The organism is Terrabacter aeriphilus, from assembly GCF_039542985.1.
In the GTDB taxonomy this organism is placed as follows: domain Bacteria; phylum Actinomycetota; class Actinomycetes; order Actinomycetales; family Dermatophilaceae; genus Terrabacter; species Terrabacter aeriphilus.
This window is the reverse complement of sequence record NZ_BAABIW010000026.1, coordinates 1-55,929: the sequence shown is the minus strand read 5'-3', so window position 1 is coordinate 55,929 and position 55,929 is coordinate 1. Positions and strand designations below refer to the sequence as shown.

Here is a 55,929-nt window from a genome sequence, read left to right as displayed (position 1 = left end):
GGGTCGACCGCGCGCTCGGCGGCGTCGACCGGCAGCGGCGGGGGAGTGCCACCCCAGGCGGGGCACAGCGGGCGGTGGTCGCACCAGTCGCAGAGCCGGCTGGGGCTCGGGCGCCAGTCGCCCGTGGACGCGGCCCGCTCGATGGCGGCCCAGAGCGCCTTGACCTTGCGCTCGGTGCCGAGCAGGTCCTGCTCGTCGGGCTCGTAGGCGACGATCTCGCTGTTGCCGAGGTAGACCAGCTGCAGGCGCTTGGGGATGACGCCGCGCTGGCGCCAGAGCACGAGCGCGTAGAACTTCATCTGGAACAGGGCCTTGGCCTCGAAGTGCTCCGAGGGGGAGCGGCCCGTCTTGTAGTCGACGACGCGCATCGCGCCGCCGGGGGCGACGTCGAGGCGGTCGACGTAGCCGCGCAGCACGAGCCCGTCGATCTCGGTCTCGACGTAGAGCTCGCGCTCGGCGGGCTCGAGGCGGGTCGGGTCCTCGAGCCCGAACCACGTCTGCAGGAGGCCGGCAGCCCCGGCGAACCACTCGTCGGTGCGACCGTCGTGCTCCTTGAGCAGGTCGAGCATCGCCGGCTCCTCGTCGGCGAGGCGGTCCCACTCCTGGGGCACCAGCCCGACGGCCGCGTCGATGGTGCGCTCGTGCGCCGGCAGGTCGAAGAGCCGCTCGAGGACGGCGTGCACGAGGGTGCCGCGCGCCGTCGCCGTCGTGGGCGGCGACGGCAGCTTGTCGATGACCCGGAAGCGGTAGAGCATCGGGCACGTCATGAAGTCGGCGGCTCGACTGGGGGACAACGCGGAGACCATGGCCCGACTGTATGCCGCGGCGGCGACAGCCCCGTGTCGCCACCCACAGCCCCGGCAGCCCCACAGCGCTCGCACGCTCCCGGCATACGGCCCGCACGGGCGCGGGCACTAGGGTCGAGGCATGAGCAGTCCCGCCCGCCCCTCCGCGGCCCACGGGTGGCGCATCGGCAGCCTCGCCGGCACCCCGGTCTTCCTCGGCCGGTCCTGGCCCGTCATCGCCGTGCTCATCGTCGTGGTCTTCGGGCCCAACCTGGCACGCGCCGACCGGGGCCCGGAGTACGGCTACCTGCTCGCGGCCGGCTACGCCGTGCTGCTGCTCGTCTCGGTGCTCGTGCACGAGGCCGCGCACGCCCTCGTCGCGCAGTGGCGGGGACACCCGGTCAGCCGCATCGTGGCCGACGTGTGGGGTGGACACACCGTCTACGACGCGACCCGCTCGTCGCCGACGACGACGGCGCTCGTGGCGGTCGTGGGCCCGCTGTCCAACCTCGTGCTCGCCGGCGCCGTCTGGGCGCTCAACACGGTCGTGACGAACGAGACGGCGCACACCCTGCTCGGCATCGTCGCCGTGGCCAACCTGCTCGTCGGCCTCTTCAACCTGCTGCCCGGCCTCCCGCTCGACGGCGGCCAGATCGTCAGCGCGCTCGTGTGGCGCGCCACCGGGAGCAAGGGGCGTGGCCTCGTCGCCGCCGGGTGGCTCGGGCGGGTCGTCGCCGTCCTCACGGTCGCGTGGTTCACGCTCCGGCTCGTCTCGAGCGGCCGCACGCCCGACCTCTTCGACCTGGTCTGGCCCGTCGCCATCGCGTTCTTCCTCTGGCAGGGCGCCACCGGCGCCGTGCGCGCAGGCCGCATCCACGTGGCGACGGCGGGCCGGGCGACCGACGTCCTCGAACCGCTCGTGCTCGTCGCCGGGACGTCCGGGCTCGCCGAGGTGGACGACGCCCTGGCGTCGGGCACCTGGGTGGCCGCGGCCGACCCCGCCGGGTGGCCCATCGGCGTCGTCGACCGCGACTCCGCCGCCGGGGTGCCGGAGGCGGTGCGCGAGCGCACGAGCATCGCGTCGGTGACGCTCGCCCAGCCGGCCGCCTGGGTCGTGCCCCTCGAGGCCGACGCGGTGCTGACCGACCTGATCCAGGTGATGAGCGAGCGCGAGCTCTCGCTGGCCGTCGTCGTCGACGCCGTGAGCCGCGACGTGCGCGGGCTGGCCAGCGCAGAGCGGATCAACGCCGTCGTCGGCGCCGAGCTCGGGCGACGCACCCGCCGCTGAGGCCGTATGCCGGGTCGCGGGCGCCCCGCCGGCGCGGCTGTCCACACCCCCTCGGGGCAGAGGCGGGTCGTCCACAGGGTCGTCGGCAGGTCTGTCGCCGGGAGACCCCGCGCGGCACGGTGGAACCGACCCGATGGACGGGTGGGAGGGAGACACCATGAGCACGAGCAGGGCGCAGCCCGCGGTGGAGCCCGTGGTGGGGCCGGAGAGCTGCGGCCGCAACGAGGTGGCGCTGCGGGGCAGGGTCGCGGCGGCCGCCGAGGAGCGCGAGCTGCCGAGCGGCGACCGCATCGTCGTCCTGCGCGTCGTCGTGCCGCGGACGCCCGCCCGGGGACGGCGCCGGGTGGGCGAGCCGGCGCGGCGGGCGACGGTCGACACCCTCGACGTCGTGTGCTGGACGGCCGCGACCCGGCGCGCGGCGCTGCGGCTGCGGGCTGACGACGTCGCGGAGGTCGAGGGCGCACTGCGGCGGAGGTTCTTCGGCGCCGCAGGCGGACGGCAGAGCCGCTACGAGGTCGAGGCGGAGGTGGTGCGCCGGGTGTCCGGAGGTGGTGCGCGCGGCACCTAGACTGTGCTCCCATGACCGACGCCGCGCAGTCCGACCACCCCGGTGCCGACCACCCCGGTGCCGTCCGCACCCGACGCGGCGTCTTCGAGGTGGGCGAGCGCGTCCAGCTGACCGACCCGAAGGGCCGCCTGCACACGATCACGCTCGAGGCGGCGCGCGAGTTCCACACGCACCGCGGCTTCCTCAAGCACGACGACATCATCGGTGCGCCGGACGGCTCGGTCGTGACGAACACCGCCGGCGTCGAGTACCTCGTGCTGCGACCGCTGCTCAGCGACTACGTCATGTCGATGCCGCGCGGGGCCGCGGTCGTCTACCCCAAGGACTCCGGCCAGATCGTGCAGATGGCCGACATCTTCCCCGGCGCCACCGTCGTCGAGGCGGGTGTCGGCAGCGGCGCCCTGTCGATGTCGTTGCTGCGCGCCATCGGCGAGCAGGGGCGCCTGCTGTCCTTCGAGCGTCGCGAGGACTTCGCCGACATCGCCCGCGGCAACGGCCGTGCCTTCTTCGGCGGCGACCACCCGGCCTGGACCGTCACGGTGGGCGACCTCGTCGAGACCCTGCCCACCGTCGTCCCGTCCGGCACCGTCGACCGGGTCGTGCTCGACATGCTCGCGCCGTGGGAGTGCCTCGACGCCGTCTCCGAGGCGCTCATCCCCGGCGGGGTGCTCATCTGCTACGTCGCGACGACGACCCAGCTGAGCCGTGTCGCCGAGGGCATCCGCGCGCACGGCGGCTTCACCGAGCCGACCGCCTGGGAGTCGCTCGTGCGCGGCTGGCACCTCGAGGGTCTCGCGGTGCGGCCGCAGCACCGCATGCACGGCCACACCGGCTTCCTCATCTCGACGCGGCGGCTCGCGCCCGGCGTCGACGCGCCCGAGCGCAAGCGCCGCCCGGCCAAGGGCGCCTACGGCGAGAGCGCCGGCACCGCCAGCGCCACCGCCATGGTCGACGGCGGGCCGGACGCCGCAGCCCCCACCGACGGCGGCGGCAACGGCGCGCTGGGAGCGAGCGACACGGCATCCGTCCTCGGGGGCGGCACGGCGACGGTGATCCCGGGCTCGACGGCCTCGACCGACATCCCGGCCGACGCGTGGACGCCCGAGGCCCTCGGTGAGCGGGTCAAGAGCGACAAGACGATCCGACGCGTGCGCCGATCACTGGCTGAAACGTCCGACGATCTGCGCTGACGCGGGGTTAGGGTCGAATCGTCACTGTGTGCGAGTGACGGATGAGGAGGCCGAGATGTCTGATGACGTCCGCAACCCAGACCCCGACGGTGCCACCGGTGCCTCGGCCGGGGACCGTGAGCTGAACGCCCTGCGCGCGGAGGCGGAGGCGCTGCGCGAGACCGCGCGGCACTCGCCGCAGCGCACCCGGGAGCTCGAGGCGCGTCTCGCCCACGTGCAGACGAGCCTGTCGACGCTGTCGTCGCAGAACGAGCGCCTCGTGCGCACGCTCAAGGACGCGCGTGAGCAGATCGTCACGCTCAAGCAGGAGGTCGACCGGCTCGCGCAGCCGCCGAGCACCTACGGGCTGGTGCTCGACGCGCCGGAGGACGGCACCGTCGACATCCTGACCGGCGGTCGCAAGATGCGGGTCGCGGTCAGCCCGTCCGTCGACCAGCAGCAGCTCGGGCTCGGCCGCGAGGTCATGCTCAACGAGGCGCTCAACGTCGTCTCGGTGCACGGCTACGAGCGGGTCGGCGAGGTCGTCACCGTCAAGGAGCGCATCGACGACGAGCGCGTCGTCGTCGTCACCCACGGCGACGAGGAGCGCGTGTGCCGCATCGCGAGCCCGCTCCTCGCCGAGCGGATCCGGGTGGGCGACTCGCTGACGCTCGACTCGCGCTCGAACTTCGTGCACGAGGTCATCCCCAAGCTCGAGGTCGAGGAGCTCGTGCTCGAGGAGGTGCCCGACGTCGCGTACGAGGACATCGGTGGCCTCGCGGGGCAGATCGAGCAGATCCGCGACGCCGTCGAGCTGCCCTTCCTGCACCCCGACCTCTTCAAGGAGCACCACCTCAAGCCGCCGAAGGGCGTGCTGCTCTACGGGCCGCCCGGGTGTGGCAAGACCCTCATCGCCAAGGCCGTCGCGGCGTCACTGGCCCGGCAGGTCGCGGCGCGCACCGGCAAGCAGCTCGAGAAGAGCTACTTCCTCAACATCAAGGGCCCCGAGCTGCTCAACAAGTACGTCGGGGAGACCGAGCGACACATCCGCCTGATCTTCCAGCGGGCCCGCGAGAAGGCGTCCGACGGCACGCCGGTCGTCGTCTTCTTCGACGAGATGGACTCGCTCTTCCGCACCCGCGGGTCGGGCGTCAGCAGCGACGTCGAGACGACGATCGTGCCGCAGCTGCTCGCCGAGATCGACGGCGTGGAGCGGCTCGACAACGTCATCGTCATCGGCGCCTCCAACCGCGAGGACATGATCGACCCCGCCATCCTGCGGCCCGGACGCCTCGACGCGAAGATCAAGATCGAGCGCCCGGACGCCGAGAGCGCGCGCGACATCTTCAGCAAGTACCTCGTCGACACGCTGCCGCTCCACGAGCAGGACCTCGCCGTCAACGGCGGCGACCGCGACGCGACGGTCGAGGCGATGATCACCGCCGCGGTCGAGCGGATGTACTCCGAGATGGAGGAGAACCGCTTCCTCGAGGTCACCTACCAGGGCGGCGACAAGGAGATCCTCTACTTCAAGGACTTCAACTCGGGCGCGATGATCCAGAACATCGTGGACCGGGCCAAGAAGCTCGCGATCAAGGACTTCCTGACCACCGGCCAGAAGGGCATCCGCGTCGAGCACCTGCTCGCCAGCTGCGTCGACGAGTTCAAGGAGAACGAGGACCTCCCGAACACGACGAACCCCGACGACTGGGCCCGCATCAGCGGCAAGAAGGGGGAGCGGATCGTCTACATCCGCACCCTCATCAAGGGCAAGGACGGCACCGAGCCGGGCCGCTCCATCGCGACGGCGAACACGGGCCAGTACCTCTGACCCCACTCCCGTCGACAGCACGGCAGGCACACCGAACAGGCACCCGGCGAGAGCAGGGTGCCTGTTCGGTGTCGCGGCTCAGCCGTGGAGCGCGAAGCCCGTGTTCCACGAGGTCTGCTCGCTGGCCGCGAGCCCGATCTGCAGCAGTGCCAGGCCCTCGAGCTCACGGGCGCGGGCGAGCGGCCCCACGTCCGCGGTCCGGAGGCCGCCGGCTGTGACGAGCTCGGCGACCTGCGCCTTGGCCTCGGCGTCGTCACCGGCGAGCAGCACCGTGGCCGGCTGGTCGCCGACCGTGCCGGCAGCCAGGCTGGCGGCGAAGTTGGTGTTGAAGGCCTTGACGACGCGGGCGTCGGGCAGGGCGGCGGCGATCTCGGCGGCCGCGGAGGAGTCCGCGGGCACGGTCAGGCTGAAGGTCGCGAAGTCGAGCGGGTTCGTGATGTCGACGACGACCTTGCCGGCGAGCTGCTCGCCGCGCTCGGCCAGGAGGCCGGCGACCGCGGTGTGCGGCACGGCGAGCACGACGAGATCGCCGGTGGCGCGCTGGTCTGCGTCCGCGCTGCCGTAGAGCTCCACGGTGTGCCCGGCCTTCTCGGCGATGCCGGCGATGGCCTGACCCATGTTGCCCTTGCCCAGGATGGTGATGGTGCTCATGACGATCCTCCTCGGCGGCGTCGCCGCCCTTTGGTTGTCGGTACAAGTGCAACGTACCCCGGGTCGGTTGTCGCGACAACCAGTGGGTCGGCATACTGCTGCCATGGAGACGAAGTGGCTGTCCGCCGACGAGCGCGAGGCCTGGCTGGGCGTCTTCGCGGTGCTCGAGCTGCTGCCCGCGGCGCTCGACGCCCAGCTGCGCCGGGAGTCGGAGCTGACACGGTTCGAGTACTACGTCCTCGCGATGCTGTCGGAGCGGCCCGACCGCACGCTGCAGATGACCGGGCTGGCCGCCCTCAGCAATGCCACGCTCCCGCGCCTGTCGCACGTCGTCCGACGCCTCAGCGAGCGGGGCCTCGTGGACAAGGCGCCCTGCCCCGGCGACGGTCGGGCCACGATCGTCCGGCTCACCGACGCCGGCTGGGACAAGCTCCGGGAGGCGGCGCCCGCACACGTCGCGACCGTGCGCCGGCACGTCATCGACGCCCTGACGAGCGAGCAGGTCGAGCAGCTGACGCAGATCACGCGGGCCATGCTCGGCAGCCTCGACCCCGAGGGCGCCATGAAGCCGGCCGAGCCCGGAGTCTGACCGGACGGACCTGACCGGACGGACCTGACCGGCCGGGACCCGATCGCGACGGGCGCCTCAGTCGCGCTGTCGGACCGCGTGCCGGACGTGCACCACGCCGTTGTCGAACCGTCCGTGCTCGAGCAGCTCGAGGTCGAGGCGGACGCCGCGTGGCAGGGCCGGCTTGCCGCCGCCGACGACGACCGGGCAGAGCAGCAGCACGCACTCGTCGACGAGGCCGTGCCGGAACGCCTCGACGGCGATCCCCGCGCCGCCGATGCTGAGGTCCGAGGCGGAGGTCTCCTTGAGGCGCCGCACCTCGTCCGGGTCGAACTCGCGCGCGATCCTCGTGCGGGCGGTCGACACCTCGGTCAGGGAGGTGGAGTAGACGACCTTGTCGGTGTCGCGCCAGATGCCGGCGTACTCGCGCACCACCTCCGGCTGGTCGGCCAGCCAGTCGTCGTCCTCCCAGACGCGCATCGTCTCGTACATGCGCCGGCCGTAGAGCGACGTGCCGATCCGACGTTCGTGCTCGTTCCAGAACGCGTGCACGGCCTCGTCGGGCACCGACCAGTCGAAGGCGCCCGTCTCGTCCTCGAGGAAGCCGTCGAGCGAGACGTTGGCGGCGTAGATCAACCTGCCCATGGAGCACTCCGTCCGGAAGCCGAACCCGCGTGTGAGGTGTCTGGCCCAGTCAACCGCACCGCCCGCGCCTTCGGGCGTTCAGCGACCGGCCGGCTGCCCCGCGCCCGACCGGACCGCTCGACACTCACCTGTCCGCCGTGCGAGACAGGGCGTCCAGGTCGCGGACGCAGAAGCCGTGGTGCTCGCGCTCCTCGTTCAGCACGGTGACGAGGCACTGCTGCACGCTCCGGCCCGTGGCATACGGCGGCCACCGGTCGTCGTCGGGCACCGGTGCGGGCCGGGCGAGCTGCTCGGGTGCGACGTCGGCGAGCCACGCTGCGACCTCCGCCGCCTGACGCTCGCGCACGGCGACCACCTCGGCGAGCCCGGGCCGGCCGACGGGTCGAGGCCCAGACCCTCGTGGTCCGGCACGACCGGCGACGCCAGGCCCATCGCGGTGAACGGCTCGGTCACCCCCAGCACGCACCGGCGGAACCACGAGTCGTGGACGAAGACGAGGTGGCGCAGGGTCTCGACCGTCGACCACTCGCCGTCGACCCGCTGGTGCTCGCTGCCCGCGCGCATCGACCGGACGCGGTCGACGGTCACGGCCCAACCGCCGGTCAGCCGGCGCCAGGCCTCGCGCAGGTCGCCGAGGTCGTCGGACCGGATGAGCACCCGCACCGGGTGGCGGCGATCGAGCTCCGCCTCGACGTAGCCCGTGACCTCCACGCCGTTGACCGTCAGGCCGGTGACGAGCCCGTCGATCTCGACGTCCTGCATCACCGCACCGACGAACCGCGCCCGGCTGAGGTCGCACTCGCGGAACTGCGCGCCGGTCAGGTCCTCGTCCTCGAAGTGCCGCATGCGGTCAGGCTAGGGCGCACCGCCCACAGCCGGGGGTCGTCGCAGGGGGCCCGCTAGCGCGCGGTGGACGGGTGCCGGGTGGCTCGGCGGGCGGCATACGCCCCCAGCGCGCGCCAGCCGAGGAGGAACGCTGCGAGCACGAGCGAGGCGACGACGACGAAGCTCACCGCGGTGCCCTGCCCGGTGGCGCGGCGCAGCACCATGCCGACCAGCACCGTGGCGAACCACACCGTCACGCCGGGCGCGACGGCCACGGGCCAGGAACGGCGCGTGGCCCGGACGACGACCCAGCCGACCGCCGTGCCGACGAGGAACGGCCACGCCGTCGAGAGGACCCCGACGACCGGGTTCGCCTCCTCGTGGCTCGCGCGCCCGATGGCGGCGAAGAGCGCCACGAGCAGGACGTCGACGGAGAGGGCGGCGGCGGGCCGGCGCCACCAGGGCAGCCGATCGCTCATGCGTGCGTGTCGAAGGGCAGCTTCGCCTGCGGCGGTGCGTGCGTCGGGTCGACGCCCTCGAAGAGGGAGCTGACCGAGCGGCCGTGGTGGATCCGGCTGATCGTCTCGGCGAAGAGCTCCGACACCGAGCGGACCGTGAGCTCGGGCCAGTCCGGCGGCGGGGGCACGGTGTCGGTCGTGACGACCTCGGTGATGAACGGGTGCGACCGCAGCCGTTCGACGGCCTTGCCGGCGAAGAGCCCGTGGGTGCACACGACGGCCGCCTCGGTGGCGCCGGCGTCCTTGAGCCGGTCGATGAGCTCGACCATCGAGCCCCCGGTCGCGATCTCGTCGTCGAGGATGATGGCGCGCCGACCGGAGACGTCTCCGACGATCGAGTCGATGACGACACGGTCGTCGGCGACCCGCTGCTTCGAGCCGGCGGCGACGGGCAGCCCCAGCAGCCGGGCGAACTGGGTCGCCACCTTCGCGTTGCCGAGGTCGGGGCTGACGACGATCGAGTTGGTGAGGTCGTGCGTGCGGAAGTGGTCGGCGAGCACGCCGATGGCCGTGAGGTGGTCGACCGGCGTCGAGAAGAAGCCGTGCACCTGCGGCGCGTGCAGCGCCATCGTCAGCACGCGGTGCGCGCCCGCGGTCGAGATCATGTCGGCGACGAGGCGCCCGCCGAGGCTGATCCGCGAGGCGTCCTTCTTGTCCGAACGGGCGTACGCGTAGTGCGGCATGACGGCCGTGATCTGCGCGGCCGAGGCCCCGCGCGCCGCGTCGATCATCAGGAGCAGCTCCATCAGGTGCTCCTGCGTCGGCGGCACGAGGGGCTGCACGATGTAGACGTCGCGCTGGCGGCAGTTCGCGAGCAGCTGCGCCTGCAGGCAGTCGTTGCTGAACCGCTTGATGTCGACGGGGGAGCGCCGCACCCCGAGGTGGGAGCAGATCCGGTCGGCGAGCGCTGGGTGCGCCGACCCGCTGAACACGACGACATCGTTCACTTCGAGCCCATCCCTACCGAGGTTCGCGTGCCCTCGCACCCTAGCCGACCTCCCCGGGACGCGTCTGCAGGGAGCCCGAGGCGTGATCGGCCACCCAGGCCGCGAGCTCCGCGCGGGCGGCCCGACCGCCGTGGGCCGCCCCGGGGAAGCTGAGGAAGCCGTGCGGGGCGCGGGGGTAGTTGGTGTGGCGGACGGTCACGCCGTGCTCGCGCAGTACCTGCGCGTAGGCCGCGCCCTCGTCGCGGAGCGGGTCGAGGTCGGCGGTCTGCACGAGGGTCGCCGGCAGCCCGGCGAACTCGCTCGCGTGGAGCGGGGAGACGAGCGGGTCCATGGCGTCGAGCGCGTCCGCACCGTCGCCGAGGTAGTGCGCGAGGAAGGTGTCCATGTCGAGCCGGGTGAGGATCGGCGCGTCCGCGTGCTCGCGCACCGACGCCGAGCTCATCGTCGCGTCGACGGCCGGGTAGCAGAGCGCCGTGTAGGTCACGTCGGCCCCGCCCTCGTCGCGCAGCACGTGGGCGGCCACGGCCGCGAGGTTGCCGCCGGCCGAGTCGCCCGCGAGCCCGAGACCCTCCGTCCGTATGCCGGAGCCACCGTCCGCGCCCCGGCTGCCGTCCGCGGCCGGGGCCCCGGAGGCCGCCCAGCGGGCGGCGTCGACGCAGTCGTGGGCGGCCTGCGGCGCGCGGTGCTCGGGCGCCAGCCGGTAGTCGACGCCCAGCACGACGACGCCGGCGTGCGCGGCGATCCAGGCGCACACCGGGTCGTAGGCCCGCACGTTGCCGAGCACCCAGCCGCCACCGTGGAACCAGAGGAGCGCGGGCAGCGGCCCGGGCCCGGCGGCGCGCGGGCGGTAGGTGCGGACCCCGACCTCGTGCCCGTCACGGGCGTGGAAGCTCGTCGTGCCGATCTGCACGCCGGCCGGCACCGGCCCGGTCACCCAGGTGTACGGCGCTCGCGCCGGCGCGAACCACGCTCTGCTGCGGGCGATCTCGTCGAGCGTCTCCATCCGCTCGGGCCGTCGCGACCGGCGCAGGGCACGGGCGAGGAGCTGGGTGCGAAGGGGCATGTCCCACGAGTCGGTGACGGTCACGGCGCCAGTCTCGCACCGACCCCCGACCGACAGCGCGGCGGCGTCGGGCCGACCCTGCGGCGATTGGGCCCCCGACTCGGGCAGGATTGGCCCATGCCCGACGACGAGACGACGGCCGCGCCCCCCGAGGAGGGGCCTCCGTCGACGCGTCCCGGGCCGACGGACGACACCACGGGGGGACGCATGAGTCGATCGGCGCAGGACGTGCAGGAGCGCGATCCCGACGAACGGGAGGTCGGGGGCGACCCGGGCGAGCCCGAGGCGTCGATCGAGGCCATCGCCGTCCCCGACGAGCCGGGCGTCGACGCCCCGCCGGCGCCGGAGGTGGAGGTCCTCGAGCCACCGATCCCCGAGCGCGTGCGCCGGCCCGTCGACGCGGTGCGCCTCGTCGCGGCGCTCGTGCTCCTCGTGCTCGGCCTCGTCATCGCCGACGTCGCCTCGGGCACCCGGGGCGCCGTCGAGCAGGACCTCACCGATGCCACGAGCGGGCTGCCGCGCGTGCTGCTGACCCTCCTGGGCCTGATGAGCGGCGTCGGCGTCATCGTCCTGCCGATCGGCGTGGGCATCGACCTCGTCATGCGGCGGCGGCCGATCCAGCTCATCCAGGCCCTCGGCGCTGCCGTCGTCGCCGGGGTGCTCGTCATCGTGCTCGCCGTGCTCGTGCAGTCGGGCAACGGCGGCTTCGTCACCGACGTGCTGACCCGGCCCACCCCGACCGGTCGCACCGGCCCGCTCGACATCGTGCTCGTCTCGATGCTGGCGCTGCTCACCGTCGCCGACATCTCCGGTCGCAAGTGGCTCTCGCCCGTCGCCACGACGATCGTCATCGCGACGCTCGTCACGACGCTGCTCTCGGGCGCCATGACCCTCGCCGCGCTGGCCTGCTCGCTCCTGCTCGGCTGGATCGTCGGACTGGCCTTCCGCCTCGGCCTCGGCGTCACGTCCACCCGGCCGCCCGGCACCGAGGTCGCCGCCGTCCTCGTCGCCGGCGGCATCGACCTCACGCGCCTCGAGCTCATCGACGCCAACGACTCGGGCGACCGTCGGTATGCCGCCTCCACCGCCCGCGGGCCGCTCGACGTGCACGTCATCGACCGCGACACCTTCGGCCTCGCCTCCGGCCGCCGCCTGCTGCGGGTGCTGCGGCTGCGCAGCGGGTTCACCCGGCCGCCGGCCCTCACCCTGCGCTCGGAGATCGAGCACCGCACGCTCATGGGCCTGGCCCTGCACGACGCCGGCATCCGGGCCCCGCGCCCGGTGCTCGTCTCGGAGGTCGGGCCGTTCTCGGCCGTCATCGCCTACGACGAGCCGCGCGGCACCTCCCTCGCCGAGATCGACGGGGCCCTCGACGACGAGCGGCTGACGGCGATCTGGGAGCTCGCCGCGACGCTGCACCGGCGTCGCATCGTGCACCGCCAGCTCGGCCCGTCGACGATCGTCGTCGACGACGACGGCCGGGTCGCCCTCTCGCGGCTGGGCAGCGGCGACGTCGCGGCCGACGACATCAGCCTGCGCCTCGACCTCGCCCAGCTGCTGACGACGGTCGCCCTGACCGTCGGGCCGGAGCGAACGGTCGACACCGCGGTGGCGGTGCTCGGCGAGGACGCCGTGCTGCGCGCCGTGCCGGTGCTGCAGCCCGTCGCCCTCAGCTCCGACGCCCGGGTCGCGCTCAAGGAGTCCAAGACGGTCATGGGCGAGCTCCGCGAGCGCCTCGTCGCCCTGCGCCCCCAGGCCGAGGCCGTCGAGCCCGTGCAGCTGCGGCGCATCTCGCTCAAGAGCGTCGCCACCCTCGTCATGGGCGGGGTCGCGGGCTACATCGTGCTGAGCCAGCTGGCCCAGGTGGACGTCAACCAGGTCGTCGAGACCGCCGACTGGCGGTGGGCCGCGTTGCTCGTCGCCGCCGCCGTGCTCACCTTCGCCGGCGCCTCGATCGCGCTCGCCGGCGCGGTGCAGATCCACCTGCGGTTCGTGCGCACCTACATGACCCAGCTCGCCGTCGCGTTCACCGGCCTCGTCGCCCCGGCCGCGGTCGGCAACATCGCGCTCAACACTCGCTACCTGCAGACGTCAGGCCTCACCCCGACCGTCGCGGGCGCGAGCGTCGGCGTCGCGCAGGTGGCCCAGTTCTGTTCGTACTTCGTGCTGCTCGTCATCTCCGGCGTGCTGGCGGGCACCGGGCCGGCCGTCTCGTTCAGCCCGTCGCCGGTGCTCGTCGCCGGCATCCTCGCCGTGCTCATCGCCCTGCTGGCGCTGCTCGCCGTGCCGCGCGTGCGGGCGCTCATCACCGACCGGGTGCTGCCGCAGATCAAGTCGGCCGTGCCGCAGGTGCTCGCCGTGCTCCAGCACCCGCGGAAGCTGGCCCAGCTGCTCGGCGGCGCCCTGCTGCTCGACCTGTCGTTCGTCGCCGCGCTCGTCTGCGCGACCAAGGCGTTCGGGGCGACTGCTCCCGTCGCGGCCGTCGCCGTCGTCTACTTCGCCGGCGCGATCATCGGCTCCGCGGTGCCGACCCCCGGTGGGCTCGGCGGCATCGAGGCCGCCATGTCGGCGGGCCTCATCGCCATCGGCGTCGACAGCGGCACCGCCGTGTCGTCGGTGCTGCTCTACCGGCTCGCCACCTACTGGCTGCCGATCCCCTTCGGGTGGTTCTCGCTCAACCGGCTGCAGAAGCTCGGGGCCATCTGAACCCGGCCGCACGGCATACGGCCCCGGACGCGCGACGACGGACCGACCACGGCGCGGTCCGGGGCGGCGGTTATCGTCGGGCCATGACGGTGCGGCGGATCATGGGGCTCGAGACCGAGTTCGGCATCTCGGTGCCGGGCGACCCGATGGCCAACCCGATGTACCTCTCGGGGCAGGTCGTCAGCGTGTACGCCGCCGCGCAGGGCATCCGGTCGAACCAGTCGAGCTGGGACTACGCCTTCGAGGACCCGCTGCGCGACGCCCGCGGCTGGCAGCTCGACCGGCAGACGGCCGACCCGAGCCAGCTGACCGACGTCGAGGACCCGACGCTCGCGAACGTCGTGCTGACCAACGGCGCCCGCTACTACGTCGACCACGCGCACCCGGAGTACAGCTCGCCCGAGGTGACCCTGCCGCGCGACGCCGTGACGTGGGACCGCGCGGGTGACGCCATCGCGCTGGAGTCGGTGCGGTTGCTCGCCTCGCGGCCCGGGCAGCCGCCGGTCAACCTCTACAAGAACAACACCGACGGCAAGGGCCAGTCCTACGGCACGCACGAGAACTACCTCATGCCGCGCCGCACCCCGTTCCCCGACATCGTGCGCCACCTCATCCCGTTCTTCGTCACGCGGCAGGTCGTCTGCGGGGCGGGGCGGGTGGGGCTCGGCGTCGACAGCAGGGGAGCGGGCTACCAGATCAGCCAGCGAGCCGACTTCTTCGAGACCGAGGTCGGCCTCGAGACGACGCTCAAGCGGCCGATCATCAACACCCGCGACGAGCCGCACGCCGTCGCCGACCGCTACCGGCGCCTGCACGTCATCCTCGGCGACGCCACGCACCTCGACGTCGCGACCCTGCTCAAGACCGGCACGACCTCGCTCGTGCTCGGCATGATCGAGGACGGGCACCTGACGCAGGACTGGTCGGTGCGGCGGCCCGTCGCGGCGCTGCAGGCCGTCAGCCACGACCCGTCGCTGCAGGCCACGGTCGAGCTCGTCGACGGCCGCACCATGACGGCCCTCGACGTGCAGTGGATGTACCTCGAGGCCGCGCGCGCCTGGCTCGACCGGCGCGGCGACGACCCGGAGCCGGAGGCCACGGCCGAGGTCATGGCGCTCTGGGAGGACGTGCTGACGCGCCTGGGCTCGGACGTCAGCTCGGCCGCGCCGTTCGTCGACTGGGTGGCCAAGCTGGGGCTGCTCGAGGGCTACCGGTCGCGCGACGGGCTCGCGTGGGACGACCACCGCCTCGCCGCCATCGACATCCAGTGGGCCGACGTGCGCCCCGAGAAGGGGCTCGTCCACCGACTGCGCGACCGCGGCCTGTTCCACGACCTCGTCACGCCCGAGCAGGTCAGGGCAGCGCGCTCCACCCCGCCGGCGGACACCCGGGCGTGGTTCCGGGGCGAGTGCGTGCGCCGGTTCTCCGGCCAGGTGTTCTCCGCCAGCTGGGACTCCGTCGTCTTCGACGTGCCCGGCCGGGCGAGCCTGCAGCGCGTGCCGATCCTCGAGCCGGAGCGCGGCACGCGCGCCCAGGTCGGCACGCTGCTCGAGCAGAGCGGCGACGTCGACGAGCTGCTCCGGGGCCTCGCCACCCCCGAGTGACCCGTCCGCGGCTCTCGTCCGCCACGCCCGTGACGTGGGGCTCGGACCGCCGCGGCTCCGGCCCGCCCACGCGTTAGGGTCGGAGCAAGAGGTCGTCCACGTCTGGGAGGTAGCCATGCCGGGTCAGGAGCACGTCAAGCCGCAGCATCGTGACGAGGAGCCCCCGGAGACGCCCGAGGCGCCGCCGACGGCACCGAGTGGCGCGGCCGTCAAGGAGGGCCTCTCCGACGACATCGACAGCGTCCTCGACGAGATCGACGGGGTGCTCGAGAGCAACGCCGAGGAGTTCGTGCGCGGCTTCGTCCAGAAGGGCGGCCAGTGACCCAGGGTCGCCGCCTCGACGACGCCTTCCTCGGCGCCGGGTCGTCCTCGTTCACCGAGTTCGTCTCGAGCTACCGCCCCGAGCTGCTGCCGGCCGGACGCCGGCTGCCCTCGGGGGCCGGCCTCGAGGCGCCGCACGGCACGACGATCGTCTCGCTCCTCTTCGACGGCGGCGTCGTCATGGCCGGTGACCGCCGGGCCACCATGGGCAACGTCATCGCGAACCGCGACATGGAGAAGGTGTTCGCGGCCGACGACTTCAGCGTGGTCGGCATCGCCGGCACCGCGGGCGTGGCGATCGAGCTCGTCCGGCTCTACCAGGTCGAGCTCGAGCACTACGAGAAGATCGAGGGCGCCATCATGTCGCTCGAGGGCAAGGCGAACCGCCTCGCCTCGATGATCCGCGGCAACCTCGCGCTCGCGATGCAGGGCCTCACGGTCGTGCCGACGTATGCCGGCTTCGACCTCGAGTCGGCCACCGGGCGCATCTACTCCTACGACGTGACGGGCGGCTGCTACGTCGAGGGTGGTCACCACTCCATCGGGTCGGGCTCCGTCTTCGCCCGCGGAGCCCTGAAGAAGCTGTGGCGCCCGGGCCTCGAGGAGCAGGCCGCCGTCTCGGTGGCCCTCGAGGCGCTCTACGACGCGGCCGACGACGACTCCGCCACCGGCGGACCCGACCTCGGTCGCCAGATCTGGCCGACCGTCGCGGTCGTCGACCACGCGGGCGCGCGCTTCGTGGGGCAGGACGCCCTCGAGGCGCACGTCGAGCGCATCGTGGCCGCCCGCCGCGACAACCCGGGAGGTGCCCGATGAGCATGCCGTTCTACGTCCCGCCCGAGCAGGTCATGAAGGACCGGGCCGACTTCGCGCGCAAGGGAATCGCCCGCGGCCGCTCGGTCGTCGTGCTCGGCTACGACCGCGGCATCGCCTTCGTCGCCGAGAACCCCTCGCGCGCGCTGCACAAGGTGTCGGAGATCTACGACCGCATCGCCTTCGCCGCCGTCGGCCGCTACAACGAGTTCGAGAGCCTGCGCGTCGCCGGCATCCGGTATGCCGACCTGCGCGGCTACTCCTACGACCGCACCGACGTGACCGCGCGGGCCCTCGCCAACACGTATGCGCAGACGCTCGGTGCCGTCTTCACCCAGGAGTCGAAGCCCTTCGAGATCGAGATCGTCGTGGCGGAGGTGGGCGTCGACAGCGACGCCGACCAGATCTTCCGCCTCACCTACGACGGGTCGGTCGCCGACGAGCACGGCTTCGTGGCGATGGGCGGCGCGAGCGACGTCGCCGAGGAACGGCTGGGCGCCGCGTGGCGACCGGGCATGACGCTCGGCGAGGCCCTGCACACCGCCGTCGACGTGCTCGCCTCGGGCGAGAACGGCGAGCGCCGCCCCCTGGACGCCGGGCAGCTCGAGGTGGCCGTGCTCGACCGTGACCGCCCGCGCCGTTCGTTCCGACGGATCGCCGGTCCGCTGCTGACCCGCCTGCTCGAGGGCCCCGACGAGGCGCCGACCGCCACGCCGCCGGCCTGAGCCGGCCTGAGGGCAACACCCACGGCAACACACCGAGAAGGTCACGACACCCCGCGATCGGTTCCCGGTGCGGTGCGACGTTCTCGGTGTGTTGCGCCGTGGGGCGGCCGGGTCAGCGGTGGCCGGCGGGCCTGGCGTCGGCGTCGTCGCGCACGACCTCGAGCACCTGCGTCGCGTCCGGCACGAAGACCTCGTGCAGCTGCGACGACTCCTCGTCGGCGCGGTCGCCCGGCTGCCCGGTCTCGTTCTCGTTCTCGTGCTCGTTCTCGGTCTCGTTCTCGGTCTCGGCCTCGGACGGCGCCTCGTCGGCCTGCTCGGTCTGCTGTGCGGGCTCGGCCCGCTCCGGCTGGGGCTGGCCCTTGGCGGCCTCGGCGTCGCCGGCGACGGCCGGCACCCCGAGCGACTCGACGAGGGCCCCGCCCCCCAGCGTGGCGAGCATCTGGCGCACGTTGCCCAGCTGGGCGGTGATGCTGTCGCGCTGCGCGGTCGCCGCGGCGAGCTCGCGGTCGGACTCCTCGCGGACGCGCGAGGCGTGGTCACGGGCCTCGGAGACGATCTGGTCGGCCTGCGCCTCGGCGCTGTGGAGCAGCTGGCGCGCGCGCGTGCGCATCTCCTCGGCGTCGCGCTCGGCGCGCTCGGTGAGCTGTCCCAGACGTGCCTCGGCCTCGGCCAGGGCGGCGTCCTGCTGCGCCCGGCGAGCGGCGAACTCCTGGTCGGCCGACTCGCGGCGGCCGGCCAGCTGCACCTCGAGCTCGGCGTTGGCCGAGCTCGCCTTGAGCCGGTGCGACTCGAACTCGGCGGCCGCCTCCTGGCGCTGCGCGGCGGCGACGGCCTGGGCCTCGGCGACGATGGCCTGCGCCTCACGCGTGGCCTGGGCGATGACGCGCACCGACTCCTCGTCGGCGTGCGACCGGGCCTGCTCGGCATACGACCCGGCAGCCTTCTTGACGTCGGCGGCGTCCCGGGCGGCCCGCTCGCGGATCTCCCCGGCCTCGGCGCGCGCCCGGTCGCGCATCTCGGCGGCCTCCTGGTCGGCGAGCGCGAGGATCTGGCCGACGCGCTCACCGAGGTCGGTGAAGGTCTGGCTCGGCGCGGCGGCCGGTGCCTGCTTGAGCTCCGCCACGAGGCGTGACTGCTGGCCCAGCTGGCTGCGCAGGTCGGTGATGGCGGCGTTGAGCTTGGTCAGCTCGACGCTGCGCTCGGCGGCGTCCTTCTTCGCCGCCTGCAACGTGCGGTTCTGCGAGTCGAGGAAGGCGTCGACCTCCTCGGGCTCGTAGCCGCGACGGGAGAACTTGAAGTGCGGTCTGTCGATCATGTCCGTCCAGGTGGGGTGGGAAGTCGGGCGTGAGGGGTCGCGACACATTGTGTCAGGAGCCGTCCGGCGCGGCCCGGGGGAGCGGCGTGCCGACGCATCCGTGGCGGCGCCGCCTAGAGTTACGTCATGGAGCGGCGGATCTTCGGGATCGAGAACGAGTACGGCGTCACCTGCACGACGCAGGGCCAGCGCCGGCTGACTCCCGACGAGGTCGCGCGCTACCTCTTCCGGCGCGTCGTCGCCTGGGGGCGCTCGAGCAACGTCTTCCTCGGCAACGGGGCCCGGCTCTACCTCGACGTGGGCTCGCACCCGGAGTACGCGACGGCCGAGTGCGACTCGGCCCGCGAGCTCGTCATCCAGGACAAGGCGGGGGAGCGCATCCTCGAGGGCCTCGTCGAGGACGCGCAGGGTCGCCTGCGCGACGACGGGGTCGAGGGCGAGATCTTCGTCTTCAAGAACAACACCGACTCGGCCGGCAACTCCTACGGCTGCCACGAGAACTACTGCTACGGGCGCACGGGCGACTTCCAGCGCGTGTCGGACATGTTCATCCCGTTCCTCATCAGCCGGCAGATCGTCTGTGGCGCGGGCAAGGTGGTCGCCACGGCGCACGGTGCGTCGTTCGCGGTCAGCCAGCGCGCCGACCACATCTGGGAGGGTGTCTCGTCGGCGACGACGCGCAGCCGGCCCATCATCAACACCCGCGACGAGCCGCACGCCGACGCCGAGAAGTACCGCCGCCTCCACGTCATCGTCGGCGACTCGAACATGTCCGAGACGACGAACCTGCTCAAGATCGGCAGCGCCGACCTCGTGCTGCGGATGATCGAGTCGGGCGTCGTCATGCGCGACCTGACGATGGAGAACCCGATCCGGGCGATCCGCACGATGAGCCACGACCCGACGGGGCGCGCGACCGTGCGGCTCGCCAACGGCCGCGAGCTCTCGGCCCTCGACATGCAGCGGGAGTACCTCGACAAGGCCGTAGAGTTCGTCGACCGCGAGGGGATGGACAGCCCCGACACGAAGCAGGTCATCGACCTGTGGGGACGGGCCCTCGACGCCATCGGGTCGGGCGACCTCGGCGCCATCGAGACCGAGATCGACTGGGTCATCAAGTACCGCCTCATCGAGCGCTACCGGGCCAAGCACGGCCTCGCGCTCACCGACGCCCGGATCCAGCAGATCGACCTCGCCTACCACGACATCAACCGCCGCCGCGGCCTCTTCTACCTGCTCCAGCGCCACGGCCGCACCGCCCGCGTCGCCTCGGACGTCGAGGTCTTCGAGGCCAAGGTGCGCCCGCCGCAGACGACCCGCGCCAAGCTGCGCGGCGACTTCATCCGCGCCGCGCAGGCCCACGGCCGCGACTTCACCGTCGACTGGGTGCACCTCAAGCTCAACGACCAGGCGCAGCGCACGGTGCTCTGCAAGGACCCCTTCCGGTCCGTCGACGAGCGCGTCGAGCGGCTGATGGAGACGATCGACCGGTCGCCCACGGTCACCCGCCCGCTCTGACGTCGGCCGCCACCGGCCGGCCCGTGCCTGTCACCGGGCCTGTCATCGTCCCTGTCATCGTGCGGGCCGACCAGCCTGTCAACTCGCTGTGAATCGTGCACAAGGGCCCGCGTTACAGTGGCCGGGCTCTGACCAGCGGGACCTCCGGGAGCTCCGGACCCGCCCGCCCCGACCGAAAGTCGTGCTTGTGCGCCCCAACCGTCCGGCTGCCCGCGCAGCCGTAGCCCTGATCGCCACCTTCGGCCTGACCGGCCTCGCCGCCTGCGGGTCGGCGTCCAGCCCGTCCGCCGGCTCGACCGGCGGGTCCACGGCCGCATCGACGGCCGGCTCGACCGGCGGGTCCACCCCCGCCGCCACGGGCGCGAAGACGCCCGCCGCCGACGGTGGCGCGCTCACGGGCCTCACCGCCACCGGCGCCGTCGACCTCAAGACGGCCCCCAAGGTCTCGCTCGGCAAGACCCCGATCAGCACGAAGGTCGTCGACCGGCGCGTGCTCACCGAGGGCACCGGCCCGGGCGCCACGACGGCCGACACGGTGCGCCTGCGCGCCCAGATCTTCAACGGCACCAGCGGCAAGCTGCTCGACGACGGCTACGCCCAGGGCCGCGCGGCCGAGGGCTACCGCCTCGGCCGGGCCGACCTCATCGCCGGCTTCACCGACGGGCTCGTCGGCGCCACGAAGGGCGCCCGCATCGCCTTCACGATCCCGCCCGAGAAGGGCTTCGGCTCGGCGGGCAACCAGAACCTCGGCGTCGCCGGCACCGACACCATCGTCGTCGTCGCCGACATCGCCGACGTGCACTCCGCGCTGAGCCAGATCGACGGCGCCCAGACGGCGGCCCCGGCCGGCCTGCCGACCGTCGAGTTCACGAACGGCCCGACCAAGGAGCCCACCGTCACGGTGCCGAAGTCGGCCGCGCCCACGACGACCCAGCAGGCCACCCTCGTGCAAGGGAACGGCGCGACGGTCGAGAAGGGCCAGACCATCACGGCGCAGTACCACGGCGTGCTCTGGAAGGACGGCAGCGTCTTCGACTCGTCGTGGCAGCGCGGCGCCGCGGCCGACTTCCCGATCGGCGTCGGCCAGGTCATCCCCGGCTGGGACAAGACCCTGGTGGGCAAGAAGGTGGGCAGCCGCGTGCTGCTCGTCATCCCGCCCGCCGACGGCTACGGCACCGCGGGCAGCCCGCCGAAGATCGCCGGCACCGACACGCTCGTCTTCGTCGTCGACATCCTCGACGCCTACTGACCCGCGGACACCCGCACCGCACAACAGCAGCACGACCAGCACGACCCACACCGACGAAAGGCACCTGCAGCAATGGCACTCGACCCCAACCGCACGAAGCCCGAGATCGACTTCCCCGAGGGTGACGCCCCCGCCGACCTCGTCGTCGAGGACCTCATCGAGGGCGACGGTCGTGAGGCCAAGGCCGGCGACACCGTGAGCGCGCACTACGTCGGCGTCGCCCACTCCACCGGCGAGGAGTTCGACTCGTCGTGGAACCGCGGCAACCCGCTCGACTTCCGCCTCGGCGTCGGCATGGTCATCGCCGGCTGGGACAAGGGCATCGAGGGCATGAAGGTCGGCGGCCGCCGCAAGCTGACGATCCCCTCGCACCTCGCCTACGGCGAGCGCGGCGCCGGCTCGGCCATCGCGCCGGGCGAGGCGCTCATCTTCGTCGTCGACCTCGACGACGTGCGCTGAGGCTCAGCCCCCAGCACCGAGCATCCGGGCGGCGAACCGCCCCGCGACGGCCGCGCCGAGGAATCCGGCGCGGTCGTCGTCGTATCCGCGGCCCATGGTGCGCAGCGGCACCGGCGTCGCCCGCAGGGCCGCGTCGAGCCCCTCGCAGCCGACCTCGCGCAGGGTGAGCCGGCCCTCGCTCGCCGCGCAGAGCTCCGTGGCCTGTGCGAGCACGTCGGCGCCCAACCCCGCGAGGTCGCCGCGCAGGAGCGGCACCGGCACGTCGGCGCGCACGAGCGCCACGCGGCCGTATGCCGTGAGGCTGTGGTGCGAGACCCCGCGGTGCCGCTCGCGCGGGTCGGCCCCCGAGACGCGCAGCGAGCACACCGGCCGGCCGCGCAGCGTCGCCGCGGCGTTGACGGCCTCACCGGCGGAGGTGCCGGAGAAGCCCCAGCGGGTGCCCGTGCCGAGGTTGCCCGGCCCCTGCGAGACGACGACGAGGTCGGCCCCGACGACGTGGCGGGCGGCGAGCAGGCCCGTGTGGACGTTGACCGCCTCGAGGTCGCCGCCGTAGGCCTGCCCGACGGTGACCGACGCCGCGAGCCACCCCGCGTCGCGCAGCCCGGCCACCGTGCGCGAGAAGTCGAGCGGCAGCGCCCCGCCGTCGGTCATGACGTAGGCGACGCGCAGGCCCGGGTCGACCTCGCGGACGCCCGCGACGATCGCCGGCAGCGCCGAGTGGAGGTCGGCGACGACGACGGGCAGCCCGCCCAGGTCGTCGGCGTCGGCGAGCACGGCATGGTGCGCGCTGTCCTGCTCGTCGACGCCCAGCACCATCGTCTGGCTCGGCGTGTAGCGCGCCTTGACGAGGTGTCCGGGCACGGCGGCGACGTCGGGCACGGGCTCCGGCAACGCGTCCGGCGCGGCCACGACGAGGGCGAGGCCACCGGTTCCGAGGCCACGCTCGAGAGCCGTCGTGTTGAGCAGCACCGCCGTCCCCGGCGCGAGGGCGCCGACGGCGTCGACGTAGCCGAGCGCGCGGACGCGGTCGCCGGAGGGGAGGCGGACGGCATACTCGATCGCCCCGGCCCAGCTCGACCGCACCTCGTCGACGACACCCCGGCGCCACTGGATCATGGGGTGACCCTATTCGATCCTTTGTTCGGGTAGCGTCGGACTGCCCGATCCCCGCCGCCGCCTCCAGGAAGGTCTCGATGAGCCCTGCGTCTGCCTCGGCCGAGAAGACCGAACGGCTGCTCAACCTCATCCTCGCGCTCAAGTCGGCCCGCCGGCCGGTGTCGAAGCAGCGCATCCGCGAGGCCCTGCCCGCCTACGCGGCGGCGACCTCCGACGAGGCCTTCGACCGCATGTTCGAGCGCGACAAGGACGAGCTGCGCGAGATGGGGATCCCGATCACGACGACCGTGCTCGACGTCCTCTTCGACGACGAGGTCGGCTACCGCATCGACCCCAGCGAGACGACCCTGCCGGCCATCTCCTTCGAGCCCGACGAGGTCGCCGCGCTGGCGCTCGCCGCGCGCGCGTGGTCGACCGCGAGCATCTCGGGAGCGGCGTCGGCCGGCCTGCGCAAGCTGCGCCTCTCCGGGGTGGAGATCGACGAGTCGGTGGCCGCGGGCGCCGAGCCGCGCATCCGCACCAAGGAGCCGGCGTTCGAGGCCGTGCACGCGGCCGTCTCGGCGCTGCAGCCGATCACCTTCGACTACCGCAAGAACGACGGCGAGCTCAGCACCCGCCACGTGCAGCCGTGGGCGCTGAAGAACTGGCACGGCCGCTGGTACCTCACCGCCTTCGACGTCGACCGCGGCGACGAGCGCGCCTTCCGGCTGAGCCGCTTCGAGGGCCCCGTGCGCCGCAAGGGCCGGGCGGGGTCGTATGCCGTGCCGGCCGACCACGTGCCCGAGGTGGCCCTCGAGGCCCAGCCACCCGAGCCCGAGGGCACGGCCGTCGTGCGCGTGCGCCACGGGCGCGGCCACACCCTGCGGCGCCAGGCGCTGCGGACCACCGAGCTCGACGAGCGCTGGGCGCAGCTCGAGCTGCCCTACCGCCGCGACACGACCGAGCGCGACGTCGTCGCGCTCGGCACCCACGCCGTGGCCGTGTCGCCGCCCGAGCTCGTCGACGGGGTGCGCGCGGCCCTGCGCGCGGTCGTCGCCGCCCACGAGGAGGGCCCGTCATGACCGAGACCCCATCGCCGGCCGGCATCGCGGCCGCCCGCACCACGCGAGCCGCCCGCAAGCCCGTCGAGACCGCCACCCAGCGCCTCGGGCGGCTGCTCGACATGGTGCCGTGGCTGCTCCAGCACCGCGGTGTCCCGGTCGACGAGGCCGCCGCGGAGTTCGGCGTCTCGCAGGAGCAGCTCGTCGAGGACCTCGAGCTGCTCTTCGTCTGCGGCACGCCCGGCTACGGCCATGCCGAGCTCATCGACGCCCAGTGGGACAGCGGCTACGTCTACCTCGACAACGCCGACGACATCGCCGCGCCGATGCGGCTGACCCGTGACGAGGCGGTCACCCTCACCGCCGGCCTGCAGGCGCTCGGCTCCGCGCTCGTCGGCTCCGACGTCGCCGAGCGCACCCTCGCCAAGCTGCGCGCGGCCGCGGCCACGACCGTCGGCGAGCCGACCGGGCGCATCGCCCTCGACCTCGACGACGGCAGCCAGCACGCCGCGATGGCCGTGCTCAAGGACGCGTTCGCGCGCGGCCGCCGCGTCCACCTGCGCTACTACGTCGCGACCCGCGACGAGTCGACCGAGCGCGACGTCGACATCATGCGCATCCTCAACCTCGACGCGCAGTGGTACGTCGAGGGCTACTGCCACCGGGCGCAGGACGTGCGCCTCTTCCGCCTCGACCGCATCGAGGCGGCCTCGGTGCTCGACGTCGACGGCACCCCGCCCGCGGCGGCCCGGCCGCGTGACCTCGACGACGTCTTCGTGCCGGGGGAGAACGACCTGACCGTCGTGCTCGAGGCCAGCCGGTGGGCGGCCTGGATCGCCGACTACTACCCGAACGAGGGTGTCGAGCGCGGCCCGGACGGCTCGCTCCGGGTCACGCTCAAGGTGGCCGACCCCGCCCTCGTGCGGCGCCTCGTGCTCCGCCTCGGGGGAGAGGCCCGGGTCGTCGGGCCGCCGGAGCTCGCCGCCGCGGTGGCCGGGGAGGCGCGCGCCGCGCTGGCGGCATACGACGACGGTGACGGCGTGCCCGACACGCCCGGTCCGCCCCGCTGAGCCGGCACTCCCACAGTCCACGTTCATCCCACGCACGTATGCTGGACACCTGCAGCGCCGACGCTGCACGGGACGGTCCGATCCGGGGCCGGCCATTCGACGAGGAGACCACACATGCAGCTACCGGGCGGCCCCGAACTCATTGTCATCGCGATCGTGCTCATCGCCCTGTTCGGCTGGAAGAAGCTCCCCGACATGGCACGCAGCCTCGGCCGCTCCGCCCGAGTCTTCAAGTCCGAGGTCGACGAGCTGAAGAAGGACGGCAAGCCCGCCCCCAGCGATGCCGCACGCTCCACCGTGCCGGGTGACGTCGTCGACGCCGAGGCCGAGCGCCGCGCCACCGACGCCGCGCGCATCGCGGACGCCGAGCGCCGGGCCGCCGAGGCGCGCGCCGAGGCCGATCGCCTGCGCGCCGCCCAGGCCGCCCAGGCGCCCACCGCTCCGGCTGCCCCGACCACGGCCACGCCGCCGGTCGGCGACGACGTGCGGCGCGACACGACGCTCTGAGCGAGCCCAGCACCACCCCGCACCCGCCTCGCACCGGCCCGACCGGTGTGCCGGACTGATACGGACTGACTGAATGCCGTCACTGCGACGCAAGCGCGACCCCGAGGGGCGGATGTCGCTCGGCGACCACCTCCGCGAGCTGCGCAACCGCATCATGATCAGCGCGTCCGCCATCATCGTGGGCGGCGTGCTCGGCTGGATCTACTACGAGCGGGTCATCGACGCGCTGACCAGGCCGCTGAAGGACCTGCAGGCCGAGCGCACCGGCGGCGTCGTCAACATCAACTTCGCCGGCATGACCGACGCGTTCGCGCTGCAGCTGACGACCTCGCTCTTCGTCGGCGTCATCGTCGCCTCGCCGATCTGGCTCTTCCAGCTCTGGGGCTTCATCGTGCCCGGGCTGACGAAGAAGGAGAAGCTCGTCGCCCGGCTCTTCGTCGTCGCCGCGGTGCCGCTGTTCCTCGCCGGTTGCTTCTTCGCCTTCGTCATGGTGCCCAAGGCCGTCGCCGTGCTCCTCGGCTTCACCCCTGACGGGGCCTACAACCTGCAGGACGGCGCGCAGTACCTCAACTTCGTGCTGAAGTTCATCGTCGCCTTCGGGTGCGCGTTCCTGCTGCCCGTCTTCCTCGTCGCGCTCAACCTCGTCGGCGTGCTGTCGGCCCGCGCGATGCTCAAGGGCTGGCGACCGGCCGTCATGATCATCCTCGTCTTCGCGGCGATCATGACGCCGACGCCGGACGCGTACACGATGCTCTTCCTCGCGAGCCCGATGGTGGCCCTCTACTTCGCCTCCGTCGGCGTCGCGTTCCTGCTCGACCGGCGCAAGAAGGACCACGAGCCCGACTGGCTCGACGTCCCGGACGACCAGGCGTCCGCCCTGTAGCGTTCGGGTGTGTCCCCGCGTGTCGCCCTGATCGTCAACCCGACCTCGGGCAAGGGGATCGGACGGCAGCTGGGGGAGCGCACGCGGGCCCTGCTGCAGGCGGCGGGCCACGAGGTGCTCGACGCGTGCGGCGGCGACTACCGGCAGGCGCGGGAGCGCGGCCTCGAGGCGGTGGCCGCGGGTGTCGAGACCGTGCTCGTCGTCGGTGGCGACGGCATGGTCCACCTCGGCGTCAACCTCTGCGCGCAGTCCTCGAGCCGCCTCGCAGTCGTCGCGGCCGGCACCGGCAACGACTTCGCGCGCAACCTCGGCCTGCCCGTCCACGACCCGGCCGCCGCGGTCGACCTGCTGGCGCGCGGCCGCACCCGTGAGGTCGACCTCGGGCGGGTGCGCCACGGCACCGCGGGGGAGCGCTGGTTCGGCGGCGTGCTCGGCGCCGGCTTCGACGCCGTCGTCAACGCCCGGGCCCAGCGGATGACCTGGCCCCGCGGGCAGATGCGCTACAACCTCGCGGTGCTGCGCGAGCTCCCGGTCTTCCGGCCCATCCCCTACGTCGTCGAGATTGACGGGCGCCGCATCGAGACCCGGGCCATGCTCGTGGCCGTCGCCAACACGACCTCGTTCGGGGGCGGCATGCGCGTCTGCCCCGAGGCCGACGTCGCCGACGGCCTGTTCGACGTGCTCGTCGTGCACGCGCTGTCGGTCCCGGCGTTCCTGCGGGTATTCCCCAAGGTGTACTCCGGCACCCACACCACCCATCCGGCCGTGGAGATCCATCGCGGCCGACGAGTTCGCTTGGAGGCGAGCGGCATCCACTCCCAGGCCGATGGCGAGACCTTTGCCGACCTGCCCATCGACGCCGAGGTCGTGCCCGGCGCCCTGCGCGTCGTGACCCCACTGGAGGTGCCCGCGTGATCGCCTCCTGGCCGCGGCTGGCGGAGTTCTCCGCCGGGCTGGACTTCCCGCTCGACGACTTCCAGACGGAGGCGTGCCGCGCCGTCGAGGAGGGCCGCGGCGTGCTCGTCGCCGCCCCGACCGGTGCCGGCAAGACGATCGTCGGCGAGTTCGCCGTGCACCTCGCCCTCGCGACGGGGCGCAAGGCGTTCTACACCACCCCCATCAAGGCCCTGTCGAACCAGAAGTACACCGACCTCGTGCGCGTGCACGGCGCCGAGAACGTCGGCCTGCTCACGGGCGACGCATCGATCAACGGCGAGGCGCCGATCGTCGTCATGACGACCGAGGTGCTGCGCAACATGATGTATGCCGGGTCGACCACCCTGCGCGGGCTCGGCTGGGTCGTCATGGACGAGGTGCACTACCTCGCCGACCGCTTTCGCGGCGCCGTGTGGGAGGAGGTCATCATCCACCTGCCGCCCGACGTCAGCGTCGTGTCGCTCTCGGCCACCGTGAGCAACGCCGAGGAGTTCGGGGCGTGGCTGGGGGAGGTGCGGGGCGACACCGAGGTCATCGTGTCGGAGCACCGGCCGGTGCCGCTCTGGCAGCACATGATGGTCGGCCAGACCCTCTTCGACCTCTTCGTCGAGGAGCGGGACGCCGACGAGGACGACGAGCACTTCCGCACCGCGACCGACCGCTACTCGGTGAGCGTCAACCCCGACCTCGTGCACGCCATCCGTGGCGGTGAGGGCCGCGCGGCCTGGGACTCCCACTGGGTGAGCAGCCGCGGTGGGCGCGACAGGGGCCGCTCGCGGGGACGCAACGGTGGCGGCCCCGGCGGGCGTTCCGGCGGAGGTTCGGGCGGGCGTTCGGGTGGTGGCCGCCACGGCGGACGCGGCGGCGACGACTGGGGTGGCCGCGGGCGTCGCGACGGTGACGGCTCCGGCGGTCGTGGGCCCGGCGGCGGCGACGGCGGCCGTGGCTTCGCCCGGGGCGGACGGCCCGGTGGTGGCGCCACCCGCGCCGAGGTGATCGAGCGGCTCGAGCGCGAGGGCCTGCTGCCCGCGATCACCTTCATCTTCAGCCGGGCCGGCTGCGACGGCGCGGTCGGGCAGCTGCTCGCGAGCGGCATGCGGCTCATCCCGGAGGCCGAGGGCGAGGCCAACCGCCGGCTCGTCGAGACCCGCATCCAGGGGCTCGCCGAGGAGGACCTCTCGGTGCTCGGCTACTGGGACTTCGTCGACGGCCTCTCGCGAGGCTTCGCCGCGCACCACGCCGGCATGCTGCCGACCTTCCGCGAGATCGTCGAGGAGCTGTTCACCGCGGGCCGGGTGCGGGCCGTCTTCGCGACCGAGACGCTGGCGCTCGGCATCAACATGCCCGCGCGAACCGTCGTGCTCGAGAAGCTCGTGAAGTTCAACGGCGAGAACCACGTCGACATCTCACCGGCCGAGTACACCCAGCTGACGGGGCGCGCCGGCCGGCGTGGCATCGACGTCGAGGGCCACGCCGTCGTGCTGTGGAACCGGGGGCTCGACCCCGCCGGTGTCGCGGGCCTCGCGTCGACGCGCACCTACCCGCTCCGCTCGAGCTTCCGGCCGACGTACAACATGTCGGTCAACCTCGTGCGGCAGTTCGGCCGCGAGAGCGCCCGCAGCATCCTCGAGACCTCGTTCGCGCAGTTCCAGGCCGACCGGGCCGTCGTCGGCCTCGTCCGCACGATCCGCCGCAACGAGGAGGCCCTGGCCGGCTACGCCGAGAACATGACCTGCCACCTCGGCGACTTCGCGAGCTATGCGGCGATCCGCGACGAGATCCGCGTCGTCGAGAAGGAGGGCGCCAGGGCGCGGTCGGCATCCGTGCGCGCGGCTGCGGCGATCTCCTTGGAGTCGTTGAAGATCGGCGACATCGTGCGCATCCCGGCGGGGAGGCACAGCGGCCTCGCCGTGGTCGTCATGCCGAACCGTGGGGGCAAGGGTGAGGCAGCCTCGCCGTCCGTCGTCACCGAGGACCACCAGCTGCGCCGGCTGACCCTCCACGACGTGCCGACGGCGGTCGAGCCGCTCGGCTCGATGCGGGTGCCGAAGCAGTTCAACGCCCGCAACCCCAAGGCGCGCCGCGACCTCGCCGCGACGCTTCGGGCGACGATGCCGCACGACCCGCCGCCGCGGCGGCGGGCCTCCGAGCTCGACGCGACGGACGAGCGAATCGACGAGCTGCGTCGCCGGATGAAGGCCCACCCCTGCCACCGCTGCCCGGACCGGGAGAACCACGCGCGCTGGGCCGAGCGGTGGTGGCGGCTGCGGCGCGAGACCGACGGGCTGCAGCGCAAGGTCGACGGCCGCACGAACTCCGTCGCCAAGACGTTCGACCGGATCTGCGACCTGCTCGTCGAGATGGGCTACCTCGGCGAGGGCGGGCAGAGCATCACCCCCGAGGGCGACCGGCTGCGCCAGCTCTACACGGAGAAGGACCTCCTCGCGGCCGAGTGCCTCCGCGAGGGTGTCTGGCGCCGCCTCGACCCGCCGTCGCTCGCGGCCGTCGTCTCGACGCTCGTGCACGAGCCGCGGCGCGAGGAGGGCGGGCTCACGCCGCGCTGGCCGACCGACGACGTGCGCGAGGCCTATGACCGGATGGTCGAGATCTGGTCGGACCTCGAGGACGCCGAGGGTGCGCTCGCGCTGCCGCGCACCGGCATGCCTGACGGTGGCCTCGCCTGGGCGATGCACCGGTGGGCGAGCGGCCAGCGCCTCGAGGACGTGCTGCGCGGCACCGACCTCGCGGCCGGCGACTTCGTGCGCCGCTGCAAGCAGGTCATCGACCTGCTCGGCCAGCTGACCGACGCCGCCGACCCCGACCTCGCCACGACGGCCCGCCGCGCGAGCGACAGCGTGCTCCGAGGCGTCGTCGCGGCCGACCGTCTCGACTGAGCACCCGGCGGTCGCCGGGGTGACCGCCAGGGTGACCGCCGGGGTGACCGCCGGGGCGTTGACCGGAGCCCGGCCACCGGAGGATCGTCGAGGGTGGGACCCGGCACGAGCGGGAGGACACGGCCATGGGGATCCGCGACACGTTCTCACGGGCGACCGGCATCCGGCCTCGGCGCACGCCTGACCCGACAGCAGCGGCCCGACACGACGGCTCGGCCGAGGCCGCCCTGGTCCTGGCCCGCTACACGTACCTGCTGCGGGTGTCGGCCCCGGAGGTCCTGGAGCAGCTGCACCGCGACGCCTTCGGGGTGCTGGCGGCGGAGCAGCGCGAGCGCCTCCTCCTGCGCCTGCGCCACGACGGGGCGGAGGGGCAGCGCCCGGGCGACGGCACCCCGGCCGAGCTCGCGCGAGCCGCGCGCACCATGCACGCCGCGGATCCCCGCTATCTCGTCCGGATGCTGCGCCGGCCGGGCCAGGGGGTCACCGAGGGTCACTCCGTGCCGCACCTGACGGGCGATCCGGGCGGGCTGCTCTTCGAAGGGTCGCTCCTCGGGCTCGTCGCCGCCTCGGTCGTCGGGGCGCCGGCTGCCGAGGCCGTGCTCGTCGGGTTCGAGAACTCACCCGAGGCCGCCCAGGTCGACGCCTCCGTGTTCGTCCGGTCGCCGGGCGCCATCCAGCACGGTGCGTGGGAGGCCGGCGCCGGCGGCGTGGCGGGCGACAGCGGGGGCGCCGGCTGAGGGCGGGCGGTTCGGGCCGGTGCCACCGATCGGTGGCGACCGTGCTGGCCGAGTCGTCGACCGGGATGGGCGTCGGTTATCCTTGGTACTGTCGACGTTTTGGTGCTCGTGTTTTGCACGCTCGCAAGGAACGACCAGCGAGCGCAGTTTCTTCAGGTTCTGAAGGGTTGCGTCCCCGACGACACCGGGATCGCCCGTCCGGGCGACCCGTCCCCCAACCTGAAGGAGCCAGACATGGCGCAGGGTACTGTCAAGTGGTTCAACTCTGAGAAGGGCTTCGGCTTCATCGCCCCGACCGAGGGTGCCGACGTGTTCGTGCACTACTCGGAGATCCAGGGCAACGGCTACCGCAGCCTCGAGGAGAACCAGGCCGTCGAGTTCGACGTCGAGCAGGGCCCCAAGGGCCCCCAGGCGATGCGCGTCCGCGCTCTCTGAGACGCCTCTCACCTCCTGCGGACCCCGGTCCGCAGCACGAAGGCCGGCTCCCCGCGAGGGGAACCGGCCTTCGTCGTGTCAGGGCGGTGGCCGCTCAGAGGCGGGTCAGGCGCTCGTACGGGCTGTTGACGCGGATGATGCCCGTCTCGAAGCGGAGCGTCACCGTGTGCTCCGTGCGCGCGATCACCTCACCGAGCCCGTGGCGCAGGTGCGACACGCGGTCACCGACCTCGAACGTCTCGATGTCGGGGGCCGGGGCAGGCGAGAAGGGGCTGCTCGCGAGGTGGCGGCGTCGGTCGGGCGATCCTGAGTTGGGCACCCTTCAGTATGCCCCCTGCCTCGCGGGGCAGCACGCCCGACGCGGCGCGGCGCGCATCTCGGTCGGGTCTCAGTCACCCCGAGCCGCACCCGAAAAGCAGCCGAAGAGCCGCCTGATCCAGCCGCAGCCCCAGGCGCCGCGCGCAAGTGCGCCGTGGCGCAGTTGCAGCCGTCCCGGAGCTGGTGTGCCGGCCGGAAGTGCGCCGTGGCGCAGTTGCAGCCGTCCCGGAGCTGGTGTGCCGGCCGGACGTGCGCCGTGGCGCAGTTGCAGCCGTCCCGGAGCCGGTGTGCCGGCCGGAAGTGCGCCGTGGCGCAGTTGCAGCCGTTCCCGGCCCCTAGTCGATGCCGAGCGCGCTGATGACGCGGTCGAACGAGGAGGTCAGGCCGTGCTCGACGGCCAGCCTGGACATCAGCGCGGGGTCCGCCACGGCGGTCGGCGCGGCGAGCTCGACGTCGGGGATCGCGGCGTCCTTGGCCACGGCGACGACGCGGGGCGCGGCATCGAGGTAGTCCGTGGCCGCCTCGAGGCGGGCCCGCTGGGCGCCCTTGAGGGCGGGGTCGCCGCCGTCGACGGCCGCCCGAATCGCCTCGAGCGTGCCGTACGTCGCGATGAGCTTGGCCGCCGTCTTCTCACCGATGCCGGCCACGCCGGGCAGGCCGTCGCTCGTGTCGCCGCGCAGCACCGCCATGTCCGCGTAGGCCGGGCCGGTCGGCACGCCGTACTTCTCCATGAGGAAGGCCTCGTCGACGAGGTCGGGCGCGCGCACACCACCGCGCGCCGTGTAGATCACCCGCACCTGGTTGGCGTCGTCGACGAGCTGGAAGAGGTCACGGTCACCGGTGACGATGTCGACCGGCATACGGCCGGAGAAGCTCGTGGCGAGCGTGCCGATGACGTCGTCGGCCTCGAAGCCGTCGACCCCGACGCGCGCGATACCGAGCGCGGCGAGCGCGTCGACGATGATCGGCACCTGCACGTTGAGGGCCTCGGGCGACTGCTCGCCGGCCAGCTCGTCGGGGCCGGGCTCGGCCACCCGGTGCGCCTTGTACGAGGGGATCGCCTCGACGCGGAAGGCCGGGCGCCAGTCGTTGTCCCAGCAGGCCACGAGGTGGGTGGGGCGGCCGCGCTCGACGAGTGAGGCGATCATGTCGAGCAGGCCGCGCACGGCGTTGGTCGGCACGCCGCTCGGCCCGACCACCTCGGGCACGCCGAAGAAGGCCCGGAAGTAGAGACTGGCCGAGTCGAGCAGGAGCATCCGAGGAGCGCGGGACGACATGGCGAGAGGCTACCGGGCCCCGGGCGCATCGCCTCGCGGGCGCGGCGTACCGGCATGAGGAATGCCCGGTCCGGGCGACTTGCGCTGGTCTACTGTTCGGCCATGGAAGATCTCGACCGCCGCCTCGTCGGCCTCCTGCTCGCCGACGGTCGGATGAGCTACACCGACCTCGGCAAGGCCACGGGCCTGTCGACCTCGGCGGTGCACCAGCGCGTGCGCCGTCTCGAGGAGCGGGGCGTGGTCACGGGCTACACGGCGCAGGTCTCGCCCGAGGCCCTCGGCCTGCCGCTCACCGCGCTCATCTCGGTCACGCCGTTCGACCCGAGCGCGCCCGACGACGTGCCCGAGCGCCTGCGGCACATCACCGAGATCGAGGACTGCCACTCCGTCGCGGGGGAGGAGAGCTACGTGCTCAAGGTGCGGGTCTCGACGCCCGGTGACCTCGAGGACCTGCTCGCCCGCATCCGTTCGGCCGGAAGCGTCTCGACGCACACGACCGTCGTCCTCTCGACGCCGTGGGAGGGCCGCAGCGCCTCGGCCCAGCCGCGCGCGACCGACTCAGGCGGCAGCTGAGGCGGAACGATCTACGATCGGCGGATGTCGTTCGACGGGGTGCAGGGGCTGTCGCCACGCCAGGCCGAGCTGCTCGGGTGTTGGCTGCCGGGCGCGGAGGTCGTCGCCGACCACGGCTGGGGGCTCGTCGCCACGACGGTGCTCGAGGTCGTGCACGACGGCCGGCGGCTCATCGCCAAGGCCGGCGGTGAGCAGGACGGTCACATCGCGCGCGAGGTGCGCGCCCACCGCAGCTGGACGGCGCCGTGGACCGCGCGGGGTCGCGCGCCCGACCTCGTGCACGCCGACGTCGACGCCAAGGTCCTCGTCACGCGCTACCTGCCCGGCCGGCTCGTGCTCGGTGACCCGGCGGCGGACGACCCCGACACCTACCGCCAGGCAGGAGCCCTGCTCGCGCTCTTGCACGGTCAGCTCTCGCGCGTCGACACCGAGCACGAGCGCCGCGAGAACGCCAGGGCCCTGGCGTGGCTCGACCGGCCGCACCGCATCGAGGCCGCCGTCGAGGAGCAGCTGAGGGCCGAGATCGCCGGCTGGCCCGACGAGCCGACGACCGTCGTGCCCACGCACGGCGACTGGCAGCCGCGCAACTGGCTCGTCGACGCCGGCACCGTCGCCGTCATCGACCTCGGCCGGGCCGACCTGCGCCCCGCCATGACCGACCTCACCCGGCTCGCCGCCCAGGACTTCCTGCGCGACCCGGCCCTCGAGGCAGCCTTCCTGGAGGGGTACGGGCCAGACCCGCGTGAGCCGGCGGCGTGGTTCCGCACGCGGCTGCGCGAGGCGGTCGGCACCGCCTGCTGGTCGTATGCCGTCGGTGACGAGGGCTTCGAGGCGCAGGGCCACCGGATGGTGGCCGAGGCCCTCGCCTCGCGCTGACCGACGCCGCGCGTCAGAGCTGGTCGGTCGGTGCGGGCGCCGGCGTCGGCACGACGACCTCGGTCGCGGCGTTGCGGCGGATGAGGCGCCGGCGGTGCCACCACCAGAGCACGAGCGCGCTCAGCGTCATGCTGCCGGCGACGACGGCGAGCGTCGTCAGCGAGCCGCTGACGAGCGGCGACACGAGGCCGGCCACGACGGCGTTGACGCACGTGCTGAGGAAGGACTGGAACGAGGAGACAGCGCCGCGCTCGCGCGGCCGGAGGTCGAGCAGCGCGATCGTCAGGATCGGGAAGACGAGCGAGACGCCGAGGGAGGCCGCGGCCACGGGCACGACCGTCCACGGCAGCGCCGGCGTCGGGGCGAGGGCCTGGTAGACGACGGCGAAGACACCACCGGCGAGGGCGACGAGGAAGCCGGTGAGCACGAAGGCGCCCTGGCGCACCCGACCGGCCAGCCGGCCGGTGAGGAACGAGCCGACCATCATCGTGACGACGAGCGGCACGAAGAGGACGCCGAAGTCGCGCTCGCCGAGCCCGAGGTGGTCGACGACGATCGCCGGGGCCGACGAGATGTAGAGGAAGAGCGCGCCGAAGTTGAGGGCGATGGCGATGCTGAGCCGCAGCACCGACCCGTCGCCTGCCGCGGCGAAGAACGAGGCGAGCAGCGGGCGCGGGTGGAACGGCACACGGCGCGACGCCGGGTGCGTCTCCGGCAGCGACGTCAGGGTGAGCACGACGAGCACGAGCCCGTAGCCGGCGAGCACCCAGAAGATGGTCCGCCACGAGCCCCAGCCGAGGATCCAGCCGCCGACGATCGGCGCGAGGGCCGGGGCGACGGCGAAGATCATCGAGATGTGGCTCATGAAGCGCTGCGCGTGCGCGCCGTCGAACAGGTCGCGTACGACGGTGCGGCCGACGATCATGCCGGCGCCTGCCACGAGCCCTTGGGCCGCACGCGCGCCGAGCAGCAACGGCATGCTCGGCGCGAGCGCGCAGAGGGCGCTCGTGACGGCATACAGGAGGCAGCCGGCGAGGATGACGCGGCGCCGGCCGAGCGCGTCGGACATCGAGCCGTGGAAGAGGCTGGCGACCGCGAAGGCCGCGAGGTAGACGCTGACCGTCTGCTGCATGGCCACGGCGTCGACGTCGAGCTCGCGGGTCATGACGGCGAACGCCGGGAAGATCGCGTCGATGGTGAACGGGCCGACCATCGTCAGCGCGGCGAGCACGACGACGAGCCGCAGGCGGCCGAGGGCCGTCCGAGGAGCGGCGGCCCGCGCGTCGATCGGGGGAGCGGCGGCGGGGACGGTGGTCGGGGTGGTGCGCGTGGTCACGGGCGTCCGATCCGGGCGCGGGAGGCGCCGGTCGCGGTGGCGAGGTCGCCGGGCGCGAGCTCGATGTCGAAGCCGCGCCGTCCGCCCGAGACGAAGACCGTCGCGAAGCCGTATGCCGTCTCGTCGAGCACCGTGGGCAGGGCGCGCTTCTGCCCGACGGGGGAGATGCCGCCCACGACGTAGCCGGTGCTGCGCTCCGCGGCCGCGGGCTCGGCCATCGTCGCGCCCTTGACGCCCAGCGCGGCGGCCACGGCCTTGAGGTCGAGCTGGCCGTCGACGGGGACGATGCCGACCGCGAGGCCGGCCGCGCCGGCGCGGCCGGTGTCGACGAGGAGCGTCTTGAAGACCCTGGCCGGCTCGACGCCGAGCGCCGCCGCGGCCTCGAGGCCGTAGCTCGCCGCGGCCGGGTCGTGGTCGTAGGCGTGGCGCGTGTAGGCGATGCCGGCCCGGTCGAGGGCGACGGTGGCCGGGGTGGACGGGCCCTCGCCCGGGCGGGGATGTCGGGCGCGCGCAGTCACCGCGGCAGTCTACGTGGCGTCGCGCCCGCCTCCCGCCGACAGACCTCGCCCCGGGAAGGGACGGTTCACGCGGAGCGCTCCGCGTCACCCCCGGGCGCCCCTCTCAGGTGGCCCGCAGGGGCGGAGGGACCTCGATGTCCACCGGTCGGTCGATGCCCGTGACGACGAGGTGGCCCTGGGTGAACGTCAGGATCGAGAGCAGCTGCTCTTCGGGCAGCTGCTTGGAGGACCCGCCCACCGTGACGTCCCCGATGGTGCTGTCGGAGCCGTCGACGTCGACCGTGTCGAGAGCACCGTCGTCGGCGAACGTCATCTTCGTGTAGAGGATCCCACCGATCGAGTCCCGAAGCTCCGCGTCGTCGGCGAGCAGGAACCCGAGACCGGTGACGTCGAAGCCCTCCCGGACGTCGAGGCTGCCGGAGATCTCGCCCAGGCCGAGGTCGGAGGTCGCCTCGAACGACTCGAGCATCGACGGGAGACCGGTGATCCGTGCCTTGGCGTCGACGCCGACGAGCGTCAGGTCGTGGCTCGTCGCCTTCCGCCAGCCGCCGGAGCCCCGGGGTCGCTGCACCACCGCGCCTCGAGGCGTCACGACGAGGCGCCCGCTGACGTGGCTGCTCGAGCCGTCGGAGTCCTGGTTGCGGGCGTCGAAGTCGACCTGGAGCACCTGACGGGCCGCGTCCACCCGGAAGTCGCGGTCGAGGGTGCTGCCGACCCCGTCCAGCACGTAGGAGCCGGTGATCGTGTAGCTCGCGGACGTCGCCGCCTTGAGCGTCGTCGCCGCCGACACCCACCGCGTCACGGGGTCGGGGGGCGGCGGGTCGGCGATCGTGGTCGGGGCCACCGTGCTCGTCGGCGTGCGGGTCGCCGTCGACGTCGTTCCCGCGCCGCCGCCGGCCGTGCACCCGGTGACGGCCAGCACTGCGCTGAGGATCGCGGCCAGCGACCCGGCGCGAGCCGGCACGGGGGAGCGACGTGGACGGGGAGCCATGGCGCAAATCTGACCACACCGGACACGTCCGTGGTGCAGATCGGGAATCTCGGTGGTCGCAGACGGGCGCGGGTCGCTAGCGTTCGGCGGGTGCCCTCACCCCACGGATTCGACCACGTCGCGCGCGGCGAGGACGTCGTCATCACGCACCACGGCCGGCCGGCGACGACGCTGCGGGGCCGTCGGGCGGCCGAGTTCCTCGCGGACGTGCAGACCGAGGACCCGCAGGAGCTGATGGCGCGCCTCACCGGCAACTACCGGCGCGGCAACGAGCGCCAAGCGCGTCGGCACCCGCGCAACTCGGGACGCTGAGCCCGCCGGACGGCATACGGACGACCGTTGCTCGTCGCCCCGGCCGGTGGCAGTCGTCGGCAGACGGCGCACGGCGTCCCCGTCACGGGGTGCGGCGACCAACGGTCGTCGGTCGGCGGGCGAAGCGCCTGCTCGACCGCGTGACGGGCCTAGGTGGGGACGACGCAGAGCTCGTTGCCGTCGGGGTCGGCCAGCGACACGGCGCCGGCGTCCTCACCCGCACCGAGTCGGGTGGCTCCGAGCCCCAGCAGACGCGCCACCTCGGCATCGACACCGGCCGGCGCGCTCTCTCCCGGACCAGCGACCGGCGCGAGGTGCAGGTGCATCCGGTTGCGGCCGGTCTTCGGCCGCACCGGTGGACCACCCCACGCCACCTTCGCCCCGCCGGCCGGTGACTGGATCGCCGTCTCGCCGTCCTGGTCCCAGACGAGCGGCCAGCCGAGCGCGGCGCTCCAGAAGTGCCCGACCTCCTCGGTGCCGTCGCAGGCGAGCTCGCCGAGGAACCCGCAGCCGGCGAGGTAGGTGTTGCCCGCCTCGATGACGCAGAGCTCGTTGCCCTCGGGGTCGGCGAGCACGATGTGCCCCTCGTCGGGACGCTGCCCGACGTCGAGGTGGGTCGCGCCCAGCGCCAGAGCACGTGCGACGGTGGCCGACTGGTCGTCGGTGTCGCTCGTCAGGTGCAGGTGCACCTGGTTGAGCCCGACCTTCTCCGCGTCCGAGGCGAGGAACCGCAGCGCGAACTCCGTGTCGTGCGACGGCAGCACGGTGCGCCCGTCCGCCGAGACGTCCCGGCGCAGCAGGCCGGCCCAGAACGCGGCGAGGCGCTCGGGGTCACGCGCGTCGATGCACAGCTCGAGCAGCCCCAGCGCCACGGCCGGGCCTCAGGGGACGAGCTGGGACTCGGCGGCGGCCCGGCTCGTCGCGGCCTGCGAGGAGGCCTCGGCGAGCACCGACTCGTGGTCGACCGACGCGTGCCACCACTGCTGCCCGGCCTCGGGCAGCGTGTAGATCGGGTCGTAGTAGACGTACTCGCGCGACAGGGCCTCGGTGTCGTCGCCCTCGATCGAGGTGCGGTAGTTCTTGCGCCAGTAGGAGATCCCGCGCTCGGTGTCGTACTCCTCCACCTGGTGCACCCACCGCTTGCCGACGAACGGCACGTCGCAGACGATGCGCGGCGTCGAGAAGCCCGGGAGGTAGCCCATCATCGAGTGCTGGAGGTGCTGGGCCTCGGCGAGCGAGAGCCGCCAGTGCTCCGAGAACGGGATCATGTCGCACATGTAGAAGTAGTACGGGGTGATCGAGGCGCCGTCGGCGAGCGCGAAGCAGAGGTCGAGCAGCTGCTCGGTCGTGTCGTTGACGCCGCGCATGAGCACGCCCTGGTTGCGCACGTCGCGGACGCCGGCGTCGAGCATCGCCTTGGTCGCGCGCGCCACCGACGGCGTGACCGACTGGGCGTTGTTGACGTGCGTGTGGATCGCGAGCGACACGCCACGCGCGCGGGCCTTGGCCGACACGCGCGCCACGCCCTCGACGACGTCGTCGGCGAACCAGTGCTGCGGCAGACCCATGAGGGCCTTCGTCGCGAGCCGGATGTCGCGGATGTTGTCGATCTCGAGCAGCTGGTCGAGGAAGGCCTCGAGGTTCTTCCACGGCATGTTCGCGACGTCGCCACCGGAGACGACGACGTCGCGCACGACGGGGGAGGTGCGCAGGTAGTCGAGCATGGCGGCGTACCGGTCGACGGGCTTGAGGTCGAACTTCAGCTTGGCGACCTGGGGCGTCGAGTTGCCGACGAGGTCCATGCGCGTGCAGTGGCCGCAGTACTGCGGGCACGTCGGCAGCAGCTCGGCGAGCACCTTCGTCGGGTAGCGGTGCGTCAGGCCCTCTGCGACCCACATGTCGTGCTCGTGGAGCGAGTCGCGCGAGGCGTGCGGGTGCGACGGCCAGTCGCTGCGGCGGTCGGAGAAGACCGGGAGCATGTAGTGCCGGATCGGGTCGGCGTAGAAGGCCTCGGTGAAGTCGTGCCCCGCCGACGGCATCGCCGTGTCGGTCGAGGGGACCATCGTGTTGAGCATCTGCGGCGGCACGAGCATCGACATCGTCGCGCGCTCGGCCTGGTCGCGGGCCAGGTCGTCGTAGAAGCGGTCGTCGAGCAGGTCGCCCATCAGCGCTCGCAACTGCTTGATGTTCCTGACACAGTTGACCCGCTGCCACTGGGCGTCGTCCCAGTTGGCCTGCGTGACGCCGGCCCAGCCCGGGAAGCGCGTCCAGTCGGGCTCGACGAGCTCGCGTCGGCGGTACGCGTAGGGCTGCTCAACCTTGCTCATGCGGGCCACCCTAACCGCGCCGGCGACGCCGCTCAAACACGTCAGTACCACAGATCGATGAAGATGCAGAATCCGCTGGCCTATGCTGGCGCAGGATTTCCGGCCCCCTCCCACCCAGACAGAAGGATTTGTGATCGTGTCTGACCCGACGCCGACCGCCGCCCCGGAACGGGACCACGACGCCCGCGTGTCGTCGCCCGTGGGCCTGCACCGCGTGCTCGAGCCGACGGGCGACGCCGTCACCCTGCCGCAGGCCGCGCAGCGCCTCGACGCGCGGCCCGAGCTGTGGGACGACGAGGTGCGGATCGCCGTCGACACGCTCAACCTCGACGCCGCGTCGTACCGCCAGCTCGCCGGCAAGCACACCCGCGACGGCCGCGTCGACGGCGCCGCGGTGCGCGCGGAGGTGCTCGACATCGTCGCGACGCGCGGGAAGATGCAGAACCCGGTCACCGGCTCGGGCGGGATGCTCATCGGCACCGTCGAGGCCGTCGGCCCCGACAGCCCGCTCGGCCTCGCGGTGGGCGACCGGGTGGCGACGCTCGTCTCCCTCTCGCTGACGCCGCTCGCGGTCACCGACGGGCTCGAGCGCTGGGACGGCCTCTCCGAGCAGGTGCCCGCCGCCGGCCACGCGATCCTCTTCGGCCGCAGCATCGCCGCGACGCTGCCCGACGACCTCGACCCGCACCTCGCGCTCATGGTCATGGACGTGTGCGGCGCGCCCGCTCTCGTCGAGCGGGTCGTGGGGGAGTATGCCGCCCGCGGCGTCGCGCCGACCGTGGCGGTCCTCGGCGGGGCCGGCAAGTCCGGCTCGCTCTCGCTCGCCGCCGCACGGGCGGCCGGTGCCGCGCGCACCATCGGGGTCGTGCCCGTCGAGCGCGAGCGGGAGGTGCTCGAGCGCAGCGGTCTCGCCGACGCGGTGGTCCTCGCCGACGCCCGCTCGCCCCTCGGGCTCGCCGCGGCCGTCGAGTCCGCGGGCGGGCCGGCCGACGTGACCGTCGTCTGCGTCGACGTGCCGGGCTGCGAGCAGCCCGCGATCCTCGCCACGGCGCAGGGCGGCACCATCATCTTCTTCAGCATGGCCACGAACTTCGCCGCCGCGGCGCTCGGTGCCGAGGGGCTCGCCGCCGACGTGCGGATGCTCGTGGGCAACGGCTACGTCCCCGGGCACGCCGAGACCGCCCTGCGGCTCGTGCGGGAGGTGCCCGCGGTGCGCGACCTCTTCGAGGGCCGGCTGGCCGCGGAGACCTCCGGGTCGGCAGGATCGGACGCATGAGCCGCACCCAGCCCCTGCTCGAGCTCGACCCCGCCGTCGTCCGCCGGGCCCGCTCGCTCGCCCGCAAGGCCGCCGCGCCCGTCGTCCGGATCGCCCAGAGCCACACCACCGTCTCGGTCGAGCGCGCCACCCTGCGGCTCGCGGGGCTCGCGGGTGCCGACCACGAGCGCGTGCCGTGGGTCAACCACCTCGTGACCGCCGTCCGCGACGAGGTCGGCCTCGAGCACGGTGTCACGACGCCCGTCTACGACGCCCTCCTGCGCGGCGAGGCGCCCGACCTGACGACGCTCGCCCAGAAGGCCGCGAGCGGCAACGTCTCCTTCCGTCTGCCGGAGGGGCGTGCGGCCGCGGCCGCCCGGCGCGCCGCGACGAAGGGCGTCGGCGCCGGCCTGCGCACCATCGACCGCTCGCGCGCCACACGGGACCGCCTCGTCAAGCGGCACGGCGACCCGAAGTCGACGCCCTGGATCTACCTCATCGTCGCGACCGGCGACATCTACGAGGACATCCCGCAGGCCCAGGCCGCCGCCCGCGAGGGCGCCGACGTCATCGCCGTCATCCGCTCGACGGGGCAGTCGCTGCTCGACTACGTGCCGGAGGGCGCCACCCGCGAGGGCTTCGCCGGCACGTACGCCACGCAGGAGAACTTCCGGCTCATGCGGGCCGCGCTCGACGACGTGAGCAAGGAGCTCGGCCGCTACGTGCGGCTGACGAACTACGCCTCGGGCCTCTGCATGCCCGAGATCGCGGCGCTCGCCGGCATGGAGCGTCTCGACATGATGCTCAACGACTCGATGTACGGCATCCTCTTCCGCGACATCAACCCGATCCGCACCTTCGTCGACCAGCGCTTCTCGCGCCAGGTGCACGCCCGCGCCGGCATCATCATCAACACGGGCGAGGACAACTACCTGACGACGGCCGACGCCGTCGAGGCCGCGCACACCGTGACGGTGAGCCAGCTGCTCAACGAGCGCTTCGCCAAGGAGGCCGGCCTCGAGGACTGGCAGCTCGGCCTCGGCCACGCCTTCGAGATCAACCCCGAGATCCCCGACAGCTTCCGGATGGAGCTCGCGCACGCGCTGCTCGCCCGCCAGCTCTTCCCCGACGCGCCGCTGAAGTGGATGCCGCCGACGAAGCACATGACCGGCGACGTCTTCCGCGGCTACCTGCTCGACGGGTTCTTCAACCTCGTCGGGGCGATGACGGGCCAGAGCATCCTGCTCGTCGGGATGATGACCGAGGCCGTCGTGACGCCCTTCCTCTCCGACCGCGACCTCGCCCTGCAGAACGTCCGCTACGTCATGAACGCCGCGAGCGGGCTCACCGAGGACTTCCACCCGCCGCGCGACGGCTACATCCAGACCCGGGCCCGGCAGGTGCTCTCCGAGGCCGTCGACCTGCTCGACCGCATCGTCAGCGACACGGACGCCGAGGGTGACGCGCCGCTGCTCGCCGCGATCGCCGACGGCACCTTCGGCCTCATGAAGCGACCGGCCACGGCCGGCAAGGGCCTCGACGGCGTCGTCCGCCGCGCCGACGACTACGACAACCCGGCGATCACCGCGCTCGACGCGTGGACGCCCCCCGAGCGGAAGGCGACCCGATGACCAGCGCACCGCAGGCCCCGCAGGCGAGCTCGCAGGGCAACGTCATCCGCCCCTACGGCGACACGACCGGCGACGGCATGGTGCAGATGTCGTTCACGCTGCCGCTGCCGCACGACAAGTTGGCCGAGGGGGCGGCGCTGCAGCTCGCCCGCAAGATGGGCCTCGACCCGGCCATGCTCGTGCACGCCAAGCCGATGGGCCCCGACTTCACCTTCTTCGTCGTCTACGGCAGCACGACGCACCTGGTCAACCTCGACGACGTGCACGTCGTCGAGCGCGAGTACCCCCTCCTGTCGGCCAAGGACGCCAACCTCGCGATCCGCAAGCAGCTGCGCCGCAAGCTCGTCGTCGTGGGCGCCTGCATCGGCACCGACGCCCACACCGTCGGTATCGACGCGATCCTCAACATCAAGGGCTTCGCCGGCGAGAAGGGCCTCGAGTACTACCGCGAGATCCGGGTCGTCAACCTCGGCGCCCAGGTGCTCGTGCCCGACCTCGTCGCGCGCGCCCGCGCGGAGAAGGCCGACGCCGTGCTCGTGAGCCAGGTCGTGACGCAGAAGGACGCCCACATCCACAACACGACCCAGATGTCGGCCGCGTTCCGCGAGGCCTACCCGGCCGGGCAGGTGCCCGTCCTCATCGTCGGCGGGCCGCGCTTCGAGGACGGCTCGGAGTCGACGCTCGGCGTCGACCGCATCTTCGGCCGGGGCACGACGCCCGGCGAGGTCGCCAGCTACCTCGTGCACGAGATCGGCCTCCGGAAGGGCAAGAAGTGAGCGCACCGACCCCCGAGACCCCCGGGACCCCCGAGACGCCCCTGACCGCCACCGGCCCGACGATCCCGGCCGACGAGGCGAGGACGCCGGCCGCCCTGACGAAGGCGAAGGTCGGGCTGCGGATCACGCACCGCCGCTACGTGCCGTACGGCCACGCCCACTACGCGGGCAACCTCGTCGACGGCGCCTACTCGCTCGCGGCCTTCGGCGACGTCGCGACCGAGATGTGCATCGTCACCGACGGCGACGAGGGTCTCTTCGCCTCGTACAGCGACGTACAGTTCCGCTCCCGGATCACCGCCGGCGACGTCATCGAGATCTCGGCCGAGATCGTGCGCGTCGGCACCCGCTCGCGCGAGATGGACTTCGAGGTGCGCGTCGTCGGCCGCGGCAACTCCGAGCGCGGCGCCTCCGCCGCCGAGATGCTCGACCCGCCGATCGTCGCGACGACCGCGCGCGGCGTCGTCGTCGTGCCCTGAGCGCGGACCTGCGCGCCGACCTGCTCGCCGCACCGCATACGGTGAACCCCGTGCGGCGTCTCCTTCTTTCCCTGCTCGGCGGTGGGGTGCTCTGCCTCGCGTTCCCGACGTTCGACGTGTGGGTCGCCGCGCCCGTCGCGCTCGCGCTCTGGGCGTGGGCGTGGGCCGGCTCGGGCCTGCGCCGGGGGGCCGCCCTCGGCCTCGCCGGTGGCCTCGTCTTCTTCGTGCCGACGCTCAGCTGGTCGGGCATCTACGTCGGCTCGCTGCCGTGGCTCGCGCTGGCCACGCTCGAGGCGCTCTTCCTCGCCGTCGCCGGCGGCCTCTACGGCTGGCTGACCCGCAGCGGCGGCGTGCGCCCGCTCGCCCTCGCGCTCGTCTGGGTCGTCACCGAGGGCTTCCGCGCCCGCGCGCCCTACGGCGGCTTCCCGTGGCTCAAGCTCGCCTTCGGCCAGGCCGACTCGCCCTTCGGCCGCCTCGTGGCCGTCGGCGGGGCGCCGTTCGTCGGCTTCGTCATCGCGCTCAGCGGCGGCCTGCTCGCCCTCGGGGTGCAGCGGCTGCTGCGTGACCGGCCCGTCCGCCGAGCAGGTATGCCGGCACGCCGGGTCCTGCTGCCGGTGGCGGGTGCGCTCGTGCTGGGCGTCGCCGGGCTCGCCGTGCCGCTGCCGACCGATGGCCCGAGCGCGCAGTTCCTCGGGGTGCAGGGCAACGTCGCGCGCCCCGGGCTCGACTTCAACGCCGAGCGCCGGCAGGTGCTCGACAACCACGTGGCGGCGACCCTCGCCGCGCAGCAGGACGTCGCCGCCGGGCGCGCGCCGGCGCCCGACCTCGTCGTGTGGCCCGAGAACGCCTCCGACATCGACCCGCTCCGCAACGCGGACGCCAAGGCCGAGATCCTCGACACCGTCGCCACGCTCGACCGGCCGCTCGTCGTCGGCGGCCTGCTCGAGGAGCCGGTGGGCTTCGTCTCCAACGTCGCGCTGCTCTTCGAGCCCGGGCGCGGCAACACCGCGCGCTACGTCAAGCGCCACCCGGTGCCGTTCGCCGAGTACATCCCGAACCGCGCCTTCTGGCGGCAGTTCAGCGCCGAGGTCGACCTCGTGACCCGCGACTTCGTGCCCGGGCCCGCTCCCGGGGTCTTCACGGTGAGGACGGCCGGTGGCACCGAGATCCGCGCCGGCATCGCGATCTGCTTCGAGGTCGCCTACGACGACATCATGCGCGACGTCGTCGAGGCGGGCGCCAACGTGCTCGTCGTGCAGACCAACAACGCCACCTTCGGCTACACGGCCGAGTCGCCGCAGCAGCTCGCCATCAGCCGGCTGCGCGCGATGGAGGCGGGGCGCTCGGTCGTGCACGTCTCCACGGTGGGCCAGAGCGCCCTCATCACGCCCGACGGAACCGCGCACCAGGTGACGTCGTTGTTCACACAGGCGGTCGTGCGCGGCGCCCTACCATTGCGGGACTCCACGACCCTGGCCACGAGGCTGGGGGAGGCCCCGGAGTGGGTGGCCGCGGGCGCCCTGCTGGCCCTGCTCCTGCTCAGCACCCGCACCACCCGCACCACCCGCCCGGCCGGGCCGGACGAGACGAAGGACGAGGATGACGACGACGCAGCGTGAGCCGGTGACGAGGGTCGCCGTGCTCATCCCGACCTACGACGAGCGGGAGAACCTGCCCGGGATCGTGGCTCGGGTGCGCGCGAGCGTGCCCACGGCCGACGTCATCGTGCTCGACGACGGCTCGCCCGACGGCACCGGTGAGGTCGCCGACGCCCTCGCCGCGGCCGACCCGCACGTGCGGGTCGTGCACCGCACCGCTAAGGAGGGCCTCGGCAAGGCCTACCTGGCCGGCTTCGCGATCGCCCTCGAGGAGGGCTACGACGCGGCCGTCGAGATGGACGCCGACGGCTCGCACCTGCCCGAGCAGCTGCCCTCGCTCCTCGCCGCGCTCGCCGAGGCCGACGTCGTCATCGGCGCCCGCTGGGTGCGTGGCGGAGAGGTGCGCAACTGGCCCGCCCACCGCAAGGTGCTCTCCGTCGGCGCCAACGTCTACACCAAGGTGCTGCTCGGCATGCACGTCAACGACGCGACGGCCGGCTACCGCGCCTACCGCACCGGGGCCCTGCGGGCCATGGGCCTCGAGGGCGTCGAGTCGCAGGGCTACTGCTTCCAGATCGACCTGACCCTGCGGGCCGTGCGCGCCGGCCTCACCGTCGTCGAAGTGCCCATCACCTTCGTCGAGCGCCAGGTGGGCGTCTCGAAGATGGGCCAGGACATCGTCCGCGAGGCGCTGACGAGCGTCACCCGCTGGGGCGTCGAGCACCGCCTCGGCCAGCTGCGGGCGGTCTCGGGCCGCGTGCGCGACCGGGTGCCGGCGGGGGAGCGGCCGTGAGCACGCCGTCCGGTCCCACCTCCGGCCCGCCCCGCGGCCGTCGGCTGCGGCTGACGCGCCTCGCGATCGTCGGCCTGCTGCTCCTGCCGATCATCGAGATCGTCGTCATCGTCGCCGTGGGCAACGCCATCGGCGGGTGGCCGACCTTCCTCGTCCTCGTCGGCACCTCGCTCCTCGGCGCCTGGCTCATCCGCCGCGAGGGCGGGCGCGCCTGGCGGGCGCTCGAGCAGGCCGTGCGCAGCGGACGGATGCCCGCCCGCGAGATCGCCGACGGGATCGTCGTGCTCGTGGGCGGGGCGCTGCTGCTTCTGCCGGGCTTCGTCACCGACGTCGTCGGCCTCGTGCTGGTGCTGCCCTTCGTGCGGCCCGTCGCCCGAAACCTGCTCGCCGCCGTCATCTCGCGTCGCCTCGTCGCGCAGGCCGGTCGCTTCGGCGGCCCCACCGTCACGGGGACGCCCGGGGCGGCCCCGCGGAGCCGGGCCGACGAGGTCGTCGAGGGCGAGATCATCGACGAGGACTGAGCCTCCTGCGCCCGACCCGGACACCCGGCATCCGTCCTCGGGAACGCAAAGAGCCCGCCTCCACGAACGGGGCGGGCTCCCTGCAGGGGTCTGTGGGTGAGGTCAGGCGGTCTTGCGCCGGCGGGGCTTCTCGCCACGCGACTCGCGCAGCAGGCTCAGGCGCTCCTCGAGGAGCTCCTCGAGCTCGGGGATCGAGCGGCGCTCGAGCAGCATGTCCCAGTGGCTGCGCTGGTGCTTGACCGGCTTGGCCTCGGGCTCGGGACCGCCACCCTGGAGCTTGGCGTCGAGACCGCAACGGCACTCCCACGTGGGGGGCACGTCGGCCTCGATGGAGAAGGGCAGCTCGGTGCGGTGGCCCTCCCCGCAGACGTAGACGGTGAGCTGGCGCTCACTCGGGACGACGTTCTCGTCGGATTCCATGCTCCTCGCGCCGAGGTTGGAACCGCGTAGTGCTCGATCTGCCATGTGGACCCCTCCAGGACTGGTGTCTGTTCGCGGGACACCGCTTCCGGTGTCATACCCTCACAGACGTCTGAACGAGCGAAACGGCCCACTTGTTCCCCGGGGCGCCGGATTGTAGAGGCTTCTCAGACGACGGCCGGGACCGGGTTGCCCGCCTGCTCGATGCCCTCGCGCATGCGCACGCGGGAGAGGAGCACGCCGCCGATGGCGAAGAAGACGATGAGCGCGATGATGGCCCACCGGTAGCTCAGCGTGTACTGGTAGACGAGGCCGAAGATGAGCGTGCCGAACCAGCTCGTGCCGCGCTCCATGGCCTGGTAGAGGCTGAAGTACTCCGCCTCGCGGCCGCGCGGGATCAGCTGGCTGTAGAGCGAGCGCGAGAGCGCCTGGGTGCCGCCGAGCACGATGCCGATGAGCAGCGCGAGGGCGAGGAAGATCACGAGCGAGCGCGAGGGCACGAGGAAGGCGAAGACGACGACGACCGTCCAGAGCGCGATGCCGTAGAGCACGGTGCGCCACGCCCCGATGCGGGCGGCCGTGCGCCCGAAGATGCGCGCGCCGAAGAAGGCGACGAACTGCACGAAGAGGAAGACCCCGAGCACCGTCGTCTCCGAGAAGCCGAGCTCCTTGGAGCCGTAGACGCTCGAGCTGCCGATCACGGTCTGGATGCCGTCGTTGAAGAAGAGGTACGCGAGCAGGAAGAGCTTCGTCTGCGGGTAGTTCGCGAGGTCGCGGAAGGTGCTGCGCAGCTGGGCGATGCTGCCGCCGACGACCCCCTGCGTGCGGGCCACCGGCGTCTCCACCGTGCCCGTGAGGTGGCGCAGGCCGAGGTAGGGGATGATCGTGAACCCGGCCCACCAGAGACCCGCCGACAGGATGCTGATGCGGGTGCTCAGCGCGCGGTCGAGGCCGAGGTCCGTGTGGAAGAAGTCGAGCGCGAAGTTGAGCGCGAGCAGGGTGCCGCCGCCGAGGTAGCCGAACGCCCACCCCTTCGACGACACGCGGTCGCGCTCGTTCTCGTTGGCGATGCGGCACAGGATCGAGTCGTAGATGACGAGCGAGGCGCCGAGGCAGATGCCGGCGACGACGACGAGCGCCGCGCCGAGCTGCCAGTTCGTGCCGGCGACGAAGAACATCAGGCTGGCCGCGAGCGCGCCCACCCAGGCGAAGGCGCCGAAGAGGCGGGTCGGGCGGGGGCTGCGGTCGGCCATGGCCCCGATGAAGATGAGCACGAGGGCCGAGAGCAGCGTCGTGAACGTCACGGTGAAGAACCACAGCGAGCCGGGCGCCACGGGGATGCCGAGCACGGAGAGGTTCGTCGTGCAGTCCTGCCCGTCGGGCAGGCCCGGGCAGGCCGCCTGCTCCGCGACGGTCGTGAGGTAGGGGCTCATGAGCACCGTGGCCGTGGTGGTGACGTAGGCCGAGTTGGCCCAGTCGTACCAGTACCAGGCCCGCTGCTCGCGGGTCTCCGGGCGCGCTGCGTTGACGACGGCGTGCGACATGCGAGGACTGTCCCACACGGCCGACGTGCGCGTGGGGCGGTGCGCCCGAACACGCCGCGGGCGCGGTGCGCGCCAAGCGCTACGCGTCAGCGCTCGGGCGTCGGGGGTCAGCTCTCGGTCTGTGCGGCGTCGGCGTGCTCGCGTCGGCGCCGGCCGCGCAGGTCGAGCGCGCTGGCGACGAGGGCGACGGCGACGAGGGCCGCGGCCACCCGCAGGGCGGTCGAGGCGTCGAGGCCGCTGCCTGACGGGGAGCCCGAACCGGCGCCTGACCCGGTGCCCCCGGCGTAGAAGACGGCTCCGACGAGGGCGATGCCCGCGGCGGTGCCGATGCGCTGGCCGGTCTGGAGCAGCCCGCCCGCGGTGCCGGCCCGCTCGACCGGCACCCGCGCGACGGTGAGCGTGATGTTCGGCGAGATGACGAAGCCGCTGCCGAGGCCTGCGACGAGGAGGGGCCCGGCCAGCCACCAGCCGAGCGACGGCCCGTGCACGGCGGCGAGCACGACGTCGACCGCGACGATGCCGACGAGCACGACGACCAGTCCGACGGTGACGAGCACGCGCTCGAAGCGCTCGACGAGGCGGCCGCCGAGGGCCGACGTCAGCGCCGATCCTGCGGCGAACGGGGTCACGGCGAGCCCGGCGAGCAGCGGCGTGTAGCCGAGCTCCTGCTGGAAGAAGATCGTCAGCACGAAGAAGATGCCGGTGAAGCCGCCGAAGTAGATGGTCCCGACGGCCGCGCCCGAGGCGTAGCCCGGCACGCGGAACAGCGCGAGGTCGACGAGGGGGCTGCGGCCTCGGCGGCCGTAGTGCTGCTCCCAGACGAGGAAGAGCGCGACGAACCCGGCGCCCACGAGGGCGATCCAGCCCGGCAGGCCGCCGCTGCCGCCGCGCCCGGTCTCGACGACGGGGAGCAGGATGCCGAGGACGCCGGCGCCGAGGAGCACCACGCCGACCGGGTCGGCGTCGATGCGGTGCGAGCGGTCGCGCGCGGGCGGGTCGGGGAGCCAGCGCATGGCCAGCACCACGGCCGCCACGGCGATCGGCAGGTTGACGAAGAAGATCCAGCGCCAGCCGGTCTCCTCGCCGAGGCCGTCGAGGATGAGGCCGCCGACGACGGGCCCGACGGCGGTGGAGATGCCGATCGTCGCGCCGAGCAGGCCGAAGGCGCGACCGCGCTCGGCGCCGCGGAAGAGCTGCTGGATGAGCCCCGACACCTGGGGGTTGAGGATGCCGCCCGCGGCGCCCTGCACGAGGCGGGCCACGACGAGCAGGGCGCTGTTCGGGGCGAGGCCGCAGGCGAGGCTCGCCAAACCGAAGAGCACGACCCCGACGACGAAGACGGTGCGCCGGCCCAGCACGTCGCCGATGCGCCCGGAGGGCACGAGGGTCAGTCCGAAGGCGAGGGCGTAGCCGGACACGATCCACTGCAGGTCGCTCGGGGTGGCCTCGACGCCCTTCTGGATCGAGGGAAGGGCGACGTTGACGATGCTGACGTCGAGCAGGGTCATGAAGCCCGCGACGAGGCAGACCCACAGGGCCTTCCAGCGGCGCGGGTCCGGCTCCCCGCCCTGCGGCGCACCGTCGCGGCGTGCCGAGGACTGGTCGAGCAGGTCGGGGGAGTCGGTCATGACCTCGTACGTACCCGGCTCGAGGTCGCGGCGCGACAGCGTGTCCAGCCCTCCCGCGCGGCGCCCGGTCTGGTTTAGCGCTAAAGTGTTGGTGTGGGCGGAATCGAGGCGGGGGACCGGGTGGGCCGGCTGGTGGCGTCCTGGCAGGCCGAGCGTCCCGACCTCGACCTCGGCTCGATCGGCATCCTCACGCCCCTGGTACGGCTGGCCCAGCTCGCGGCCTCCCGTCGGGCGCCGGTGCTCGCGGCCCACGGCATCGACCACGGGCACCTCGACGTGCTCGGCGCGCTGCGCGCGAGTGGCGCGCCCTACAGCCTGCCGGCGGGAGAGCTCTCGCGCCGGTGCGGCGTGACGGCCGGCGCGACGACGCAGCGCGTGCAGGCCATGGAACGGCTCGGGCTCGTCGAGCGCGTGCGCGAGGCGGCCGACCGGCGCACCGTCCACGTCCGGGCGACGGCGCACGGCCTCGAGCGCCTCGACGAGGTGCTCGCCGACGTGCTGGCCAGCGACGAGGCCCTGCTGGTCGGGGTGCCGGCGGGGGAGCGGGCCACCCTCGAGCGCCTGCTGCGCGGCTGGCTCGCCGCCGTCGAGTCGGGCGCGGAGTCCGATGGGGAGCGCGGCAGCGGCTCCCGCGGCAGCGGCTCCCGCGGCAGCGGCTCGGCCGACGACGCGCACGAGCGCGCCTCGCGTCCCTAGCATGTCGGCATGACGCACGCAGCCGACCGCCATGACCTCATCCGCGTGCAGGGCGCACGGGAGAACAACCTCAAGGACGTCAGCGTCGAGCTGCCCAAGCGACGGCTCACCGCCTTCACCGGCGTCTCGGGGTCGGGCAAGAGCTCGCTCGTCTTCGAGACGATCGCCGCCGAGTCCCAGCGGATGATCAACGAGACCTACAGCGCGTTCGTCCAGGGCTTCATGCCGACGCTCGCGCGCCCGGAGGTCGACCTGCTCGAGGGTCTGACGACGGCGATCATCGTCGATCAGGAGCGGATGGGCGCCAACCCGCGCTCGACGGTGGGCACGGCGACCGACGCCAACGCCATGCTGCGGATCCTCTTCAGCCGCATCGGATCGCCGCACATCGGGCCGCCGACCGCGTTCTCGTTCAACGTGCCGACCCGGGTGGCGAGCGGCGTCATGAAGACCGAGCGGGGCGGCCGCCAGGAGACGGCCGTCGTGCGCGAGCAGGTCTACCAGGGCGGCATGTGCGCGCGGTGCGAGGGCATGGGCGCGATCAACGACTTCGACCTGACGGCGATCTACGACGAGACCAAGTCGCTCTCGGAGGGGGCGCTGCTCGTGCCCGGCTACAGCATGGACGGGTGGTACGGCCGGATCTTCAGCGGCGCGGGCCTGCCGATGGACAAGCCGGTCGGCTCGTTCACCGCCCGGCAGCTGCAGAAGCTGCTCCACGGCCAGCCGGAGAAGATCAAGGTCGAGGGCGTCAACCTCACGTACGAAGGCGTGCTGACGAAGATCCAGAAGTCGATGCTGAGCAAGGACGTCGAGGCGATGCAGCCGCATGTCCGGCGCTTCGTCGAGCGCGCCGTCACCTTCACGACGTGCCCGGACTGCGGCGGCACCCGCCTGTCGGCCGAGGCGCTCTCGTCGAAGATCGGCGGGAAGAACATCGCCGACGTGTGCGGGATGCAGATCAGCGACCTCGCCGACTGGCTCCGTGGGATCGACGAGGCCTCGGTCGCGCCGCTGCTGCGCGGCCTGCAGCACCTGCTCGACGCGTTCGCCGAGATCGGCCTCGGCTACCTCTCGCTCGACCGTCCGGCCGGCACCCTGTCGGGCGGAGAAGCCCAGCGCACCAAGATGATCCGCCACCTCGGCTCGTCGCTGACCGACGTCACCTACGTCTTCGACGAGCCGACGATCGGGCTGCACCCGCACGACATCGCGCGGATGAACGCCCTGCTGCTGCAGCTGCGCGACAAGGGCAACACGGTGCTCGTCGTCGAGCACAAGCCGGAGACGATCGCCATCGCCGACCACGTCGTCGACCTCGGCCCGGGTGCGGGCACCGCCGGGGGAGAGGTGGTCTACGAGGGGAGTGTCGAGGGCCTGCGCAAGAGCGGCACCACGACCGGGCGCCACCTCGACGACCGCGTCAGCCTGAGGGAGGTGCTGCGCGAGCCCACGGGGGTGCTCGAGGTGCGCGGCGCCGCGACGCACAACCTCAAGGACGTCGACGTCGACATCCCGCTCGGCGTGCTCTGCGTCATCACCGGTGTCGCGGGCTCCGGCAAGAGCTCGCTCATCCACGGGTCGGTGGCGCCCCGCGACGGGGTCGTCGTCGTCGACCAGGGCGCGATCCGCGGCTCACGGCGCAGCAACCCGGCCACCTACACCGGCCTGCTCGAGCCGATCCGCAAGGCCTTCGCCAAGGCAAACGGCGTCAAGCCGGCGCTCTTCAGCTCGAACTCCGAGGGCGCCTGCCCGGCGTGCAAGGGCGCCGGCGTCATCTACACCGAGCTCGGCGTCATGGCGACCGTCGAGTCGACGTGCGAGGAGTGCGAGGGACGCCGGTTCCAGGCCGCGGTGCTCGAGTACCGGCTCGGCGGCCGCGACATCGCCGAGGTGCTCGCCCTGCCCGTGTCGGAGGCGCTGGAGTTCTTCGGCGCCGGTGAGGCCCGCGTGCCGGCCGCCCAGACCATCCTCGAGCGGCTCGCCGACGTCGGGCTCGGCTACCTGACCCTCGGCCAGCCGTTGACGACGCTCTCCGGCGGTGAGCGCCAGCGGCTCAAGCTCGCGACCCAGATGGCCGAGAAGGGCGAGGTCTACGTGCTCGACGAGCCGACGACCGGTCTGCACCTCGCCGACGTCGAGAACCTGCTCGGACTGCTCGACCGGCTCGTCGACTCCGGGCGCTCGGTGATCGTCATCGAGCACCATCAGGCCGTCATGGCGCACGCCGACCGGATCATCGACCTCGGGCCGGGCGCCGGCCACGAGGGCGGTCGCGTCGTCTTCGAGGGAACGCCCGCAGAGCTCGTCGACGCACGCTCGACCCTGACCGGCGAGCACCTCGCCGCCTACGTCACCGCGTAATTTGGTACATCTCTCGCAAATTGTTACTTCCATCAATGGCTATCCGGCGTTAACACAGGCGTCCTCGCGATACGGGCGACAGGGAGGCGCTAGGTTCGCCTTGGCGCGTCAACTGAATGTGCACCAGATGGGGGAATCATGAAGCGCTTCTCGCCAATTTCGTTTGCTTTGGGGGTGGTAGTCGCCGCATCGGTTGTGGCGATTCCAGCATATGCAGGCGTGCAGTCAGTGGGCTTGGCGGCGACACCGGCCGTGCCTGCTTTCGATGGATCCGCGCCAACTCTCAGCGTCTGTCAACGGCGGCTGAAAATGGACCCCGTCGCGACGGGTGAAAACGGACCCCTCTCCTTGGTTGGTCATGCTTGGTCCTCGGCTCCCCGGGGTGTGGGGACGCGGCCGAGGTCGCGGTTCTTGAGCCGGTAGGAGTCGCCTTTGAGGTTGACGACGTCGGCGTGGTGGACGAGCCGGTCGATCATGGCGGCGGCCACGACGTCGTCGCCGAAGACCTCGCCCCACCGGCCGAAGGGCTTGTTGCTGGTGACGATGAGCGAGGCCCGTTCGTAGCGGGAGGACACGAGCTGGAAGAACAGGTTTGCGGCTTCGGGCTCGAAGGGGATGTAGCCGACCTCGTCGATGACCAGCAGCGGGTACCGGCCGAGGCGTCGCAGCTCGTCCTGCAGGCGGCCGTCGTGGTGGGCGCTGGCGAGTCGGTCGACCCATTCGGAGGCGGTGGCGAACAGGACCCGGTGCCCGGCTTGGCAGGTGCGGATCGCGATCCCGGTCGCGAGGTGGGTCTTGCCGGTGCCGGGCGGGCCCAAGAAGACGACGTTGTCCTTCGCGGCGACGAAGTCGAGGGTGCCCAGGTGCGCGATGACCTCCCGGGACAGGCCCCGGGCGTGGTCGAAGTCGAACTCCTCCAATGACTTCCGGGCAGGGAACCGGGCAGCGCGAATGCGTCCTTCGCCGCCGTGGGCGTCCCGGGCGGCGACCTCTCGTTGCAGGCAGGCGGCGAGGAACTCCTCGAAGCTCCACGCGTCCGCGCGGGCCCGTTCGGCCAGCCGCGGGACGGCCTCGCGCAGCGAGGGCGCCTTCAACGCGCGGGTCAGGAACGCCAGCTCAGCGACCACGTCCCGGGTCGTGGCGGAGGTCTTGGCCACCGGCATCAGGCCACCTGCCCGTCGGTGATCCCGAAGGCGGTGTCGTACACGGACAGGTCCCGTTCCTCGACCTGTTGGACGTCTTGGTCACCCGGCTGGGGCGGTCGGTGCCCGGCGGTGTGGGCCAGCGCCAAGGCAGCGGCGTGGTGGGCCGGGTCGGTGATGCTCTGGTGTTTGGCCCAGCACCGCTCATGGGTGGCGACCGGCCGTCCGGCCAGGGTGACGATCACGGTGTCCAGGCCGGCGAAGACCTGGACCGTGCGGCCGACCGCGACCGGATCCACCGAGTAGTCGTTGCCGGCCACGCGCACGTAGTGGTCCCGCCCGAGGCGAAGCTGGTGGCGCCAGCCCAGGACCGGGGCCACCGGCGGCAGCGGCAACATCGCGCCCCGGTCGGCGTCCCACCGCGCCGTCGGAGCACACCCGATTCGGCGCACGATCCGAGTGTTCGCCACCGGCAGCCACGCCTGCAGCTGAGCGTTGAAGTCACGCGGACTGGTGAACGTGCGCCCGGGCAGGAACGAGGTTTCCAGGTACTGGTTAGCCCGCTCCACGATGCCCTTGGCTTCCGGGTCACGTGGGCGGCACTGGTGCACCGCGCAGCCCAGGATGCCGCGGAAGGCCTCGAACTCCTCGGCCAGCCGGGGCGTGCCGGCGCGCCAGGACCCGACCGCGGACTCGTTGTCCCACACCAGCTGCCGCGGCACCGCACCCAAGTGCTCGCTCAACAACAGCCAATGCCCCGCGATCAGGTCCGGCGCCGTACGGGAGGCGATCATTACCGCGAACAGCATCCGTGAGTGCCCCGCGGCCATCACCAGCACCGGCGGCCGCCCGACCTGCCCGAACCCGAGCGGGATGTCGACCGGCGGGAACCACAGGTCGCACTGGACCCGGTCGCCTGCGACGTACGCGGTGCGGGTGGCCGGGTCCGGCGGCAGGAACAACGGCCGCAGCTCACGCACCCTGTCCTTAAGTACGGTCAACGACCGCTGCCAGCCGATCCGCTGCGCGATGACCGTGGCCGGCATCGTCGGACACGAGCGCAACAGCTCGATGATCGCCGGCTCCACCGCATCGACGCACGAGCCCTTCGCTGCTCGCTCGTATCGCGGTGGGCTGTCCTTGACCAACGCCCTCCGCACCGCGTTCCGCGAGATCCGCAACCGACGAGCGATCGCCTTGATCGGCATCTGCTCGGCCCGGTGCAACCGGCGAATCTCTGCCCAGTCCTCCACGCTGATCACCTTCCACAGGCTCACGGAGAGGGGTCCGTTTTCACCCGGGTGGTTTCTAGCGACGGTCGCAACACTTCCTAGTGTTTGGGGTTGTGAAGATGTCGTCTCGTCGGGT

General features: G+C 72.9%; 54 protein-coding genes (1 of these 54 only partly in view). 33 read left to right on the top strand and 21 right to left on the bottom strand.

Annotated elements, in window-relative coordinates; translation table 11 throughout:
* Positions 1–806 carry the 5' portion of a RecB family exonuclease gene (locus tag ABD979_RS17925; RefSeq protein ID WP_345508876.1) on the bottom strand. Its footprint begins 34 nt before the window's first position, so the window shows 806 of its 840 coding nt (coding positions 1–806); its start codon is at positions 804–806; its stop codon lies off the left edge, out of view.
* Between the two features lie 121 nt (positions 807–927).
* Here ABD979_RS17925 and ABD979_RS17920 point away from each other — a divergent pair, with 121 nt between their 5' ends.
* The 4 genes from ABD979_RS17920 (at position 928) to arc (ending at position 5,641) form a co-directional block, all read left to right on the top strand.
* Positions 928–2,073, top strand: a complete 1,146-nt coding sequence (locus tag ABD979_RS17920; protein ID WP_345508875.1) for a site-2 protease family protein — start codon at positions 928–930, stop codon at positions 2,071–2,073.
* Between the two features lie 157 nt (positions 2,074–2,230).
* Positions 2,231–2,641: a single-stranded DNA-binding protein gene (locus tag ABD979_RS17915; protein ID WP_345508874.1), complete on the top strand. Its 411-nt coding sequence runs from the start codon at positions 2,231–2,233 to the stop codon at positions 2,639–2,641.
* An 11-nt stretch (positions 2,642–2,652) separates the two neighbouring features.
* Positions 2,653–3,831 carry a tRNA (adenine-N1)-methyltransferase gene (locus ABD979_RS17910; RefSeq protein WP_345508873.1) on the top strand — a complete coding sequence of 393 codons (1,179 nt, stop codon included), beginning with the start codon at positions 2,653–2,655 and terminating at the stop codon, positions 3,829–3,831.
* Between the two features lie 55 nt (positions 3,832–3,886).
* Positions 3,887–5,641 (top strand): proteasome ATPase, encoded by a 1,755-nt coding sequence (arc, locus tag ABD979_RS17905; protein ID WP_345508872.1) that lies wholly within the window; start codon positions 3,887–3,889, stop codon positions 5,639–5,641.
* 78 nt (positions 5,642–5,719) lie between these two features.
* On the opposite strand, the gene ABD979_RS17900 is transcribed toward arc, so the two are convergent.
* Positions 5,720–6,292: an NADPH-dependent F420 reductase gene (locus ABD979_RS17900; protein WP_345508871.1), complete on the bottom strand. Its 573-nt coding sequence runs from the start codon at positions 6,290–6,292 to the stop codon at positions 5,720–5,722.
* A 103-nt stretch (positions 6,293–6,395) separates the two neighbouring features.
* Here ABD979_RS17900 and ABD979_RS17895 point away from each other — a divergent pair, with 103 nt between their 5' ends.
* Positions 6,396–6,881: a MarR family winged helix-turn-helix transcriptional regulator gene (locus tag ABD979_RS17895; RefSeq protein ID WP_345508870.1), complete on the top strand. Its 486-nt coding sequence runs from the start codon at positions 6,396–6,398 to the stop codon at positions 6,879–6,881.
* A gap of 57 nt (positions 6,882–6,938) precedes the next feature.
* Here ABD979_RS17895 and ABD979_RS17890 read toward each other — a convergent pair whose 3' ends face one another.
* From ABD979_RS17890 to ABD979_RS17870, 5 genes are all read right to left on the bottom strand, one after another.
* Positions 6,939–7,505, bottom strand: coding sequence for a dihydrofolate reductase family protein (locus tag ABD979_RS17890; RefSeq protein ID WP_345508869.1), 567 nt, complete (start codon positions 7,503–7,505; stop codon positions 6,939–6,941).
* A 195-nt stretch (positions 7,506–7,700) separates the two neighbouring features.
* Positions 7,701–8,351: a pentapeptide repeat-containing protein gene (locus tag ABD979_RS20135; protein WP_345508868.1), complete on the bottom strand. Its 651-nt coding sequence runs from the start codon at positions 8,349–8,351 to the stop codon at positions 7,701–7,703.
* 53 nt (positions 8,352–8,404) lie between these two features.
* Positions 8,405–8,809, bottom strand: coding sequence for a DUF3054 domain-containing protein (locus ABD979_RS17880; protein WP_345508867.1), 405 nt, complete (start codon positions 8,807–8,809; stop codon positions 8,405–8,407).
* Positions 8,806–9,795, bottom strand: coding sequence for a ribose-phosphate diphosphokinase (locus tag ABD979_RS17875; RefSeq protein WP_345508866.1), 990 nt, complete (start codon positions 9,793–9,795; stop codon positions 8,806–8,808). The genes ABD979_RS17880 and ABD979_RS17875 overlap by 4 nt, the downstream gene beginning before the upstream one ends.
* 40 nt (positions 9,796–9,835) lie before the next feature.
* A complete protein-coding gene (locus ABD979_RS17870) occupies positions 9,836–10,882 on the bottom strand; it encodes an alpha/beta hydrolase (RefSeq protein WP_345508865.1) in 1,047 nt (348 codons plus the stop codon).
* 93 nt (positions 10,883–10,975) lie between these two features.
* Here ABD979_RS17870 and ABD979_RS17865 point away from each other — a divergent pair, with 93 nt between their 5' ends.
* The 5 genes from ABD979_RS17865 (at position 10,976) to prcA (ending at position 17,027) form a co-directional block, all read left to right on the top strand.
* Positions 10,976–13,564 (top strand): lysylphosphatidylglycerol synthase domain-containing protein, encoded by a 2,589-nt coding sequence (locus ABD979_RS17865; protein WP_345508864.1) that lies wholly within the window; start codon positions 10,976–10,978, stop codon positions 13,562–13,564.
* Positions 13,565–13,647: 83 nt separating this feature from the next.
* On the top strand, positions 13,648–15,168 hold the full coding sequence (dop, locus tag ABD979_RS17860) for a depupylase/deamidase Dop (protein ID WP_345508863.1): 1,521 nt from the start codon (positions 13,648–13,650) through the stop codon (positions 15,166–15,168).
* 115 nt (positions 15,169–15,283) lie between these two features.
* Positions 15,284–15,490, top strand: coding sequence for a ubiquitin-like protein Pup (locus ABD979_RS17855; RefSeq protein ID WP_345508862.1), 207 nt, complete (start codon positions 15,284–15,286; stop codon positions 15,488–15,490).
* On the top strand, positions 15,487–16,305 hold the full coding sequence (gene prcB / locus ABD979_RS17850; protein WP_345508861.1) for a proteasome subunit beta: 819 nt from the start codon (positions 15,487–15,489) through the stop codon (positions 16,303–16,305). Before ABD979_RS17855 ends, prcB begins: the two co-directional genes overlap by 4 nt.
* The gene (prcA, locus tag ABD979_RS17845) at positions 16,302–17,027 is read left to right on the top strand and encodes a proteasome subunit alpha (protein ID WP_345508860.1); all 726 of its coding nucleotides are present in this window, start codon (positions 16,302–16,304) and stop codon (positions 17,025–17,027) included. The genes prcB and prcA overlap by 4 nt, the downstream gene beginning before the upstream one ends.
* Before the next feature lie 112 nt (positions 17,028–17,139).
* Here the strand turns inward: prcA and ABD979_RS17840 are convergent, their stop codons facing one another.
* Positions 17,140–18,342, bottom strand: coding sequence for a DivIVA domain-containing protein (locus tag ABD979_RS17840; protein WP_345508859.1), 1,203 nt, complete (start codon positions 18,340–18,342; stop codon positions 17,140–17,142).
* Between the two features lie 126 nt (positions 18,343–18,468).
* Here ABD979_RS17840 and pafA point away from each other — a divergent pair, with 126 nt between their 5' ends.
* From pafA to ABD979_RS17825, 3 genes are all read left to right on the top strand, one after another.
* Positions 18,469–19,860, top strand: coding sequence for a Pup--protein ligase (gene pafA / locus ABD979_RS17835; protein WP_345508858.1), 1,392 nt, complete (start codon positions 18,469–18,471; stop codon positions 19,858–19,860).
* A gap of 187 nt (positions 19,861–20,047) precedes the next feature.
* Complete coding sequence (locus tag ABD979_RS17830) at positions 20,048–21,109, top strand: FKBP-type peptidyl-prolyl cis-trans isomerase (RefSeq protein ID WP_345508857.1); 1,062 nt, start codon at positions 20,048–20,050, stop codon at positions 21,107–21,109.
* Positions 21,110–21,181: 72 nt separating this feature from the next.
* The gene (locus ABD979_RS17825) at positions 21,182–21,568 is read left to right on the top strand and encodes an FKBP-type peptidyl-prolyl cis-trans isomerase (RefSeq protein ID WP_345508856.1); all 387 of its coding nucleotides are present in this window, start codon (positions 21,182–21,184) and stop codon (positions 21,566–21,568) included.
* Between the two features lie 3 nt (positions 21,569–21,571).
* Here ABD979_RS17825 and ABD979_RS17820 read toward each other — a convergent pair whose 3' ends face one another.
* On the bottom strand, positions 21,572–22,684 hold the full coding sequence (locus tag ABD979_RS17820; RefSeq protein WP_345508855.1) for a DUF3866 family protein: 1,113 nt from the start codon (positions 22,682–22,684) through the stop codon (positions 21,572–21,574).
* Between the two features lie 77 nt (positions 22,685–22,761).
* Here ABD979_RS17820 and ABD979_RS17815 point away from each other — a divergent pair, with 77 nt between their 5' ends.
* From ABD979_RS17815 to ABD979_RS17780, 8 genes are all read left to right on the top strand, one after another.
* Positions 22,762–23,745, top strand: coding sequence for a helix-turn-helix transcriptional regulator (locus ABD979_RS17815; protein ID WP_345508854.1), 984 nt, complete (start codon positions 22,762–22,764; stop codon positions 23,743–23,745).
* Positions 23,742–24,794 (top strand): helix-turn-helix transcriptional regulator, encoded by a 1,053-nt coding sequence (locus ABD979_RS17810; RefSeq protein ID WP_345508853.1) that lies wholly within the window; start codon positions 23,742–23,744, stop codon positions 24,792–24,794. The genes ABD979_RS17815 and ABD979_RS17810 overlap by 4 nt, the downstream gene beginning before the upstream one ends.
* A gap of 114 nt (positions 24,795–24,908) precedes the next feature.
* Positions 24,909–25,301, top strand: coding sequence for a Sec-independent protein translocase subunit TatA (gene tatA / locus ABD979_RS17805; protein WP_345508852.1), 393 nt, complete (start codon positions 24,909–24,911; stop codon positions 25,299–25,301).
* A 73-nt stretch (positions 25,302–25,374) separates the two neighbouring features.
* Positions 25,375–26,184, top strand: a complete 810-nt coding sequence (tatC, locus tag ABD979_RS17800) for a twin-arginine translocase subunit TatC (RefSeq protein WP_345508851.1) — start codon at positions 25,375–25,377, stop codon at positions 26,182–26,184.
* Between the two features lie 9 nt (positions 26,185–26,193).
* Positions 26,194–27,099, top strand: a complete 906-nt coding sequence (locus ABD979_RS17795) for a diacylglycerol/lipid kinase family protein (protein ID WP_345508850.1) — start codon at positions 26,194–26,196, stop codon at positions 27,097–27,099.
* Positions 27,096–30,014, top strand: a complete 2,919-nt coding sequence (locus ABD979_RS17790) for a DEAD/DEAH box helicase (protein WP_345508849.1) — start codon at positions 27,096–27,098, stop codon at positions 30,012–30,014. The genes ABD979_RS17795 and ABD979_RS17790 overlap by 4 nt, the downstream gene beginning before the upstream one ends.
* A 125-nt stretch (positions 30,015–30,139) precedes the next feature.
* Positions 30,140–30,751, top strand: a complete 612-nt coding sequence (locus ABD979_RS17785) for a hypothetical protein (RefSeq protein WP_345508848.1) — start codon at positions 30,140–30,142, stop codon at positions 30,749–30,751.
* 234 nt (positions 30,752–30,985) lie between these two features.
* Positions 30,986–31,186 carry a cold-shock protein gene (locus ABD979_RS17780; RefSeq protein ID WP_345508847.1) on the top strand — a complete coding sequence of 67 codons (201 nt, stop codon included), beginning with the start codon at positions 30,986–30,988 and terminating at the stop codon, positions 31,184–31,186.
* 94 nt (positions 31,187–31,280) lie between these two features.
* On the opposite strand, the gene ABD979_RS17775 is transcribed toward ABD979_RS17780, so the two are convergent.
* Positions 31,281–31,505 (bottom strand): hypothetical protein, encoded by a 225-nt coding sequence (locus ABD979_RS17775; protein ID WP_345508846.1) that lies wholly within the window; start codon positions 31,503–31,505, stop codon positions 31,281–31,283.
* Between the two features lie 334 nt (positions 31,506–31,839).
* Positions 31,840–32,781 carry a 5'-3' exonuclease gene (locus ABD979_RS17770; RefSeq protein WP_345508845.1) on the bottom strand — a complete coding sequence of 314 codons (942 nt, stop codon included), beginning with the start codon at positions 32,779–32,781 and terminating at the stop codon, positions 31,840–31,842.
* 102 nt (positions 32,782–32,883) lie between these two features.
* Here ABD979_RS17770 and ABD979_RS17765 point away from each other — a divergent pair, with 102 nt between their 5' ends.
* Both ABD979_RS17765 and ABD979_RS17760 read left to right on the top strand, forming a co-directional pair.
* Positions 32,884–33,354, top strand: coding sequence for an Lrp/AsnC family transcriptional regulator (locus tag ABD979_RS17765; protein ID WP_345508844.1), 471 nt, complete (start codon positions 32,884–32,886; stop codon positions 33,352–33,354).
* A gap of 24 nt (positions 33,355–33,378) precedes the next feature.
* Positions 33,379–34,230, top strand: a complete 852-nt coding sequence (locus ABD979_RS17760; RefSeq protein ID WP_345508843.1) for a phosphotransferase — start codon at positions 33,379–33,381, stop codon at positions 34,228–34,230.
* A 13-nt stretch (positions 34,231–34,243) separates the two neighbouring features.
* Here ABD979_RS17760 and ABD979_RS17755 read toward each other — a convergent pair whose 3' ends face one another.
* The 3 genes from ABD979_RS17755 to ABD979_RS17745 all read right to left on the bottom strand — a co-directional run bounded on the left by ABD979_RS17755 (position 34,244) and on the right by ABD979_RS17745 (position 37,075).
* Positions 34,244–35,566 carry a multidrug effflux MFS transporter gene (locus tag ABD979_RS17755; protein ID WP_345508842.1) on the bottom strand — a complete coding sequence of 441 codons (1,323 nt, stop codon included), beginning with the start codon at positions 35,564–35,566 and terminating at the stop codon, positions 34,244–34,246.
* A complete protein-coding gene (gene ybaK, locus ABD979_RS17750; RefSeq protein WP_345508841.1) occupies positions 35,563–36,084 on the bottom strand; it encodes a Cys-tRNA(Pro) deacylase in 522 nt (173 codons plus the stop codon). The genes ABD979_RS17755 and ybaK overlap by 4 nt, the downstream gene beginning before the upstream one ends.
* Positions 36,085–36,187: 103 nt before the next feature.
* Complete coding sequence (locus ABD979_RS17745) at positions 36,188–37,075, bottom strand: hypothetical protein (RefSeq protein ID WP_345508840.1); 888 nt, start codon at positions 37,073–37,075, stop codon at positions 36,188–36,190.
* A gap of 90 nt (positions 37,076–37,165) precedes the next feature.
* On the opposite strand from ABD979_RS17745, the gene ABD979_RS17740 reads away from it, so the two are divergent.
* Positions 37,166–37,387: a hypothetical protein gene (locus ABD979_RS17740; protein ID WP_345508839.1), complete on the top strand. Its 222-nt coding sequence runs from the start codon at positions 37,166–37,168 to the stop codon at positions 37,385–37,387.
* A gap of 149 nt (positions 37,388–37,536) precedes the next feature.
* On the opposite strand, the gene ABD979_RS17735 is transcribed toward ABD979_RS17740, so the two are convergent.
* Entirely contained in the window at positions 37,537–38,259 is a 723-nt protein-coding gene (locus ABD979_RS17735) for a VOC family protein (protein WP_345508838.1), read from the bottom strand.
* A gap of 9 nt (positions 38,260–38,268) precedes the next feature.
* The gene (locus ABD979_RS17730) at positions 38,269–39,714 is read right to left on the bottom strand and encodes a KamA family radical SAM protein (protein WP_345508837.1); all 1,446 of its coding nucleotides are present in this window, start codon (positions 39,712–39,714) and stop codon (positions 38,269–38,271) included.
* A gap of 136 nt (positions 39,715–39,850) precedes the next feature.
* On the opposite strand from ABD979_RS17730, the gene kdd reads away from it, so the two are divergent.
* Genes kdd through ABD979_RS17695 form a run of 7 tightly spaced genes read left to right on the top strand, consistent with a single transcriptional unit; the run spans position 39,851 to position 46,767 of the window.
* Positions 39,851–40,990, top strand: coding sequence for an L-erythro-3,5-diaminohexanoate dehydrogenase (kdd, locus tag ABD979_RS17725; protein ID WP_345508836.1), 1,140 nt, complete (start codon positions 39,851–39,853; stop codon positions 40,988–40,990).
* Complete coding sequence (gene kamD / locus ABD979_RS17720) at positions 40,987–42,600, top strand: lysine 5,6-aminomutase subunit alpha (protein WP_345508835.1); 1,614 nt, start codon at positions 40,987–40,989, stop codon at positions 42,598–42,600. Before kdd ends, kamD begins: the two co-directional genes overlap by 4 nt.
* Positions 42,597–43,376, top strand: coding sequence for a lysine 5,6-aminomutase subunit beta (gene kamE, locus ABD979_RS17715; protein ID WP_345508834.1), 780 nt, complete (start codon positions 42,597–42,599; stop codon positions 43,374–43,376). The genes kamD and kamE overlap by 4 nt, the downstream gene beginning before the upstream one ends.
* Positions 43,373–43,855 (top strand): 3-aminobutyryl-CoA ammonia lyase, encoded by a 483-nt coding sequence (gene kal, locus ABD979_RS17710; RefSeq protein ID WP_345508833.1) that lies wholly within the window; start codon positions 43,373–43,375, stop codon positions 43,853–43,855. Before kamE ends, kal begins: the two co-directional genes overlap by 4 nt.
* A gap of 50 nt (positions 43,856–43,905) precedes the next feature.
* A complete protein-coding gene (gene lnt, locus ABD979_RS17705; protein WP_345508832.1) occupies positions 43,906–45,474 on the top strand; it encodes an apolipoprotein N-acyltransferase in 1,569 nt (522 codons plus the stop codon).
* Complete coding sequence (locus tag ABD979_RS17700; RefSeq protein ID WP_345508831.1) at positions 45,455–46,246, top strand: polyprenol monophosphomannose synthase; 792 nt, start codon at positions 45,455–45,457, stop codon at positions 46,244–46,246. The genes lnt and ABD979_RS17700 overlap by 20 nt, the downstream gene beginning before the upstream one ends.
* A complete protein-coding gene (locus ABD979_RS17695) occupies positions 46,243–46,767 on the top strand; it encodes an FxsA family protein (RefSeq protein ID WP_345508830.1) in 525 nt (174 codons plus the stop codon). The genes ABD979_RS17700 and ABD979_RS17695 overlap by 4 nt, the downstream gene beginning before the upstream one ends.
* A gap of 102 nt (positions 46,768–46,869) precedes the next feature.
* Here the strand turns inward: ABD979_RS17695 and ABD979_RS17690 are convergent, their stop codons facing one another.
* The 3 genes from ABD979_RS17690 to ABD979_RS17680 all read right to left on the bottom strand — a co-directional run bounded on the left by ABD979_RS17690 (position 46,870) and on the right by ABD979_RS17680 (position 50,359).
* Positions 46,870–47,232, bottom strand: coding sequence for an RNA polymerase-binding protein RbpA (locus tag ABD979_RS17690; RefSeq protein ID WP_345508829.1), 363 nt, complete (start codon positions 47,230–47,232; stop codon positions 46,870–46,872).
* Between the two features lie 122 nt (positions 47,233–47,354).
* Positions 47,355–48,731 carry an MFS transporter gene (locus ABD979_RS17685; RefSeq protein ID WP_345508828.1) on the bottom strand — a complete coding sequence of 459 codons (1,377 nt, stop codon included), beginning with the start codon at positions 48,729–48,731 and terminating at the stop codon, positions 47,355–47,357.
* Positions 48,732–48,838: 107 nt separating this feature from the next.
* Positions 48,839–50,359 (bottom strand): MFS transporter, encoded by a 1,521-nt coding sequence (locus tag ABD979_RS17680; RefSeq protein ID WP_345508827.1) that lies wholly within the window; start codon positions 50,357–50,359, stop codon positions 48,839–48,841.
* A gap of 93 nt (positions 50,360–50,452) precedes the next feature.
* Between ABD979_RS17680 and ABD979_RS17675 the strand changes: the two genes are divergently transcribed.
* Positions 50,453–51,055 (top strand): MarR family winged helix-turn-helix transcriptional regulator, encoded by a 603-nt coding sequence (locus tag ABD979_RS17675; RefSeq protein WP_345508826.1) that lies wholly within the window; start codon positions 50,453–50,455, stop codon positions 51,053–51,055.
* Between the two features lie 9 nt (positions 51,056–51,064).
* Complete coding sequence (locus tag ABD979_RS17670) at positions 51,065–53,419, top strand: ATP-binding cassette domain-containing protein (RefSeq protein WP_345508825.1); 2,355 nt, start codon at positions 51,065–51,067, stop codon at positions 53,417–53,419.
* 356 nt (positions 53,420–53,775) lie between these two features.
* Here ABD979_RS17670 and istB read toward each other — a convergent pair whose 3' ends face one another.
* On the bottom strand, positions 53,776–54,582 hold the full coding sequence (gene istB, locus ABD979_RS17665; RefSeq protein ID WP_345508824.1) for an IS21-like element helper ATPase IstB: 807 nt from the start codon (positions 54,580–54,582) through the stop codon (positions 53,776–53,778).
* On the bottom strand, positions 54,582–55,823 hold the full coding sequence (gene istA, locus ABD979_RS17660) for an IS21 family transposase (protein ID WP_345508964.1): 1,242 nt from the start codon (positions 55,821–55,823) through the stop codon (positions 54,582–54,584). Before istA ends, istB begins: the two co-directional genes overlap by 1 nt.
* Positions 55,824–55,929 lie beyond the last annotated feature (106 nt).

Bases quoted from the DNA above. Each gene is read 5' to 3' on its own strand.
- ABD979_RS17920 (WP_345508875.1), top strand. From the start codon at position 928: ATGAGCAGTCCCGCCCGCCCCTCCGCGGCCCACGGGTGGCGCATCGGC.
- ABD979_RS17915 (WP_345508874.1), top strand. From the start codon at position 2,231: ATGAGCACGAGCAGGGCGCAGCCCGCGGTGGAGCCCGTGGTGGGGCCG.
- ABD979_RS17910 (WP_345508873.1), top strand. From the start codon at position 2,653: ATGACCGACGCCGCGCAGTCCGACCACCCCGGTGCCGACCACCCCGGT.
- arc (WP_345508872.1), top strand. From the start codon at position 3,887: ATGTCTGATGACGTCCGCAACCCAGACCCCGACGGTGCCACCGGTGCC.
- ABD979_RS17900 (WP_345508871.1), bottom strand. From the start codon at position 6,292: ATGAGCACCATCACCATCCTGGGCAAGGGCAACATGGGTCAGGCCATC.
- ABD979_RS17895 (WP_345508870.1), top strand. From the start codon at position 6,396: ATGGAGACGAAGTGGCTGTCCGCCGACGAGCGCGAGGCCTGGCTGGGC.
- ABD979_RS17890 (WP_345508869.1), bottom strand. From the start codon at position 7,505: ATGGGCAGGTTGATCTACGCCGCCAACGTCTCGCTCGACGGCTTCCTC.
- ABD979_RS20135 (WP_345508868.1), bottom strand. From the start codon at position 8,351: ATGCGGCACTTCGAGGACGAGGACCTGACCGGCGCGCAGTTCCGCGAG.
- ABD979_RS17880 (WP_345508867.1), bottom strand. From the start codon at position 8,809: ATGAGCGATCGGCTGCCCTGGTGGCGCCGGCCCGCCGCCGCCCTCTCC.
- ABD979_RS17865 (WP_345508864.1), top strand. From the start codon at position 10,976: ATGCCCGACGACGAGACGACGGCCGCGCCCCCCGAGGAGGGGCCTCCG.
- dop (WP_345508863.1), top strand. From the start codon at position 13,648: ATGACGGTGCGGCGGATCATGGGGCTCGAGACCGAGTTCGGCATCTCG.
- ABD979_RS17855 (WP_345508862.1), top strand. From the start codon at position 15,284: ATGCCGGGTCAGGAGCACGTCAAGCCGCAGCATCGTGACGAGGAGCCC.
- prcA (WP_345508860.1), top strand. From the start codon at position 16,302: ATGAGCATGCCGTTCTACGTCCCGCCCGAGCAGGTCATGAAGGACCGG.
- ABD979_RS17840 (WP_345508859.1), bottom strand. From the start codon at position 18,342: ATGATCGACAGACCGCACTTCAAGTTCTCCCGTCGCGGCTACGAGCCC.
- pafA (WP_345508858.1), top strand. From the start codon at position 18,469: ATGGAGCGGCGGATCTTCGGGATCGAGAACGAGTACGGCGTCACCTGC.
- ABD979_RS17825 (WP_345508856.1), top strand. From the start codon at position 21,182: ATGGCACTCGACCCCAACCGCACGAAGCCCGAGATCGACTTCCCCGAG.
- ABD979_RS17820 (WP_345508855.1), bottom strand. From the start codon at position 22,684: ATGATCCAGTGGCGCCGGGGTGTCGTCGACGAGGTGCGGTCGAGCTGG.
- ABD979_RS17815 (WP_345508854.1), top strand. From the start codon at position 22,762: ATGAGCCCTGCGTCTGCCTCGGCCGAGAAGACCGAACGGCTGCTCAAC.
- ABD979_RS17810 (WP_345508853.1), top strand. From the start codon at position 23,742: ATGACCGAGACCCCATCGCCGGCCGGCATCGCGGCCGCCCGCACCACG.
- tatA (WP_345508852.1), top strand. From the start codon at position 24,909: ATGCAGCTACCGGGCGGCCCCGAACTCATTGTCATCGCGATCGTGCTC.
- tatC (WP_345508851.1), top strand. From the start codon at position 25,375: ATGCCGTCACTGCGACGCAAGCGCGACCCCGAGGGGCGGATGTCGCTC.
- ABD979_RS17785 (WP_345508848.1), top strand. From the start codon at position 30,140: ATGGGGATCCGCGACACGTTCTCACGGGCGACCGGCATCCGGCCTCGG.
- ABD979_RS17780 (WP_345508847.1), top strand. From the start codon at position 30,986: ATGGCGCAGGGTACTGTCAAGTGGTTCAACTCTGAGAAGGGCTTCGGC.
- ABD979_RS17770 (WP_345508845.1), bottom strand. From the start codon at position 32,781: ATGTCGTCCCGCGCTCCTCGGATGCTCCTGCTCGACTCGGCCAGTCTC.
- ABD979_RS17765 (WP_345508844.1), top strand. From the start codon at position 32,884: ATGGAAGATCTCGACCGCCGCCTCGTCGGCCTCCTGCTCGCCGACGGT.
- ABD979_RS17760 (WP_345508843.1), top strand. From the start codon at position 33,379: ATGTCGTTCGACGGGGTGCAGGGGCTGTCGCCACGCCAGGCCGAGCTG.
- ABD979_RS17745 (WP_345508840.1), bottom strand. From the start codon at position 37,075: ATGGCTCCCCGTCCACGTCGCTCCCCCGTGCCGGCTCGCGCCGGGTCG.
- ABD979_RS17730 (WP_345508837.1), bottom strand. From the start codon at position 39,714: ATGAGCAAGGTTGAGCAGCCCTACGCGTACCGCCGACGCGAGCTCGTC.
- kamD (WP_345508835.1), top strand. From the start codon at position 40,987: ATGAGCCGCACCCAGCCCCTGCTCGAGCTCGACCCCGCCGTCGTCCGC.
- kamE (WP_345508834.1), top strand. From the start codon at position 42,597: ATGACCAGCGCACCGCAGGCCCCGCAGGCGAGCTCGCAGGGCAACGTC.
- ABD979_RS17700 (WP_345508831.1), top strand. From the start codon at position 45,455: ATGACGACGACGCAGCGTGAGCCGGTGACGAGGGTCGCCGTGCTCATC.
- ABD979_RS17690 (WP_345508829.1), bottom strand. From the start codon at position 47,232: ATGGCAGATCGAGCACTACGCGGTTCCAACCTCGGCGCGAGGAGCATG.
- ABD979_RS17685 (WP_345508828.1), bottom strand. From the start codon at position 48,731: ATGTCGCACGCCGTCGTCAACGCAGCGCGCCCGGAGACCCGCGAGCAG.
- ABD979_RS17680 (WP_345508827.1), bottom strand. From the start codon at position 50,359: ATGACCGACTCCCCCGACCTGCTCGACCAGTCCTCGGCACGCCGCGAC.
- ABD979_RS17670 (WP_345508825.1), top strand. From the start codon at position 51,065: ATGACGCACGCAGCCGACCGCCATGACCTCATCCGCGTGCAGGGCGCA.
- istB (WP_345508824.1), bottom strand. From the start codon at position 54,582: ATGCCGGTGGCCAAGACCTCCGCCACGACCCGGGACGTGGTCGCTGAG.